Annotated in this window: 53 protein-coding genes, 6 tRNA genes and 1 rRNA gene (1 of these 60 running past the window's edge); 45 read left to right on the top strand and 15 right to left on the bottom strand. The window is 41.6% G+C overall.

Features of this window, described 5'->3' with window-relative positions; translation table 11 throughout:
• A protein-coding gene (epmA, locus tag CZ809_RS16630) for an elongation factor P--(R)-beta-lysine ligase (RefSeq protein WP_080158677.1) crosses the window boundary here: on the top strand, positions 1-747 show its 3' portion. The gene continues 225 nt to the left of window position 1, outside the view; only the last 747 of its 972 coding nucleotides appear in the window; the start codon falls outside the window, past its left edge; it ends in the stop codon at positions 745-747.
• A 287-nt stretch (positions 748-1,034) separates the two neighbouring features.
• On the opposite strand, the gene CZ809_RS16625 is transcribed toward epmA, so the two are convergent.
• From CZ809_RS16625 to rsgA, 3 genes are all read right to left on the bottom strand, one after another.
• Complete coding sequence (locus tag CZ809_RS16625) at positions 1,035-1,760, bottom strand: carbonic anhydrase (RefSeq protein WP_144396202.1); 726 nt, start codon at positions 1,758-1,760, stop codon at positions 1,035-1,037.
• 242 nt (positions 1,761-2,002) lie between these two features.
• Positions 2,003-2,869 carry an archaetidylserine decarboxylase gene (asd, locus tag CZ809_RS16620; protein ID WP_080158675.1) on the bottom strand — a complete coding sequence of 289 codons (867 nt, stop codon included), beginning with the start codon at positions 2,867-2,869 and terminating at the stop codon, positions 2,003-2,005.
• A 226-nt stretch (positions 2,870-3,095) separates the two neighbouring features.
• Positions 3,096-4,148, bottom strand: a complete 1,053-nt coding sequence (gene rsgA / locus CZ809_RS16615; protein WP_080158674.1) for a small ribosomal subunit biogenesis GTPase RsgA — start codon at positions 4,146-4,148, stop codon at positions 3,096-3,098.
• Positions 4,149-4,220: 72 nt separating this feature from the next.
• On the opposite strand from rsgA, the gene orn reads away from it, so the two are divergent.
• The 7 genes from orn to CZ809_RS16575 all read left to right on the top strand — a co-directional run bounded on the left by orn (position 4,221) and on the right by CZ809_RS16575 (position 5,658).
• A complete protein-coding gene (gene orn, locus CZ809_RS16610; protein WP_080158673.1) occupies positions 4,221-4,766 on the top strand; it encodes an oligoribonuclease in 546 nt (181 codons plus the stop codon).
• Between the two features lie 131 nt (positions 4,767-4,897).
• Positions 4,898-4,974, top strand: a tRNA-Met gene (locus tag CZ809_RS16605).
• A 23-nt stretch (positions 4,975-4,997) separates the two neighbouring features.
• Positions 4,998-5,073: transfer RNA gene (locus CZ809_RS16600), tRNA-Gly, on the top strand.
• Between the two features lie 71 nt (positions 5,074-5,144).
• Positions 5,145-5,221, top strand: a tRNA-Met gene (locus CZ809_RS16595).
• Positions 5,222-5,244: 23 nt separating this feature from the next.
• A tRNA-Gly gene (locus CZ809_RS16590) sits at positions 5,245-5,320 on the top strand.
• A 162-nt stretch (positions 5,321-5,482) separates the two neighbouring features.
• Positions 5,483-5,559, top strand: a tRNA-Met gene (locus tag CZ809_RS16580).
• A gap of 23 nt (positions 5,560-5,582) precedes the next feature.
• A tRNA-Gly gene (locus tag CZ809_RS16575) sits at positions 5,583-5,658 on the top strand.
• 827 nt (positions 5,659-6,485) lie between these two features.
• Here CZ809_RS16575 and queG read toward each other — a convergent pair.
• A complete protein-coding gene (gene queG, locus CZ809_RS16570; RefSeq protein ID WP_080158672.1) occupies positions 6,486-7,619 on the bottom strand; it encodes a tRNA epoxyqueuosine(34) reductase QueG in 1,134 nt (377 codons plus the stop codon).
• A gap of 425 nt (positions 7,620-8,044) precedes the next feature.
• Here queG and tsaE point away from each other — a divergent pair, with 425 nt between their 5' ends.
• The 11 genes from tsaE (at position 8,045) to motX (ending at position 19,705) form a co-directional block, all read left to right on the top strand.
• The gene (gene tsaE, locus CZ809_RS16565) at positions 8,045-8,509 is read left to right on the top strand and encodes a tRNA (adenosine(37)-N6)-threonylcarbamoyltransferase complex ATPase subunit type 1 TsaE (RefSeq protein ID WP_080158671.1); all 465 of its coding nucleotides are present in this window, start codon (positions 8,045-8,047) and stop codon (positions 8,507-8,509) included.
• Positions 8,510-8,514: 5 nt separating this feature from the next.
• Positions 8,515-10,245: an N-acetylmuramoyl-L-alanine amidase gene (locus tag CZ809_RS16560; RefSeq protein WP_080158670.1), complete on the top strand. Its 1,731-nt coding sequence runs from the start codon at positions 8,515-8,517 to the stop codon at positions 10,243-10,245.
• 2 nt (positions 10,246-10,247) lie between these two features.
• The gene (mutL, locus tag CZ809_RS16555) at positions 10,248-12,380 is read left to right on the top strand and encodes a DNA mismatch repair endonuclease MutL (protein ID WP_080158669.1); all 2,133 of its coding nucleotides are present in this window, start codon (positions 10,248-10,250) and stop codon (positions 12,378-12,380) included.
• A 21-nt stretch (positions 12,381-12,401) separates the two neighbouring features.
• Positions 12,402-13,337 carry a tRNA (adenosine(37)-N6)-dimethylallyltransferase MiaA gene (gene miaA / locus CZ809_RS16550; RefSeq protein ID WP_080158721.1) on the top strand — a complete coding sequence of 312 codons (936 nt, stop codon included), beginning with the start codon at positions 12,402-12,404 and terminating at the stop codon, positions 13,335-13,337.
• Between the two features lie 86 nt (positions 13,338-13,423).
• Positions 13,424-13,690 (top strand): RNA chaperone Hfq, encoded by a 267-nt coding sequence (gene hfq / locus CZ809_RS16545; protein WP_080158668.1) that lies wholly within the window; start codon positions 13,424-13,426, stop codon positions 13,688-13,690.
• Between the two features lie 28 nt (positions 13,691-13,718).
• A complete protein-coding gene (gene hflX, locus CZ809_RS16540) occupies positions 13,719-15,008 on the top strand; it encodes a ribosome rescue GTPase HflX (RefSeq protein ID WP_080158667.1) in 1,290 nt (429 codons plus the stop codon).
• 53 nt (positions 15,009-15,061) lie between these two features.
• On the top strand, positions 15,062-16,225 hold the full coding sequence (gene hflK, locus CZ809_RS16535; protein WP_080158666.1) for an FtsH protease activity modulator HflK: 1,164 nt from the start codon (positions 15,062-15,064) through the stop codon (positions 16,223-16,225).
• A 2-nt stretch (positions 16,226-16,227) separates the two neighbouring features.
• Positions 16,228-17,229: a protease modulator HflC gene (gene hflC, locus CZ809_RS16530; protein WP_080158665.1), complete on the top strand. Its 1,002-nt coding sequence runs from the start codon at positions 16,228-16,230 to the stop codon at positions 17,227-17,229.
• Positions 17,230-17,305: 76 nt separating this feature from the next.
• Entirely contained in the window at positions 17,306-17,500 is a 195-nt protein-coding gene (locus CZ809_RS16525; protein WP_080158664.1) for a DUF2065 domain-containing protein, read from the top strand.
• A 120-nt stretch (positions 17,501-17,620) separates the two neighbouring features.
• Positions 17,621-18,937, top strand: coding sequence for an adenylosuccinate synthase (locus CZ809_RS16520; protein WP_080158663.1), 1,317 nt, complete (start codon positions 17,621-17,623; stop codon positions 18,935-18,937).
• Between the two features lie 144 nt (positions 18,938-19,081).
• The gene (motX, locus tag CZ809_RS16515) at positions 19,082-19,705 is read left to right on the top strand and encodes a flagellar protein MotX (RefSeq protein WP_080158662.1); all 624 of its coding nucleotides are present in this window, start codon (positions 19,082-19,084) and stop codon (positions 19,703-19,705) included.
• A 90-nt stretch (positions 19,706-19,795) separates the two neighbouring features.
• On the opposite strand, the gene hmpA is transcribed toward motX, so the two are convergent.
• Positions 19,796-20,998, bottom strand: a complete 1,203-nt coding sequence (gene hmpA, locus CZ809_RS16510; protein ID WP_080158661.1) for an NO-inducible flavohemoprotein — start codon at positions 20,996-20,998, stop codon at positions 19,796-19,798.
• A 105-nt stretch (positions 20,999-21,103) separates the two neighbouring features.
• Between hmpA and nsrR the strand changes: the two genes are divergently transcribed.
• From nsrR to rplI, 7 genes are all read left to right on the top strand, one after another.
• Positions 21,104-21,538 carry a nitric oxide-sensing transcriptional repressor NsrR gene (gene nsrR / locus CZ809_RS16505; RefSeq protein WP_080158660.1) on the top strand — a complete coding sequence of 145 codons (435 nt, stop codon included), beginning with the start codon at positions 21,104-21,106 and terminating at the stop codon, positions 21,536-21,538.
• Between the two features lie 135 nt (positions 21,539-21,673).
• A complete protein-coding gene (gene rnr, locus CZ809_RS16500) occupies positions 21,674-24,247 on the top strand; it encodes a ribonuclease R (protein ID WP_080158659.1) in 2,574 nt (857 codons plus the stop codon).
• Positions 24,248-24,250: 3 nt separating this feature from the next.
• Positions 24,251-24,985: a 23S rRNA (guanosine(2251)-2'-O)-methyltransferase RlmB gene (rlmB, locus tag CZ809_RS16495; protein WP_080158658.1), complete on the top strand. Its 735-nt coding sequence runs from the start codon at positions 24,251-24,253 to the stop codon at positions 24,983-24,985.
• Between the two features lie 309 nt (positions 24,986-25,294).
• Positions 25,295-25,681 (top strand): 30S ribosomal protein S6, encoded by a 387-nt coding sequence (rpsF, locus tag CZ809_RS16490; RefSeq protein WP_045038396.1) that lies wholly within the window; start codon positions 25,295-25,297, stop codon positions 25,679-25,681.
• Positions 25,682-25,690: 9 nt separating this feature from the next.
• Positions 25,691-25,993, top strand: a complete 303-nt coding sequence (gene priB, locus CZ809_RS16485) for a primosomal replication protein N (RefSeq protein ID WP_036788812.1) — start codon at positions 25,691-25,693, stop codon at positions 25,991-25,993.
• Positions 25,994-26,008: 15 nt separating this feature from the next.
• Positions 26,009-26,236, top strand: a complete 228-nt coding sequence (gene rpsR / locus CZ809_RS16480) for a 30S ribosomal protein S18 (protein WP_005421136.1) — start codon at positions 26,009-26,011, stop codon at positions 26,234-26,236.
• A 38-nt stretch (positions 26,237-26,274) separates the two neighbouring features.
• Positions 26,275-26,727 carry a 50S ribosomal protein L9 gene (rplI, locus tag CZ809_RS16475; protein ID WP_080158657.1) on the top strand — a complete coding sequence of 151 codons (453 nt, stop codon included), beginning with the start codon at positions 26,275-26,277 and terminating at the stop codon, positions 26,725-26,727.
• A 75-nt stretch (positions 26,728-26,802) separates the two neighbouring features.
• On the opposite strand, the gene CZ809_RS16470 is transcribed toward rplI, so the two are convergent.
• Positions 26,803-27,561: a DUF481 domain-containing protein gene (locus CZ809_RS16470; protein ID WP_080158656.1), complete on the bottom strand. Its 759-nt coding sequence runs from the start codon at positions 27,559-27,561 to the stop codon at positions 26,803-26,805.
• A 230-nt stretch (positions 27,562-27,791) separates the two neighbouring features.
• On the opposite strand from CZ809_RS16470, the gene CZ809_RS16465 reads away from it, so the two are divergent.
• Both CZ809_RS16465 and alr read left to right on the top strand, forming a co-directional pair.
• Positions 27,792-29,189 (top strand): replicative DNA helicase, encoded by a 1,398-nt coding sequence (locus CZ809_RS16465; protein ID WP_080158655.1) that lies wholly within the window; start codon positions 27,792-27,794, stop codon positions 29,187-29,189.
• Positions 29,190-29,215: 26 nt separating this feature from the next.
• Complete coding sequence (gene alr, locus CZ809_RS16460) at positions 29,216-30,295, top strand: alanine racemase (RefSeq protein ID WP_080158654.1); 1,080 nt, start codon at positions 29,216-29,218, stop codon at positions 30,293-30,295.
• 66 nt (positions 30,296-30,361) lie between these two features.
• Here the strand turns inward: alr and CZ809_RS16455 are convergent, their stop codons facing one another.
• Entirely contained in the window at positions 30,362-30,781 is a 420-nt protein-coding gene (locus tag CZ809_RS16455) for a secondary thiamine-phosphate synthase enzyme YjbQ (RefSeq protein ID WP_080158653.1), read from the bottom strand.
• Between the two features lie 253 nt (positions 30,782-31,034).
• On the opposite strand from CZ809_RS16455, the gene pgi reads away from it, so the two are divergent.
• Complete coding sequence (gene pgi, locus CZ809_RS16450; RefSeq protein ID WP_080158652.1) at positions 31,035-32,687, top strand: glucose-6-phosphate isomerase; 1,653 nt, start codon at positions 31,035-31,037, stop codon at positions 32,685-32,687.
• 90 nt (positions 32,688-32,777) lie between these two features.
• Here the strand turns inward: pgi and CZ809_RS16445 are convergent, their stop codons facing one another.
• Both CZ809_RS16445 and zur read right to left on the bottom strand, forming a co-directional pair.
• On the bottom strand, positions 32,778-32,984 hold the full coding sequence (locus CZ809_RS16445) for a cold-shock protein (RefSeq protein WP_080158651.1): 207 nt from the start codon (positions 32,982-32,984) through the stop codon (positions 32,778-32,780).
• A gap of 221 nt (positions 32,985-33,205) precedes the next feature.
• Positions 33,206-33,658 (bottom strand): zinc uptake transcriptional repressor Zur, encoded by a 453-nt coding sequence (gene zur / locus CZ809_RS16440; RefSeq protein WP_080158650.1) that lies wholly within the window; start codon positions 33,656-33,658, stop codon positions 33,206-33,208.
• 751 nt (positions 33,659-34,409) lie between these two features.
• Between zur and CZ809_RS16435 the strand changes: the two genes are divergently transcribed.
• From CZ809_RS16435 to CZ809_RS16400, 8 genes are all read left to right on the top strand, one after another.
• Positions 34,410-35,672 (top strand): RidA family protein, encoded by a 1,263-nt coding sequence (locus CZ809_RS16435; protein ID WP_080158649.1) that lies wholly within the window; start codon positions 34,410-34,412, stop codon positions 35,670-35,672.
• 337 nt (positions 35,673-36,009) lie between these two features.
• A complete protein-coding gene (dusA, locus tag CZ809_RS16430) occupies positions 36,010-36,990 on the top strand; it encodes a tRNA dihydrouridine(20/20a) synthase DusA (RefSeq protein ID WP_080158648.1) in 981 nt (326 codons plus the stop codon).
• A 232-nt stretch (positions 36,991-37,222) separates the two neighbouring features.
• Entirely contained in the window at positions 37,223-37,465 is a 243-nt protein-coding gene (pspG, locus tag CZ809_RS16425) for an envelope stress response protein PspG (RefSeq protein WP_080158647.1), read from the top strand.
• Between the two features lie 114 nt (positions 37,466-37,579).
• Complete coding sequence (locus CZ809_RS16420; RefSeq protein WP_080158646.1) at positions 37,580-38,206, top strand: TIGR04219 family outer membrane beta-barrel protein; 627 nt, start codon at positions 37,580-37,582, stop codon at positions 38,204-38,206.
• 154 nt (positions 38,207-38,360) lie between these two features.
• Positions 38,361-38,591 (top strand): RNA-binding protein, encoded by a 231-nt coding sequence (locus CZ809_RS16415; RefSeq protein WP_080158645.1) that lies wholly within the window; start codon positions 38,361-38,363, stop codon positions 38,589-38,591.
• A 166-nt stretch (positions 38,592-38,757) separates the two neighbouring features.
• Positions 38,758-40,572 carry an assimilatory sulfite reductase (NADPH) flavoprotein subunit gene (locus CZ809_RS16410; RefSeq protein ID WP_080158644.1) on the top strand — a complete coding sequence of 605 codons (1,815 nt, stop codon included), beginning with the start codon at positions 38,758-38,760 and terminating at the stop codon, positions 40,570-40,572.
• The gene (gene cysI / locus CZ809_RS16405) at positions 40,572-42,263 is read left to right on the top strand and encodes an assimilatory sulfite reductase (NADPH) hemoprotein subunit (RefSeq protein WP_080158643.1); all 1,692 of its coding nucleotides are present in this window, start codon (positions 40,572-40,574) and stop codon (positions 42,261-42,263) included. Before CZ809_RS16410 ends, cysI begins: the two co-directional genes overlap by 1 nt.
• Positions 42,256-43,020 carry a phosphoadenylyl-sulfate reductase gene (locus CZ809_RS16400; protein ID WP_080158642.1) on the top strand — a complete coding sequence of 255 codons (765 nt, stop codon included), beginning with the start codon at positions 42,256-42,258 and terminating at the stop codon, positions 43,018-43,020. Before cysI ends, CZ809_RS16400 begins: the two co-directional genes overlap by 8 nt.
• A gap of 84 nt (positions 43,021-43,104) precedes the next feature.
• On the opposite strand, the gene CZ809_RS16395 is transcribed toward CZ809_RS16400, so the two are convergent.
• Together CZ809_RS16395 and bamJ are read right to left on the bottom strand one after the other, a co-directional pair.
• Positions 43,105-43,596: a DUF2780 domain-containing protein gene (locus tag CZ809_RS16395; RefSeq protein ID WP_080158641.1), complete on the bottom strand. Its 492-nt coding sequence runs from the start codon at positions 43,594-43,596 to the stop codon at positions 43,105-43,107.
• 176 nt (positions 43,597-43,772) lie between these two features.
• Positions 43,773-44,393 carry a BamJ family beta-barrel-assembly machinery protein gene (gene bamJ / locus CZ809_RS16390; RefSeq protein WP_080158640.1) on the bottom strand — a complete coding sequence of 207 codons (621 nt, stop codon included), beginning with the start codon at positions 44,391-44,393 and terminating at the stop codon, positions 43,773-43,775.
• Positions 44,394-44,517: 124 nt separating this feature from the next.
• Here bamJ and CZ809_RS16385 point away from each other — a divergent pair, with 124 nt between their 5' ends.
• The gene (locus tag CZ809_RS16385; RefSeq protein WP_080158639.1) at positions 44,518-45,381 is read left to right on the top strand and encodes a LysM-like peptidoglycan-binding domain-containing protein; all 864 of its coding nucleotides are present in this window, start codon (positions 44,518-44,520) and stop codon (positions 45,379-45,381) included.
• A gap of 72 nt (positions 45,382-45,453) precedes the next feature.
• Here the strand turns inward: CZ809_RS16385 and CZ809_RS16380 are convergent, their stop codons facing one another.
• From CZ809_RS16380 to CZ809_RS16365, 4 genes are all read right to left on the bottom strand, one after another.
• Entirely contained in the window at positions 45,454-46,326 is an 873-nt protein-coding gene (locus CZ809_RS16380) for a DMT family transporter (RefSeq protein ID WP_080158638.1), read from the bottom strand.
• The gene (locus tag CZ809_RS16375) at positions 46,326-46,787 is read right to left on the bottom strand and encodes a GNAT family N-acetyltransferase (protein ID WP_080158637.1); all 462 of its coding nucleotides are present in this window, start codon (positions 46,785-46,787) and stop codon (positions 46,326-46,328) included. Before CZ809_RS16375 ends, CZ809_RS16380 begins: the two co-directional genes overlap by 1 nt.
• A 70-nt stretch (positions 46,788-46,857) precedes the next feature.
• On the bottom strand, positions 46,858-47,454 hold the full coding sequence (locus tag CZ809_RS16370) for a Crp/Fnr family transcriptional regulator (RefSeq protein ID WP_080158636.1): 597 nt from the start codon (positions 47,452-47,454) through the stop codon (positions 46,858-46,860).
• Positions 47,455-47,548: 94 nt separating this feature from the next.
• Positions 47,549-49,516, bottom strand: a complete 1,968-nt coding sequence (locus CZ809_RS16365) for a bifunctional 2',3'-cyclic-nucleotide 2'-phosphodiesterase/3'-nucleotidase (RefSeq protein WP_080158635.1) — start codon at positions 49,514-49,516, stop codon at positions 47,549-47,551.
• Between the two features lie 414 nt (positions 49,517-49,930).
• On the opposite strand from CZ809_RS16365, the gene cysG reads away from it, so the two are divergent.
• The 7 genes from cysG to CZ809_RS16330 all read left to right on the top strand — a co-directional run.
• Positions 49,931-51,346, top strand: a complete 1,416-nt coding sequence (gene cysG, locus CZ809_RS16360) for a siroheme synthase CysG (RefSeq protein ID WP_080158634.1) — start codon at positions 49,931-49,933, stop codon at positions 51,344-51,346.
• A 13-nt stretch (positions 51,347-51,359) separates the two neighbouring features.
• Positions 51,360-52,268 carry a sulfate adenylyltransferase subunit CysD gene (gene cysD, locus CZ809_RS16355; RefSeq protein WP_080158633.1) on the top strand — a complete coding sequence of 303 codons (909 nt, stop codon included), beginning with the start codon at positions 51,360-51,362 and terminating at the stop codon, positions 52,266-52,268.
• 10 nt (positions 52,269-52,278) lie between these two features.
• A complete protein-coding gene (cysN, locus tag CZ809_RS16350; protein ID WP_080158632.1) occupies positions 52,279-53,700 on the top strand; it encodes a sulfate adenylyltransferase subunit CysN in 1,422 nt (473 codons plus the stop codon).
• Between the two features lie 5 nt (positions 53,701-53,705).
• Complete coding sequence (locus tag CZ809_RS16345) at positions 53,706-55,436, top strand: SLC13 family permease (RefSeq protein ID WP_080158631.1); 1,731 nt, start codon at positions 53,706-53,708, stop codon at positions 55,434-55,436.
• A gap of 19 nt (positions 55,437-55,455) precedes the next feature.
• Complete coding sequence (gene cysC, locus CZ809_RS16340) at positions 55,456-56,079, top strand: adenylyl-sulfate kinase (protein WP_080158630.1); 624 nt, start codon at positions 55,456-55,458, stop codon at positions 56,077-56,079.
• A 24-nt stretch (positions 56,080-56,103) separates the two neighbouring features.
• Complete coding sequence (gene cysQ / locus CZ809_RS16335; protein WP_080158629.1) at positions 56,104-56,841, top strand: 3'(2'),5'-bisphosphate nucleotidase CysQ; 738 nt, start codon at positions 56,104-56,106, stop codon at positions 56,839-56,841.
• 715 nt (positions 56,842-57,556) lie between these two features.
• A 16S ribosomal RNA gene (locus CZ809_RS16330) occupies positions 57,557-57,671 on the top strand; the annotation flags it as partial.

Genomic DNA, 57,671 nt, shown 5'->3' with positions numbered 1-57,671 from the left:
GAATTTCACATGAAGCGCTTACTGGCAGCGGGCAGTGGTGCTATTTACCAGATTTGTAAGTCATTTCGTAATGAAGAATCTGGGCGTTATCATAATCCTGAATTTACAATGCTAGAGTGGTATCGACCTGGGTTTGATCATCATCAGTTAATGGCTGAGATGGATTTGTTGTTACAACAAGTATTAGGCTGTGGCGCTGCAGAAAAAATGACCTATCAACAAGCCTTTATTGACGTGTTAGCGGTGTGTCCACTTGATGGTTCTATGGCTGAGTTAAAAGCCGTTGCTGCTCGACTTGGGTTGGCGGATATTGCAGAACCAGAGCAAGATCGCGATACCTTACTACAGTTATTATTTAGCGTTGGTGTTGAAGCTCAAATCGGTAAAAAAGTACCAGTTTTTGTGTATGACTTTCCCGCATCGCAAGCAGCTTTGGCGCAGATAAATCCGCAAGATTCACGTGTGGCTGAGCGATTTGAGGTTTATTTCAAAGGCATAGAATTAGCCAATGGCTTTCATGAACTTGCTAATGGTGATGAGCAGTTACAGCGCTTTGAAGATGATAACCAAAAACGAATTAGCATGGGGCTACAACCTCAGCCGATTGACATGCACCTTGTTGAAGCATTACGGGCTGGATTTCCTGATTGTGCTGGGGTTGCATTAGGTATCGATCGCGTGATTATGCTGGCATTAGAGCGTGATCATATTGATCAAGTCACCGCTTTCCCGATTGAAATAGCGTAAATATTATTCTTATCTTACAGCTTGATTCCAAAGATGTAGACGTAAAAAAGCACGGTAATGATAACCGTGCTTTTTTGTCATTAAATATCCAGTATGCACCAGTTGATATTAGTAATGATTAATCACTCGTTTCATACTGAGGGAACGTGCATTTTATATCGAAGATCTGATTTGGCGTAATAATGATTAAGCTAAACGACGAGTTGGATTTCAAGGCGTTTTAACCGTAAAACAACTATACCGCTCCCTTGTTTTTATTGCAACTGATTATCATTTACAGTTGTTTGTTAGTCGATCACAATCCGCGCATTGATGGGTTGTAATGGACGATTATTGTCTCCCATCATTTGATTAAGCTGTTCTATTTGAGCGGCAGAACTGGTGAGATGACTTTGCATAACATACCAACGAACACCTTCTGTACATGGCGGTGTCGTTAACGATCCATTATAACGAAAATACTGACGTTCACGTGGCAGTAGTGCGTTAGGGGTCAGATCACCGTTAAAGTCAATTGTTTCACCCTTGGTTGGAATGGTTTTTAATAAGGTGGTTAATTCATTATTTGCACGAGGTCCATTTTCAAACATCACTGAAATAACCGCAATATGGCCGCTGGCATCAACGTTAACAAAATGCGCTTCTAACGGATATTGTTTGCCATCAATATAGTTTTCAGAGGGGGTATGAAAATGAAACTGTTTAAGCGTGTACGTATCACCATCAATCACCAAGGTATTATCGCCACTTACATTGGCTTCTATCGTGTGACCGTTATTGGTTAAGCTAGTGATTTTGCCATCATAGCTAATTTGTAATGGCTGTGTTTGGGCTTGAATTGGTGATTGGATGTCAATCGGACTTTGGTTTTCGCCACCACAAGCAGGGTAACTGTCAACCCAATGTTCAGTACCTTGTTGATCGCCATATCCCCATGCGGCATTGGCGTGTGCAGAAAGAGAGAAGCAAGTCGCCAATGCGAGTACTAACGCTGATACTGTATTTTTTTTCATGATGATTACCTTTGAGTATGCGAATTATCTCGACCTAATCGTAGCACTTGAACGGTGAGACGATGGACTAACGTTAACATAGTAATCTTTTGATTTGATATTGAAAATACGATGGGGGAATAGAGCTAAATTGCAGGTGTAATATAAATGAGATAATGGCACTTATCGGAATAATGATGTTCAGTATTGGGTGTTAATGAGAATACGGAGTAATGTTCACTCCGTATCTCAATATCTTTATATTATTTAACTAAATATTCAGCGTAAGGTTGTCCCATGCGCGTAACTTGACGAGGCTGCATGTTTTCTACAAAACGGATGCTGTCTTTAGGAAATAAATTGATCACGGTAGAACCCAGTTTGAAACGACCCATTTCTTGACCTTTCTTTAAACTGATCGCTTGTTCACCCGTGGTTGGGTAATCCCAGCGGCGAACTTCAGGGCCCGTTGGTGGTGTTACCGTTCCCGCCCACACTGTTTCAATACTGCCCACTATCGTTGCTCCAACTAGCACTTGAGCTAATGGACCAAATTCAGTTTCAAATACACACACCACACGTTCATTACGCGCAAATAAATTTGGCACGTTAGCTGCGGTCAGTGGGTTTACAGAGAAGAGATCGCCGGGAATATAAATCATTTGGCGTAATACACCATTACATGGCATATGCACACGGTGATAGTCACTTGGTGAAAGGTAGAGTGTTGCAAATTCACCATCAATAAATTCATCCGCTAATGTACGATCACCACCAAGTAGTTCACAAGCATCAAAATAATGGCCTTTAGCTTGGAATAAACGTCCAGCTTTAATCGGGCCTAATTGGCTCACGCAAGCATCTGCAGGATGGCTAATGATATACTGGTCGTTATTAATTGGACGAGCCCCTTCCATGAGTTCACGCACAAAAAAAGCGTTAAAGGTTGGATAGGCACTCGGATCAGGATTACGCGCTTCTGCCATATTGACGTTATATTGCTTGATGAACCAACGAATAATGGTAGTGGTGAGTTTTCCACCTTCAAAAGCCGCCAGTTTACCCACAAGACGGGTTAAAGCATGTTTCGGTAGACTATATTGAAGGCCAATCTTAATCTTATCTAACACAATTATTCTTCCAGTAAATATTAATTAATCAATAAGTTAGTTATTCTTTGCTTATTTGGAAGAATAACGTCAACCCGCAATAATACCGAACTATTTTAATAATGTCAGTTATTCTGGCATTACCGAGGTCGTGGATAAGTTAGGCTTGTCGGTGCTAATTTGGATTGCAGCAGATAAAAAATAAGCCTAAATAAAAATAAATTTCGTTTAGGCTTTATCTTGGTTATCAGTTTGGCTTATTGCGTGAAAATTGGCGATTTGCCACATTTTCCGACATGCTTTCAATAATCTTATGATAACTGTTATAGCGATCGCGACTAATATCACCACGTTCAACTGCTTCGCGAATGATACAACCGGGATCATTGCCGTGTTTACAGTCACGGAATTTACAGCCACCTAAATATTGACGAAATTCAACAAAAGCCTCTGTAATCTGTTCAGGCTCTAAATGCCATAAACCAAATTCGCGCACTCCCGGTGAGTCAATTAAATCACCGCCATCAGCGAAATGATACAACCTTGCTGCGGTTGTGGTGTGTTGGCCTAAACCTGAGTTTGTTGAAACATCACCAATATCCGCTTCAACTTCCGGCATCAGAGCATTAACCATACTTGATTTACCTACACCAGATTGGCCAGCAAAAATACTGACATGATCTTGTAAATCAACTTTAAGATCATCAAGCCCTTCACCCGTATCAGTACTGACTAAACGTACGCTATAACCAATGTTTTGGTATTGCGTTAATTTACGTTCAACGTCAACCCGTTGTTCTGGTGTAAGTAAGTCAACTTTATTGACCACAATTAATGGCTTAATGCCGATAGTTTCTGCTGCAATAATGTAGCGGTCAATAATGTTAAGCGATAGCTCTGGCAATATTGATGACACAATCACAATACGGTCAACGTTAGCAGCTACAGCTTTTACACCATCGTAATAGTCTGGGCGAGTCAACATTGATTTGCGTTCATGTACCGCTTCTACAACACCAGCAATACCTTGCAATGCTTCAACACCGGGACGCCATACGACGCGATCGCCAGAAACAAGGCTCTGAATACTACGACGTAGGTTACAACGGTGAATAATACCCGTTTGTGGATCTTCAACATCAGCGTGTTGACCAAAACGAGTAATGACCAGCCCTTCACGGGCATTTTCCAACAGGGCTTCATCCCATTGGACTTCATTTTTAGCGCGATCTAGGCGCTTATTTTGGTTAGAGCGAACGCGTCGGCTCTGACCTTGAGTAAGTTTTTTCTTTTTTGCCACAAGAATATCGTTCTGTTTGGTTGGCTTTCGGTATTATCATACATGGTTTAGTCACAAAAGAGGCAATATCGAATGACAATCAGCGATCAGAACCTTATTTGGATAGATCTGGAAATGACCGGATTAGATCCAGAAACTCATAAAATCATTGAAATCGCTACAGTTGTGACAGATCCACAGCTTAATGTGTTGGCAGAAGGCCCTGTTTTAGCTATTTATCAGCCAGAAGCTGAATTAGAAAAAATGGATGATTGGTGCACAAACACACACACTAATAGTGGTTTAGTCGAGCGTATTCGTCAAAGTACGATTACAGAAGCTCAAGCCGTTGCTCAAACTATCGATTTCTTAGAACAATGGGTACCTAAAGGCGCTTCACCTATTTGTGGTAATAGTATTGGGCAAGATCGTCGCTTCCTATATAAGCATATGCCGAAGCTTGAACAGTATTTTCATTACCGTTATCTTGACGTGAGTACACTTAAAGAATTAACTCGCCGATGGAAGCCTGAGCTACTGGATGGCTTTTCTAAACAAGGTAGCCATTTAGCATTAGATGATATTCATGATTCTATTGCTGAGTTACGCTATTATCGTGAGCATATTTTCAATATTTGATGTGAAAATAAGCAGTTAGAAAATAATCTGCGTTTTTTGGTTTAAGAACTATTGCATCCCGTAGTTTTAGTCGTATAATGCGCAGCCTCGAAAGGAGATAACGAGTTTGTTTCCTTTTGTTGAAAATCGGACGCGGGGTGGAGCAGCTTGGTAGCTCGTCGGGCTCATAACCCGAAGGTCGTTGGTTCAAATCCGGCCCCCGCAACCAATTCTCTTTTTAAGAGATGTGATGCGACACTAGCTCAGCTGGTAGAGCGCAACCTTGCCAAGGTTGAGGTCACGAGTTCGAACCTCGTGTGTCGCTCCAAATTATTGTTTATGGCTTAGGCGGTAAACAAAAATAGTTGTCACCAAACTTTAATGGTGAAAAAAATCGGACGCGGGGTGGAGCAGCTTGGTAGCTCGTCGGGCTCATAACCCGAAGGTCGTTGGTTCAAATCCGGCCCCCGCAACCAATTCTCTTTTTAAGAGATGTGATGCGACACTAGCTCAGCTGGTAGAGCGCAACCTTGCCAAGGTTGAGGTCACGAGTTCGAACCTCGTGTGTCGCTCCAATTTAAATCTTTGCAATGTACACTAGCTCAGCTGGTAGAGCGCAACCTTGCCAAGGTTGAGGTCACGAGTTCGAACCTCGTGTGTCGCTCCAAATTGATATTCATGGCTACGGCGGTGAGTAAAAATAGTTGTCACCAAACTTTAATGGTGAAAAAATCGGACGCGGGGTGGAGCAGCTTGGTAGCTCGTCGGGCTCATAACCCGAAGGTCGTTGGTTCAAATCCGGCCCCCGCAACCAATTCTCTTTTTAAGAGATGTGATGCGACACTAGCTCAGCTGGTAGAGCGCAACCTTGCCAAGGTTGAGGTCACGAGTTCGAACCTCGTGTGTCGCTCCAATTTAAATCTTTGCAATGTACATTAGCTCAGCTGGTTGTACATAATATTGCCAAGGTTGAGGTCACGCCTAGTTCCTTGAAGATCGGGAACCTCGTGTGTCGCTCCAATTTAGTTATCATCGGACTTATCGATGAACTACTACTGTGAAGTATTAGTCTTAATGTGGTATTCCTGAGGTATTCGATTACCGATATCATCAGTGTACTGCTTCAAGTGTTTCTAGTTTATCTACGAAGCCCACTTAGAAGCAATCAGCTTCGATTACATCATCTGCTATTGATTATGCAACCTAACGGTTGTTTTTTTCATCTTAGCTATTTGCAAAGATGTTTGTAATATCAATATTGTCATATATGACAAACGCTCTTTTCTTAGCATTGATTAAATTGTACTTACCGCCATACACATTGTGGTTTATCTTGTGTTTTTTCAAAAACAGAAGATGTGATAAGTTATTATTTTAGTAAGTGTTTTAAATTTATTGCACCGTTAGATCACAGTTAAATTAACAGAGTTATCCACATAAGAATATCTGTGGGTAAGTTGGTTGATTAGATGTGATAGGTAGGTGTGAATAACTTTATGAATAGTGATGTTTGTAAAATTATACGCTTTATTCAGTAAGAATAATTAACAGGGTAACTCTTTGTTTTTTATGTTTAATTTTTCATTTATCTACAATTTGCACACAGTTCATTTAATCCTTCCTTTTGCGGGATAACCATCTTGATTATGTTATCCACTCCCTGTGTTTAATCTTTCTTTTTACTGCCTATTTTGACGTCATTTAAAAAGTTTTCCACATATACCCAGAGTACCTAGAATGCTATGCGTCTCGAGGTAAGCCTTTTTCTATAATTCGTACTAAACGCTTAGTGGCATTAGGTAGAACATCAATAACCATTTGTTGGCGTTTTTGATGTTGTTGTTCTAAAGCCCATTCAATATGGACATCGACGAGCGGGTGCTCACCCTGACGAGCGTTCAATGCATCGATGATGTTAGTTTGATAAGGCGCATTGCCTAACGCAATCGTAATATTTCGTAACCACTGAGTATGACCAATACGGCGAATGGCTGAGCCTTCTGTATTTTTTAAGAACGTTGCTTCATTCCATTGATAGAGTGTGACGAGATCTTGCTGAAATAATACATCACGGCAGTGATAGTCCGTTTCTGTTGTTATTTCACCGTTACGGCTAAAAGGGCAAACTAATTGGCAGTCATCACAACCATAAATTCTATTGCCCATTGCTGCTCGATATTGCTCTGGAATAATACCGTCAAATTCAATGGTGAGATAAGATATACAACGTCGTGCATCAACGACGCCAGCCTCAATAATGGCACCTGTTGGGCAACTAGTCATGCAAGCCACACATTTTCCACATTGATTGGTTGTCGGAGTATCAACCGGTAACGGCAAATCAATTAATAGTTCTCCTAAGAAGAACCATGAGCCCGAATGATCGTTAAGAATTAAAGAATGTTTTCCTGTCCAGCCTAATCCCGATTTTTCAGCAAGTGGGCGTTCCAATACTGGAGCCGAATCAACAAATGGTCGACAGCCAAATTCACCCACAACACTTTCAATACGTTGGCCTAATTGTTTGAGGCGATTTCGAATTAATTTATGATAATCACGCCCAAGCGAATAACGACTAATATAGGCTTTTGTTGGTTGTTTTAAGGTTTGAGCAAACCCAGCTTGTGGTGGTAAGTAATTCATACGAACACTGATGACACGTACCGTTCCAGGAAGTAATTCCTGAGGACGAGCTCGCATCATTCCGTGGCGCGCCATCCACTCCATATCACCATGGTAACCAGCATCAAGCCATCGCTGTAGCTGTGCTTCGTGCTGTGTTAAATCGATATCACAAATCCCGACTGCCTGAAAGCCAAGTTCTTGCCCCCAAATTTTAATTTGCAGTGCGAGTTGTTGATAATCGATACTCATAGCGTCAGTCTTATAGCCAGTAAAAATCAGGGAACGGATTCTAGCACATTATTATTTTAGAATAGCCATTAGTAGCAATAATGATAGGGATAACTCCGTAGTTGCTATGGTTAGCTCAGTCACAAGCTGACATGCTGTTGTCAATGGCTGGAATAATAGCTGAGATAATAATGACAGAGTATAAAGCTGCACCACTGCTGAATATGTGGATGACACAAATTGAATGCTGTTACTTTATTGCGGTAAAATTAAAATAGTCATTTTTCGAGGCAGATCATAATCTCGTGCACTATATCTCTCGATATATCGAGGTTTTGATTTATCGTAAAGCAGCAGATTTATGTGCGCAAAGCAGCGAGCGTGGTATGCTGGCTACTGATCTTTTTCCGTTTATTCGTCAATTAGTCAATCCAAGATAAAATATAATGCAAACATTTGAAACTTCTCTTGCTGATGAGCAGGCAACGGTAGATTTTGGCCTTAAATTGGCTAAAGCCTGCACGCAACAAACAACAATATACCTTCATGGTGATTTAGGTGCAGGTAAAACGACATTTAGCCGTGGTTTTATTCGTGCTATGGGCCATCAAGGTAATGTGAAAAGTCCGACTTATACGTTAGTTGAACCGTATGATCTTGCTCCTTGGCAGGTTTATCACTTTGACTTATATCGTCTTGCTGATCCTGAAGAATTAGAATTTATGGGGATCCGTGATTATTTTACTAAAGATGCTATTTGTTTAGTGGAATGGCCAGAAAAAGGAATTGGAATGCTGCCTGATGCTGACCTTGAGTTGGAATTACGCTATCACGGCGAACAAAGAACAGTATTAGTGACGTCGAATACGGATTATGGTTCAACGTTAATCAACCACTTAAAATTAGGCTAATTAGAATGGCGTTACGGACGTATGCAAATCTTCTAATTTTGGGAGTGGGATTAGTTAGTTCTACCGCGTTTGCAAATGAACTAAAGGGAGTGCGGGTATGGCCTGCTCCTGACGAAACACGTGTTGTATTAGATATGCAAAGCAAAGCGGATTATTCGCAGTTTATGCTATCAAACCCATCACGATTAGTGATTGACTTAAACAAGACTTCACTAAAAACAAAATTGCCAATAACAGTGGCTAAGAGTGAAATCTTAACCACGGTTCGTAGCAGCAATGCGCCTGAAAAAGGCACGACACGGTTGGTGTTTGAGCTTAAGCGTACCACTAAACCTAAAATTTTCTCATTATCACCAACCCCTGATGGTAGCTATGGCTATCGCTTGGTAATGGATTTACCTAATGGTTCTGGTGCAGGTGCTGCGGATAAAGAAGAACGAGCGGAAGAAAAAGCCACTGAAAATAACTTAGCCAAGTTGCCATCTGGTACGGCTGATATTGTGGTCGCGGTTGATGCCGGCCATGGTGGTGATGATCCTGGTTCTATTGGTCCAACACATAAATACGAAAAAAACGTGACCTTAGCCGTTGCCCGAAAATTAGCGGCAAAAATTAATGCCACAACGGGTATGCGTGCAGTCATGACTCGTCGTGGTGACTATTATGTAGGATTAAGTAAACGTTCAGAGATCGCACGTAAAAATAAAGCGTTACTACTGGTTTCTATTCACGCCGATGGCTTTAGTTCACCTAAACCTCGTGGTGCATCTGTATGGGTATTGAACACCCGTCGTGCTAATACTGAGATCGGTCGCTGGTTAGAGCAAAGTGAGAAACAATCAGAGCTACTGGGTGGTGGTGATGTGTTGTCCAGTAATCCTAAAGATAAATATTTAGGTCGTGCGGTGCTGGATCTGCAATTTAGTTATTCGCAGAAAGAAGGCTACGATGTTGCTAAGCGTGTATTGTCGAATTTACGTCATATTGCACGTTTACATAAAACTGTACCGCAATATGCAAGTTTGGCCGTATTAAAATCACCTGATATTCCATCATTATTGGTTGAGACGGGCTTTATTACTAACCCAGTAGAAGAACGTCAATTAACGTCAAATGCTCATCAAAACCAACTAGCAAATGCGGTTTATAAAGGTATTTTACAATACTTCACGGCTCATCCACCTGAAGGTACCTTATTTGCTTCGCGTTTAAATGCCGGTGGCATGAAGCATAAAGTGACATCGGGACAAACATTGAGTGGTATTGCGGCTAAATATGGTTCATCGATGGCAGCCATTAGATCGGCGAATCATCTGAAATCAAATTCAGTGAATATTGGTCAAATGTTGTTGATTCCAGGCAGTGGCATCAAGACAGCCCCTACAGGAAATACAACGGCACCAAAAGCCGTGGTTAAACATACATCATCAACACGAGTGATTTGGCACACAGTAAGTCGAGGTGAGTATTTAGGTAAGATTGCAGCTCGTTACGGTACGACAATGAGCAGCATTCGTAAGCTTAATCATTTAAAATCTGACAATGTGATGCGAGGTCAGAAGTTAAAAATAGCGGTACCAGCGACTAAAACCGTTCGTCACCGTGTTGCTCGTGGTGAGTTTCTAAGTAAGATTGCGGCTAAATATGGGGTGTCAGTAGCAACTATTCGTGATGCGAATAAGCTACGTTCTGATAAACTAGCTGTAGGACAGACGCTAATCATTCCAAGAAGTTAATTATGCCGATTCAGATTTTACCCGCTCGGCTGGCTAACCAGATTGCAGCGGGTGAAGTTGTTGAACGCCCCGCATCGGTAGTCAAAGAGCTTGTTGAAAATAGTATAGATGCCGGTGCCACTCGAATTGATATTGATATCGAAAAAGGTGGTAGCCGGTTAATTCGTATTCGTGATAATGGTAAAGGGATTGCTAAGGATGAACTTGGCTTAGCCCTAAGTCGCCATGCCACGTCAAAAATAGCCTCACTTGATGATCTTGAAGCCATTGTAAGCTTAGGGTTTCGTGGTGAAGCACTCGCGAGTATCAGTTCAGTTTCACGCCTCACCTTAACCTCCCGTACTGAAGACCAAACAGAAGCATGGTCAGCCTATGCTGAAGGTCGTGATATGGAGGTTCAATTAAAGCCAGCCGCTCACCCCGTTGGTACGACACTGGAAGTGTTAGATCTATTTTTTAATACACCAGCGCGGCGTAAGTTTTTACGGACAGAAAAAACAGAATTCACCCATATTGATGAACTGATTAAACGCATTGCTTTAAGCCGCTTTGATGTTGCAATAACATTGCGTCATAACGGTAAACTGGTGCGTCAGTATCGTATTGCGGATAATACATTACAACAAGAACGCCGTTTGGCCGTAGCTTGTGGGCCTGCCTTTTTACAACATGCATTAGTGGTTGAATTAGCACATGGCGATTTGAAATTATCGGGTTGGGTTTGTAGTCCGCAAGGCGCGCGTAGCCAAAATGATATTCAATATTGCTACGTTAATGGCCGCATGATGAAAGATAAATTAATCAATCATGCTATTCGACAAGCGTATGAATCGAGTTTACGCTCGGAGCAATATGCCGCTTATGTGTTGTATATTGAAGTTGATCCACATCAGGTCGATGTTAATGTCCATCCAGCTAAACATGAAGTGCGTTTCCATCAAGCACGCTTAGTACATGATTTTATTTATCAAACACTGCAAAGTGCATTACAACAAGCTGCAGATATTGAGGATGTCCATCAGTATCTGACACCAGTAAGAGCCAGTGCGCATGCACATACTGAAGTGATTACAGCTCCGATTGATCGCGTATCTCAAACCATTGCAGCGATGCCTGATTATCCCAACAAAGCTGACTCTGATAGTTGGTTGACGACTCAACCATCAATGACGACAGCCTCAGTATCGGCTACCAATCTTGATAGTAATGTGACACCTATTTCTACACCTAAAAAAACTTTATTAGTAAATTCAGTTAGTAAAGATACTCAACAAAGCTATAGTCAAAAGAGTAGTCCAACATTATCACCATCATCAACCACCGCTAAGCGCCAACAAGGTACGTCTGATCATTCCCCTTCTCGTCATTATGGTGAGCCAGGGCCAACGGCGGCAGAAGTTAACGCTTATCAACGGTTGATAACACCGGATAATTCAGACGTTACGCCGTTAATATCGACACGAAGTGCAGAACCGGAAGCATCGACTCGAATAGCTGAACCGCGACGTGAATGGGGGGCACCGAGTCAACCGATGGCAATAAAGCCGACTAAGCGTTCTCATGGTAACGAGGTTGGACTAGGAAAAGCGCTGGCAATTGTTGATGAGCAATTTCTATTGTTAAGCCAGCACCATCAGATAATGTTATTAAAATTATCGGTTGCAGAGCACTTACGTTATGTTGGGCAGTTGCAATTAGCAAAAACGGAAGGTTTAAAACCTCAGCCATTATTAATTCCATTGGCGGTGCCCGTTGAGGCGGAGTTAATGCAGTGCGCAGAGTTGCATGGACAACTACTTAAACAATTAGGGATCCAACTGAAAGCCAAAGGGCGCAATAGCATTATTATTCTGTCAGTTTGTATGCCACTAAGGCAACAAAACTTACAACAGTTAATCCCAAATTTGTTAACCTATCTTCATACCGTGAGTGATGATCCTGATGCTCAAGGATGGGATAACCTTTTATTCTGGCTCGCTAAGCAATGTTATATGTCAGTAACAAACTACACTTTAGCACAAGCGATTCAGTTAATTACCGAATTAGAGCAGCTATGGGGAGATCAATTAATGACATTTAATACACAACTTGTTCGCCCTGTTGATATGCAAGCAGCGATAGAAGCATTTAAGTAATTTATGACTAAGCCACAAGTTATGACTAAGCCACAACCACAAGCAATTTTTTTAATGGGCCCGACAGCGTCAGGTAAAACTGATCTAGCGATTCGGTTACGAGAACAGTTACCTGTTGAGTTGATAAGTGTCGATTCAGCCCTTATTTATAAAGGAATGGATATTGGCACTGCGAAACCAGATGCGCATGAATTGGCACTAGCACCGCACCGTTTAATCGATATTCGTGATCCAGCGCAAAGTTATTCTGCTGCAGACTTTCGTACGGATGCACTAAAAGAAATGGCTGATATAGTGGCTGCGGGGCGGATTCCTTTGTTGGTCGGTGGTACTATGTTGTACTACAAGGCATTATTGGAAGGTTTGTCACCATTACCAGCGGCAGATAATGCTGTGCGCGCTGGTATAGAAAGTGATGCTGAGACTCGAGGGTGGCAAGCTCTGCATGATGAATTAGTGCAAATTGATCCTGTTGCAGGTGCCAGGATCCATCCTAATGATCCACAGCGATTGTCTCGTGCATTGGAAGTGTTTCGCATTTCAGGTAAAACACTAACTGAGTTAACGAAAACTCAAGGTGAATCGTTACCTTACAAGGTTCACCAGTTTGCAATTACGCCCACGGATAGGGCTGTACTGCATCATCGTATTGAGCTTCGGTTCAAAAAAATGATCGAAGCAGGGTTTGAGCAGGAAGTACGGGCATTGTATGACCGTGGTGATCTTCACCTTGAACTTCCTTCTATTCGCTGCGTTGGTTATCGACAGATGTGGGAATATTTGGACGGGAAACATGACATAGATGAAGCGGTCTTCCGTGGTATCTGTGCTACTCGTCAATTGGCAAAGCGTCAAATCACTTGGCTTCGTGGCTGGAAAGATTTGACTTGGTTGGATAGTAGTGATGTTGATAGCGCGTTACAAACCGTCACAAACTCAGTTAGATGTGATGTTTAATTAACGTGTATACTCTGAACTGCTTTGCGTATTTTTAGTTTTTGTTCGTTGCTAATACAACTACAAACAAATAAGGAAAAGAAATAATGGCTAAGGGGCAATCTCTGCAAGACCCGTTTTTGAATGCGCTGCGTCGTGAAAGAATCCCGGTCTCTATTTACCTGGTAAACGGTATCAAACTACAAGGCCAAATTGAATCATTTGATCAATTTGTCATTCTACTTAAAAACACCGTCAACCAGATGGTTTATAAGCATGCTATTTCAACTGTTGTACCCGCTCGTCCGGTGAATCATCATCAGACGGGTGATCGTCCAGCAGGAAGTGATCGTCCAGAAAAAACAGAAGAGTAAAATTATTTTCAAATAAGGAGCTGATTACTTGTTTGACCGTTATGAAGCTGGTGAGCAGGCTATTCTTGTTCATATTAACTTCACTCAAGATGAGGAATGGGAAGATCTTAGCGAATTTGAAATGCTAGTATCTTCCGCTGGTGTTAATGCGCTGCACGTGGTTACGGGCAGTCGTAAAACACCACTTCCTAAATATTATGTCGGTGAAGGTAAAGCACAAGAAATAGCTGATGCCGTAAGCGCTGTTGATGCAGATATTATTATTTTCAATCATGCATTGTCACCTGCACAAGAACGAAACTTAGAGCAGCTTTGTCAATGTCGCGTGATTGATCGTACCGGGTTAATTCTCGATATCTTCGCTCAACGAGCACGTACCCATGAGGGTAAATTGCAAGTTGAATTAGCACAATTACGTCATCTATCAACCCGATTAATTCGTGGTTGGACTCACCTTGAGCGACAAAAAGGTGGTATTGGTCTTCGCGGGCCAGGTGAAACTCAGTTAGAAACCGATCGACGTTTATTACGTGAACGTATTAAAACTATTTTGCGTCGTTTAGATAAAGTCGCTAAACAACGTGATCAGGGGCGTCGAGCGCGAAACAGAGCAGAAATCCCAACGGTGTCATTAGTTGGGTATACCAATGCGGGTAAATCAACATTATTCAATCGTATTACCGATGCTGGGGTATATGCAGCCGATCAGCTGTTTGCTACCTTAGATCCAACATTACGTAAGATTGAAGTTGCAGATGTCGGTGCAGCGATACTTGCAGATACTGTTGGTTTTATTCGTCATTTACCCCACGATTTAGTGGCTGCGTTTAAAGCAACATTAAAAGAAACACAAGAAGCAGATCTATTGCTTCATGTGGTTGATGCCAGTGATGATCGCTTTCGTGAAAACATTGAGGCGGTAGATACCGTTCTTGATGAAATCGATGCCGGCGATGTTCCTGTTTTACAGGTTATGAATAAAATTGATAACTTGGATAATGCACAACCACGAATTGAGTGTGACGAAGAGGGTTTACCTCGACGAGTTTGGGTATCAGCCATGGAAGGGCAAGGCATTGACTTGTTATTCCAAGCCTTAACAGAACGCCTTGCAGGAACGATGATAAAACACAGCTTGCGTCTACCGCCTGAAATGATTGGACGGTTACGCAGCAAGTTTTATCAGATGGGATGTATTGTGCAAGAAGAGTATGAATCAGATGGCTGTTTAATGATTGATATTCGCTTACCGATGGCAGAATGGTCGCGGTTACAAAAAAGAGAAAGTACTTCGTTAGATGACTACATCGTTGCTTAATGGATTGCTGAGTAATAAAAACTGTCGTCATATCACATTGATGGAGTTCTATAATGGCGTGGAATGAGCCTGGTAACAACGGCGGCCGTGATGATAAAGACCCTTGGGGTAATAAAAATCATGGTGGACGTGAACAAGGACCACCTGATCTGGATGAAGTTTTCTCAAAACTGAGTCGTAAGGTTGGTGGTGTGTTTGGTAGTAAAAAAGGACCAACAGGCAGCGGTAGCGCTGTAGGTTTGGGTGCTGTTGCAGTTTTAGCTGTGGCTGTATGGGGATTTTCAGGCTTTTACACCGTAAGTGAAGCAGAGCAAGGTGTTGTGCTGCGCTTTGGTAAGTTTGATCAAATCGTCAAGCCTGGTTTGAACTGGAAGCCGACTTTTATTGATGAAGTCATCCCAGTTAACGTACAAGCAATTCGTTCGCTACGAGCTTCTGGCTTAATGCTAACCAAAGACGAAAACGTACTGAAAGTTGAGATGGATGTTCAATACCGTGTTGATAACGCTGAGAAGTATTTATTCAGTGTGACCAATGCTGATGATAGTTTGCGTCAAGCAACAGATTCTGCACTGCGTGCGGTTATCGGTGATTCAACCATGGATCAAGCGTTAACAACAGGCCGTCAGACTATTCGTGCGAATACTCAAGCTGCAATCAATAAAATTATTGCAAAATATGACATGGGTATCCGTGTTGTGGACGTTAACTTCCAAAGTGCGCGTCCACCAGAGGCTGTAAAAGATGCCTTTGATGATGCTATTGCGGCACGTGAAGATGAAGAACGTTATGTTCGTGAAGCAGAAGCTTATAGTAACGACATTTTGCCAAAAGCAACCGGTCGTGCTGAGCGTCTGAAGAATGAAGCAGAAGGTTATTCTGAGCGTGTTATTAATGGTGCTTTAGGTGATGTTGCACAGTTTGATAAGCTGTTGCCTCAATATGAAGCGGCTAAGAAAGTAACCCGTGAACGTATGTATCTTGATACGATGGAACGTGTTTACAGCAATACCAGCAAGGTGTTAATTGATACTAAGTCTGGTGGTAATAACGTGATGTATTTACCGCTAGAGAAATTAATGAATCAATCAAATAACCAAGCGAAAAAGCCGGCAGATTCTAGCCGATTAAGTGGTATTGAATTGGAAAAAGTGGAAACACCGACACCAGTCGCTCCAACACCACGCGCTGATACTGGCCGTCAAGGGAGATATTAATTATGCGTAAGTTAATCATCCCAGTAGTTGTGATTTTTATTGCACTATTATTGATGTCTATGTTTGTCGTGAAAGAGGGTGAGCGCGGTATCGTGGTGCGTTTCGGTCGTATTCTTAAAGATAACAATACCGAAATTGCACGTATTTACGAACCTGGTTTGCACTTTAAAGTCCCTGTATTTGACCGTGTGCACGATCTTGATGCACGAATTCAAACCATGGACGACCAAGCTGACCGTTTCTTAACTGCTGAGAAAAAAGACGTTATCATTGATACTTACGTAAAGTGGCGTATTAAAGATTTCGGTAAATATTACTTAGCAACAGGTGGTGGTAACACATCAACTGCAGAATCACTGTTGAAGCGTAAAGTTGTTGATAGCTTACGTGCCGAAATTGGTGCGAAAGAGATCAAGCAAATTGTATCTGGAGAAGACAGCATTTCAACACCAGCGACACCGTCTGATATTGCCCAAACGAAAGCGGCTAAAGCTGCTCTAGCGGTAATTGAAGGTGTGGTACCGGTGAAGAAAGTTGAAGGACAACGTGATCAAATCATGGCTGATGTACTTGAAGAAACGCGCGAAAGTGCGAAAGATTTAGGTATTGAAGTAGTTGATTTCCGTATTAAGAAAATCAACTTACCTGATGAAATCAGTGAGTCTATCTATCGTCGTATGCGTGCTGAGCGCGAGTCAGTGGCACGTAGCTACCGTTCTCAAGGCCGTCAACGTGCTGAAGAGCTTCGTGCTCGTTCAGAACTTGAAGTGGCAACAGTTTTGGCTGACGCAAAGCGTAAAGCACAAGTTGTACGCGGTGACGCAGATGCACAAGCGGCTGAGATTTATGCGAAAGCATATAATCAAGATCCTGAGTTTTACAGCTTCTGGCGTTCTTTGAAGGCATATGAAAATAGCTTTAATTCGAAAAACGACATTCTTGTTGTTGATCCGAATAATGAGTTCTTTAAATACATGAACCATTCAGAGCTATCAGCAAAGTAAGCTCGCTTTCATAACAGCGCAATCGTTATAATAAAAGACAAGGCCTTCGCCTTGTCTTTTTTTTTGGATGAAATATATGATGAATACCGTTTTGTTAGCTATTGGTTTAGTGTTAGTTGTTGAAGGGTTAGGGCCATTATTTTCCCCTCACGGATGGCGGAATATGGTCAGTCAATTAAGCCAACAAGACGATAATACATTGCGTCGCATAGGTGGATGTTTGGTGGTGGCTGGCAGTGTTATTGCGTATATGATGTATTTGAGAATGTAGAAAAATAGCCATAAAAAACAGATAAAGCTTATCAAAGATGAAATGTATTAAGCCAAAAATGACTGCAAGCGGGCGGTTAAGGTGCTAGAATCCTTTTTTAACTACGATAGATGAAGAAAGATGGCAAATAATGTAGTCGTTCTTGGCACCCAATGGGGTGACGAAGGTAAAGGTAAGATTGTTGACCTGCTGACCGAAGATGCAAAATATGTAGTTCGCTACCAAGGCGGACACAACGCCGGTCACACCCTAGTTATTGACGGTGAGAAAACTGTTCTTCACCTGATCCCATCAGGTATCCTACGTGACAATGTTAAATGCATCATCGGTAATGGTGTTGTACTTTCTCCTGATGCACTAATGAATGAGATGGGTCCACTAGAAGCTCGTGGTATTCCTGTTCGTGAGCGTCTGTTCCTATCAGAAGCTTGTCCACTAATTCTTCCTTATCATATTGCTCTTGACCAAGCTCGCGAAGCGGCTCGTGGTAAAAAAGCAATTGGTACAACAGGTCGTGGTATCGGTCCTGCTTATGAAGATAAAGTTGCTCGTCGCGGTCTTCGCGTTGGTGATTTATTCGATAAAGCGGCTTTTGCTGAAAAGCTAAAAGAAGTAATGGCATACCATAACTTCCAGCTTGAGAACTACTACCACGCTGAACCTGTAAGCTACGAAGAAGTACTAGAAAAAGTACTTTCTCAAGCTGATCTATTAACATCAATGGTTATCGATGTAACGAAAGAACTTGATGATGCGCGTCTACGTGGCGACAAGATCATGTTTGAAGGTGCACAAGGTACACTGCTTGATATCGATCACGGTACTTACCCATACGTAACCTCTTCTAACACAACCGCTGGTGGTGTTGCTGCAGGTTCTGGTTTTGGTCCTCGTCACTTAGGTTACATCCTAGGTATCGCGAAAGCATACTGTACACGTGTTGGTGCAGGTCCTTTCCCGACTGAACTATATGATGGTCTAGAAAAGCAAGATCCTATCGGTAAACACCTAGGTACTGTTGGCCATGAGTTTGGTGCAACAACAGGTCGCCTACGTCGTACTGGTTGGTTCGATGCTGTCGCTATGCGTCGTGCGGTACAAATCAACTCTATCTCTGGTTTCTGTCTAACTAAATTAGACGTACTAGATGGTCTAGAAGAGCTGAAAATCTGTACTGGTTACAAAACTAAGTCTGGCGAACTTCTAGAAGTTTCTCCAATGGCGGCTGATGCGTACGAAGATCTAGAGCTAATCTACGAAACAATGCCTGGTTGGAGCGAAACAACATTTGGTGCTAAGACACTGGATGCGCTTCCACAAGCTGCACTTGATTACATCGCACGTATTGAAGAGCTAACAGGTGTGCCAATTGATATTATTTCAACTGGCCCTGATCGTAACGAAACGATCGTTAAAGTACATCCATACGGTGAATAATCACTGGCGATAACTTTAAGCAAAAAAACCAGCTTTCGAGCTGGTTTTTTTATAGCTAAAATTTGGTGTTAGGTGACATCAGCCATGATTAAAGTTTCGTTTTACCTTGCCGATAGAGAACTATTCGACGTGCGAGGAATGTAAATGAAACACTTACTGATGACCGTTGCTCTTGGGCTAGTAACACCCGCCTATGCCCTTGCTGTTGTGGGAGAAGCGGTGCCTATTTACACTGAAGATCAACTTAGCGTGTGGTTTACGACAAACCAGCACTTGCGCCAAGTAAAAGCTGATGATTGTCAGTTAGTACAAGACATTCAAGCCCGTGCGGAAAAAACGGAATCACCGACCTATCAATTTCTTTACGGCGATATGTTAGCGTGGGGCGTGTGTGTGCCAAAAGATGTTGAACAAGGTGTGTATTATATGCGTGCTGCTGCTCAACAAGGTGTGCCTGTTGCGTTAGAACAATTAGGGCGTTATTACGCTCAAGGTGTTATTTTGCAACAAGATAAACAGCGCGCTATTCCTTATTTACGAGAGGCTGCTGCTCTTGGGAATATTCGTGCTCGCATTCAATTAGCCCAATTATTGATTGCTGATAATGGCAGCCCGTTAGATTTTGAAGATGCGTACCGATGGTTATATCAAACTGTGACCACCGATAAATACCAGCACCAACAATTACGCCGATTACGGCACCAACTAGAACAAAAGATGCCAGCTAATATTATTGCGCGCGCTAAACGACGTTCATCTTTTTGGTAGTTATGGGTATAGATTTCAATAAAAACAGCACCTTATTAGGTGCTGTTTTTAATTGAGGCGCTGTAATTATGCGGACGGTAATTAAAAATATTACAGTACTTTATGCGGCCCAAAACATTCATAGTGAATGCGATCGCTAGTTACACCCAGTTCAATTAACTGTTTAGCGATAAATTGCATAAAGCCAACTGGACCACAGCAATAAAAATGCATTTCAGGATCTGAAATTTGAGTAGCAATTTTATCAAGCTCGATCAAGCCTTGGTAATCATAATCTTCTACTTGACGATCGCCACTCGTTGGCGCGTTGTACCATGTTAATGCTGAAATATGCGAATGTTGATTTGCCAGTGTTTTTACATGATCTTTATAAGCGTGTTGCTGACCATTTTCTGTTGCGTGTAACCAATTCACTGGCGCTTGATGTTGGGTCAGTGTTTCAAGCATGGCGAGCATTGGCGTTAAACCCACACCCGCTGAAATTAACGTTACGGGGGTTTGTGGATTAACATCCAAGAAAAAATCACCAGCAGGAGCTACTAGTTTGATCTTATCGCCAACATTAATTTTATCGTGAAGGTAGTTTGATACCGTACCTTGGGTTTCGCGTTTTACAGAAATACGGTAATGATTGCTATTAGGTGCTGACGATAAGCTGTATTGACGAATTTCTTGGTTCGCTAATTCTTGTGCATTGATATAAATGCCAAGATATTGCCCTGGTTTGTAAGTCGCAACTTGACCGCCATCTGTCGGTGTAAAAGTAAAGCTGGTGATTAATTCACTGTTAGGCTGCTTACTTGTTACCACAAATTCACGCGTGCCACGCCAGCCACCGACTTTATCATCGCTTTCTTGATAGATTTCTTGTTCACGATTAATAAAGACATTAGCTAATACCCCGTAAGCCTCTCCCCATGCGTCTAATACTTCTTGGCCGGGGGCTAATAATTCATCAATAGTGGCTAATAGATGATGACCTACAATCTGATATTGATCGGCTGTAATTAAAAAACTGGTATGTTTTTGAGCTATTTTTTCGACGGCAGGTAAGAGTACTGCTAAGTTATCAATATTATTAGCATAAGCACAGATAGCGTTAAATAATGCTTGCTGTTGGCTTGATGGAGTGTTTTTATCTGGGCCTTGTTGATGGCTCATATTAAAAATATCTTTAAGTTCAGGGTTATGTTGAAACATACGCTGATAAAAATGTTGAGTAACGGCAGGGCCTGCCGCTGCAATCACAGGTGCGGTCGATTTTACGATATCAATGGTTTTTTGAGTGAGCATGACTTTCTCTTTTGTAAGTTGTATTTATAATATATGTTATAAGTTGTATCTGATCTGTATCTTTTAGTCAAGAACAAGATTAAAATAGCAACAGGAGGAGTGAATGTGCAGTTAACCAGTTTTACCGATTATGGCCTACGAGCCTTGATATACCTTGCCAACTTGCCTGAAGGTGAGTTAACAAGTATCACAAAAGTAACCGACACCTATGGCGTGTCGCGCAACCACATGGTCAAAATTATTAATAAATTGGGCCAATTAGGTTATGTAGAAACCGTACGCGGAAAAAATGGTGGTATTCGATTAGGAATGCCTGCGGGAAATATTGTATTAGGGCATGTAGTAAGGGCGATAGAACCGTTACAAATCGTCAATTGTGCGCCTGATTTTTGTAATATTACTCCGGCATGTCAGTTAAAGGGGATCCTTGCTGATGCGCGTAATGCTTTTTTAAATGAGCTAGATAAGTACACATTATTGACTTTGGTAGATAATAATCCACCATTGCGTGTCTTATTGGGATTGCCTGCAGAACACTAAGATCATCCAACGATAATGGTCTAGCATCACACTACTCTCTATTATTTAAGTGGAATAGGTATTTATTGCCTGTTCCCATCTGTTCACCTAAGAGCTGGGTATACTTAAAGTATGGCTGGCCAACAGGAACTGTTTATGTCTAAAGGTACTACCGATTTACCGGTTGATCCTTTTCGCGAACGCGAAGCATCTAATTACGAAAATCCTATTCCAAGCCGTGAATTACTACTTGATGTAATTCGTGGTTTTAGTACACCCGTTAGTCGCGACCAGTTATTTACTGCGTTAAAACTTGAAGGTGATGATCACTATGAAGGCCTACGTCGTCGCTTACGTGCTATGGAACGTGATGGCCAATTAATTTTTACGCGTCGTCAGTGCTATGCATTGCCTGAACGTTTAGATTTAATTAAAGGGTACGTTATTGGCCACCGTGATGGTTTTGGCTTCTTACGTCCAGAAGGTACTTTCAGTAAAGATACTGATTTATTATTACCCGCTCACCAAATGCGCAGTGTGATCCATGGTGACTACATTTTGGCACAAGCCGAAGGCGAAGATAAACGTGGCCGTCGTGAAGGCCGTGTAGTGCGTGTATTAGCTGAGTCAACGACTCAAATTGTAGGCCGTTTCTTCCTTGAAGATGGCATGGGCTATGTCGTACCTGATGATTCTCGTATTGCGCAAGATATCATTATTCCACAAGACGTTCGCCAAGGTGCCCGTATGGGTAATGTCGTGGTGGTTGAGATTAATCAGCGTGCCACTCGCCAACATAATGCGGTCGGCCGTATTGTTGAAGTACTGGGTGAAAACATGGCACCGGGTATGGAGATCGAAATCGCCCTGCGTACTCATGATATTCCCCATGTGTGGCCATCAGAAGTCGACAATCAAATTAAGCACCTGACTGAAGAAGTGCCAGAAGAAGCGAAGCTTGGCCGTGTCGATTTACGTCAATTACCCTTGGTAACTATTGATGGTGAAGATGCACGTGACTTTGATGATGCGGTTCATTGTCAGCGTAATCCTGATGGTGGCTGGCGTTTATGGGTCGCGATTGCCGATGTCAGTTATTACGTGCGTTCTAAATCAGCATTGGATAACGAAGCCCTAAAACGTGGTAACTCGGTTTACTTTCCAGCCCAAGTTATTCCAATGCTACCTGAAGTGCTTTCAAATGGTCTGTGTTCACTGAACCCGCAAGTCGATCGCTTGTGTATGGTGTGTGAAATGACCGTTTCTGAGAGCGGTAAGCTGACGGGTTATAAGCATTATGAAGCGGTAATGAATTCACATGCGCGTTTAACTTACACTAAAGTAAGTAACATGCTGGAAGGTGACGAAGAATTACGTCAACGTTACGCGCCTTTAGTACCGCATCTTGAAGAACTTTACAGCATGTTTAAAGCGCTGAAAGTGGCGCGTGAAGCGCGTGGTGCGATTGAATTTGAAACCGTTGAAACTAAGTTTGTCTTCAATGCTGATCGTAAGATCGAGAACATCGTACCGCTAGTGCGTAATGAAGCACATAAAATCATCGAAGAATGTATGATTTTAGCCAATATCGCTTCAGCACAATTTGTTGAAAGTGCCAAAGAGCCTGCGTTATACCGTGTTCACGACACTCCAGGTGAAGAACGTTTACAAGGTTTCCGTGATTTCTTGGGCGAGCTAAGCCTAGAGTTAGGCGGTGGTTTAGAGCCAAGCCCGAAAGATTACGCAGCATTAGCGAATTTAATTCAAGATCGTAATGATCGTGAATTAATTCAAACCATGCTATTACGCTCTATGAAACAAGCGATCTATCAAGCAGATAATATTGGTCACTTTGGTTTAGCCCTAAGCCAATATGCTCACTTTACGTCGCCAATTCGTCGTTATCCTGACTTAACCTTGCACCGCGCCATTAAATTCTTAATTGCTAAGCAAGCCGGCAATACTAAGAACGATACGCCAACCGGTGGTCATCATTATTCATTTGATGAAATTGATGTGATTGGTGAGCAGTGTTCTACCACTGAACGTCGTGCTGATGACGCTACTCGTGATGTGTCTGATTGGCTCAAGTGTGAGTACATGCAAGATCATCTTGGCGATGAGTTTGAAGGTGTGATTGCTAACGTTACTGGTTTTGGTTTCTTTGTCCGTCTTAATGAACTTAACATTGATGGCTTAGTGCATATCTCAAACCTAGCTAACGACTACTACCAGTTTGATCCTGTGGGTCAACGTTTAGTAGGCGATAGCTCAGGCGTTATTTATCGTTTAGGTGATACGGTTCAGGTCAAAGTGGCGGCTATTAACTTAAATGATCGTCAATTAGATTTTGATATTGTTGGCGCTGAGCGTAAACAACGTGGTGCGGGTAAAACTGCCAAAGGGCGTGAGAAAAAGCAACGCATGCGCAAAGCTGAAGGCCTTAAACGTCAGGGAATGCCTGCATTTAAAGTTGAAAATGGCGAAGCGGTAGCCGATGAATCACGTTCTAAAAATAAACGTGAGCGTTCTTCTGTACGCAAAAAGTTAAAAGAAGGCGCGATTCCAGCTGCTGATGCTAAAGATGCTAAAAAGAAAAAGCCAAGAAATAAAAAACCACGTAAGTTAACGGATGAAAAGCCGCTGACTGATCCAAAAAAGAAACCCAAAGTTCGCAAGAAGAAAAAGCAACGTGCGGGTAAATCTGAACGTGCAGCAAAGAAGAGTTAATCCATGAGTAATGATATGATTTTTGGCATCCATGCCGTTAAAGCCGTGCTTGCATCTGATCCGGTACGTTTTATTGAAGTATTCGTACTTAAAGGACGTGAAGATGATCGTTTACTGCCGCTAATTACTGAGTTGCAAGACTTAGGTATTACGATTCAAGAGGCGGGCCGTAAAGCATTAGACGACAAAGTTGATGGTGCTTCTCATCAAGGTATTATTGCGCGTGTACGTCCGGGTAAGCAATATAACGAAAACAACCTTGAAGACTTATTAGCAACCAAAGAAAATCCGTTACTGCTGATTTTAGATGGTGTGACAGATCCTCATAACCTTGGTGCGTGTTTGCGTAACGCTGATGCTGCTGGTGCTGTGGCTGTGATTGTGCCCAAAGATCGCTCGGCACAGTTAAATGCGACCGCAAGTAAAGTGGCTTGTGGTGCGGCTGAAATTATGCCGTTAGTGCGTGTCACTAACCTTGCTCGTACTATGCGTGCGCTACAAGATAAAGGCGTATGGATTGTGGGTACAGCAGGTGAAGCGACTCATGACATTTACCACAGTAAACTCACAGGGCCATTGGCGATTGTGATGGGCGCTGAAGGTGAAGGTATGCGTCGTTTAACGCGTGAAACCTGTGATGATTTGATTAAGATTCCAATGGCGGGATCAGTATCGAGTTTGAACGTATCTGTAGCGACTGGTATCTGTTTATTTGAAGCTGTACGTCAACGCGGATAATGCGTGATTAAGCGCGAATAACTGCATAATTATTTAAACCCATTCAGCACTTACTGGATGGGTTTTTTATTATGGATTGGTATGAAAAATGAGCATTAAACAAGGCTGTTACTAAGCAATAGACGTGATCTGCTGAGGTTAGGGTTCATTTCATTGAAAAACGGCGAGTGGTGATAAAATAAGCTTGCCTAGATTGATCATTCTCTGTACTATCCGTCATCCAAATTCTCGGTTCTTTTTTTTAGTTCCTTGCTTCCCCAGGATAACCGAGCCGACAAGGGAAGCTGAATAATCCGTAAGGAGCAACCTATGCGTCATTACGAAATCGTATTCATGGTGCACCCTGATCAAAGCGAGCAAGTTGCTGGCATGATCGAGCGTTACACTGCTGCTATCAAAGATTCTGGTGGTCAAATTCACCGTCTAGAAGATTGGGGCCGCCGTCAAATGGCTTACCCAATTAACAAATTGCACAAAGCACATTACGTTCTTATGAACGTAGAAGCTAAGCAAGATGTTGTTGACGAGCTTGAGTCAAACTTCCGCTTCAACGACGCAGTGATCCGTAACATGATCATGCGTACTAAACACGCTGTTACTGAGCCATCTCCTATGATGAAGGCTAAAGAAGAGCGTTTTACTAAGCGTGAAGATCGTGCTGAAGCACAATCTGAAGGCGAAGCAGCTGCTGAGTAATTTGTCTTAATGACTAATCGTCTGGTGTTGACTGGCACTATTGCCAAGCATCCCAAACGAAGCCAATCCCCGGCAGGCATACCTCATTGTCACTTTGTGCTTGAGCATCGCTCTGTGCAGCGGGAAGCTGATTTACCACGTCAAATATATTGTTATATTAACGTGGTAATCAGTGGTAAAGGTCAACAAGTACTCACTCAAGATTTAGTTGTCGGAAGCAATATTAAGGTGGAGGGATTTATCTCTTACCAAACCGGCCGTAATGGTATCGGGAAATTAGTTTTGCATGCCGATCACATTGACTTAATTTAGATCAGGAGATAGCCCATGGCTCGTTTCTTCCGTCGTCGTAAATTCTGCCGTTTTACAGCAGAAGGCGTACAAGAGATTGACTACAAAGACGTAGCAACTCTAAAAAACTACATCACTGAAGCTGGTAAGATTGTACCTAGCCGTATCACTGGTACTCGCGCTAAATACCAGCGTCAGCTAGCTCGCGCTATCAAGCGTTCTCGTTACCTAGCACTTCTACCGTACACAGATAAGCATCTGTAAGCGGCAGTCGTTTTTAGAACTTTATAGAGGACAAGATAATGCAAGTTATTCTACTTGATAAAATCGCTAACCTAGGTGGCCTTGGCGACCAGGTTAACGTTAAAGCGGGCTATGCTCGTAACTTCCTTATCCCACAAGCTAAGGCAGTTATGGCGACTAAAGCGAACGTTGAAATGTTCGACGCACGTCGTGCAGAGCTAGAAGCTAAAGTTGCTGAGCAACACGCTGCTGCTCAAGCACGTGCTGAAGCACTTAACGTACTTGAAGGTGTAGTTATTGCATCTAAAGCTGGTGACGAAGGTAAACTATTCGGCTCAATCGGTACTCGTGACATCGCTGATGCAGTTTCTGCAGCTGGCGTTGCACTTGTTAAGAGTGAAGTACGTCTACCTGAAGGTGCACTACGTACGACTGGCGAATTTGAAGTTAGCGTTCAGCTAAGCTCAGACGTATTCGCAACTGTTAAACTAAACGTTGTTGCTGCAGAGTAATCGCTTTTAGCTTTAATAGTAAAAAACCAGCCTTCGGGCTGGTTTTTTTATGTCTGTCGTTTAGCTTTTGATGTTTTATAGTGTGTAAATCAATGACACTGTAGTGGTGCTATCGGAATTTTGCATGCCTTCAGGTACCCAAGAATAAGACGTTTGCGTGTAGCCTAAGTTTAAGGCGATATTATCAGTGATCGCATTAGTGGCATTTAACGTGCTTTCTAAAGTGGTGTTACTACGCCCTGAAATGACGTTAAATTTCGCACTGAGTGTAAGCGTTTTTAATGGCTTCCACTGAATATCGATAGTGCTTTGCAGTACCATTTCATTAACGACTTCTTGTTTAACAATACTGTCGCTTTTAATTTCATCAAGATTTGGATCTTGGTGACGAAAGCCAGGACCTATATCCACTAAAGTTTGAAAGGTCTCATAGCTAAATAATCGATAACCGATACCGGTTGAAAAGATCGAGTCTGCGTAATAAGGCCCATAGCGGTCATCTATATAACTACCATTACCATAAAAATAGTAGCCATCACGAATCATTCGTTTTGACTTTAAGCTCACTGACATCTTACGTTTGTCTTCTTCACCGTCTTTTTTTGCCATAATGAACTTGGCATCACCGTTAGTTTGATAGCGGCCTTTGGTGTAAGTTAGCGCAACATTACCATTTAATGTTTGGGAGTCAGAGTTGCCAGAAAGAGATTGATAACCTAAGCCGATAGTACTGGTTAGCGGCGATGGTTCATTCGGTGCTTTAGGCGTTGATTCTTCACTGGCATTAGCTGCGGTAGTGGCAAGCAAAAGTAATGTGAGTATATATCTTGCCAAAAGTCCTCCGCTGGCAGGGTAGTTTGAATATCAGAATATTGATGCCGCATTCTAGCGTAAATTTGTCAGCTTTTGGTTAGGAATCGTCGTCATACTTTTCGTAAAACTAAAAAGGAGGATAATTGTTAGACTGGGAAGTGATCAATCATAATCGTTTATAGCTACGCAGACGGAGGGGATAGGTTATACTGTCGAGCTCCGTTCTTGGTTTTGGTAAATGCACAGTTGTTATGACAGATAATCGTAAATCGAAACAATTAAAAGATAATCAAATGGACGCCCTTAAAATGCCACCCCATTCGCTTGAAGCTGAGCAATCAGTGCTAGGCGGCTTGATGTTGGATAATGAGCGTTGGGATACTGTTGCTGAAAAAGTGGTTGCTAAAGACTTTTACAGCCGTCCTCATCGGATTATTTTTGAGGCAACCGCAGCCTTATTGGAAGGTGGACAGCCACTTGATTTGATCACGCTGTCTGAACATCTTGAGCGTTCGGATAAACTTGATGATGTAGGCGGTTTTGCTTACCTTGCTGAATTGGCTAAAAACACCCCTTCTGCCGCAAATATTTTAGCGTATGCTGATATTGTTCGTGAGCGAGCCTTGATCCGTGACATGATTGGCGTGGCTAACGAAATAGCCGATGCGGGTTATGATCCTCAAGGGCGTACCAGTGAAGATTTGCTGGATATGGCCGAAAGTAAAGTTTTTGCGATTGCCGAACAACGTACTAATGATAAAGAAGGCCCGCAAAACGTCGATACTATTTTAGAGCGTACGCTTGAACGTATCGAGTTGCTATACCAATCACCACAAGATGGTGTAACAGGTGTATCAACCGGCTTTACTGATTTAAATAAGAAGACCGCGGGTTTGCAGGGGTCTGATTTGATTATTGTTGCTGCGCGTCCATCGATGGGTAAAACCACCTTTGCGATGAACTTATGTGAAAACGCCGCCATGGATCAAGAAAAACCGGTGTTGATTTTCTCACTAGAGATGCCTGCCGAACAGATCATGATGCGTATGTTGGCATCATTATCTCGCGTTGACCAAACTAAAATCCGTACCGGACAATTGGACGATGAAGATTGGGCGCGTATATCATCAACAATGGGTATTCTGATGCAAAAGAAGAATATGTTCATTGATGATAGTTCCGGCTTAACACCGACAGAAGTACGTTCACGTGCGCGTCGTATTGCGCGTGATAATGGTGGTCTTAGTATGATCATGATCGACTACCTTCAGTTGATGCGTGTGCCAGGACTACAAGAAAACCGTACGTTAGAAATTGCCGAAATTTCACGCTCGCTTAAAGCATTAGCGAAAGAATTAAATGTGCCTGTTGTTGCCCTCTCTCAGCTTAACCGTTCGTTAGAGCAACGGGCAGATAAGCGTCCTGTAAACTCTGATTTGCGTGAATCTGGCGCCATCGAGCAGGATGCTGACTTAATCATGTTTATATACCGTGATGAGGTTTATCACGAAGACAGTGCCCTCAAAGGGATCGCTGAAATCATCTTAGGTAAACAACGTAATGGTCCAATTGGTACTGTGCGTTTAACGTTCCAAGGCCAGTTCTCTCGCTTTGATAACTATGCTGGTCCTGCCTTTGATGAAGAGTAAGCCTTAAAAATTATTTAGGATATTGGATGAAAGCTGCAACTGCACATATTGATACCCAAGCTTTGGCACATAATCTGAGTCAAATCCGCCTGCAGGCACCAAACAGTAAAATTCTGGCGGTTGTTAAAGCCAATGCATACGGACATGGGTTGCTAGATGTGGCGACAAGCCTTATCGATGTTGATGCTTATGGTGTGGCGCGTATAGAAGAAGCCTTAATACTACGTGCTGGTGGTGTAGTAAAACCGATTCTATTATTAGAAGGTTTTTATGCGTCAACGGATCTTCCAGTATTGGTAACCAATAATATCCATACCGTGGTGCACTCGATTGAACAGCTGGAAGCGCTTGAGCAAGCCGAGTTAGATGCACCTGTACGAGTATGGGTGAAAATAGACACAGGTATGCACCGCTTGGGATTACGCCCTGAGCAAGTGCCTGAGTTTATGCAGCGTTTAAATGACTGCGATAATGTTGCTAAACCATTACGTTTTATTAGTCATTTTGGTAATGCTGATAATCTAGAGAGTGATATTACCGTAAATCAAATTGCGTGTTTTTCAACGCTGACTCAACCTTATCAAGGTGAACGTTCATTAGCCGCGTCGGCGGGTATTTTAGCGTGGCCTGATAGTCACTTTGAATGGATTCGTCCTGGCATTATTATGTATGGCGTATCGCCATTTGATGAATTAGAGCGTGCAGCATCAAACTATAACTTACAACCTGTTATGACGTTAACATCGAGCTTAATTGCCGTACGTGATGTTAAAAAAGGCGAACAAGTTGGTTATGGTGGTATTTGGACTTGCGAACGTGATACCAAGATGGGCGTTATTGCCATCGGTTATGGCGACGGTTATCCCCGCTGTGCCCCCAATGGAACCCCTGTTGTTGTCAATGGGCGTATCGTTCCAACTGCAGGCCGCGTTTCAATGGATATGCTAACTGTAGATTTAGGACCGAATGCGACCGATAAAGTTGGCGATGAAGCGATTTTGTGGGGTAAAGGTTTACCGGTTGAAGTTGTCGCTCAATATACGGGTGTGATCGCGTATGAGTTAATGACTAAGTTAACGCCTCGAGTCGCAATGACTTATTCATAATAAAAAATGAAATGTAAGCAGACATGGCCGCGATTTTAGTTCGCGGCTTTTTTTTTCCATTTGTTATTATTCACCTTGTACTGTAATAACGATTCGCCGTGAGCCTCCATGATCTCGGTGTTCACCTAAGTAGATCCCCTGCCATATACCTAAAGCCAGTTGACCATCAGTGATGGGAATGGTGACACTATTGCCTAGTAATGCGGTTTTAATGTGCGCAGGCATATCATCATCACCTTCATAGGTGTGTTGATAAAAAGGGGCGCGTTCGGGGACACTATGATTAAAATGAGCCTCCATATCATCGCGAACCGTTGGATCGGCATTTTCATTAATGGTTAAGCTGGCTGATGTATGTTGAATAAAACAATGCACGATCCCAACCTTTAATGATTGAATTATTGCCAAATTTTGCTCTATCTCGGTGGTTATTAGATGAAAACCACGCGCTCTCGGGGTAAGATGAATCGTTTTTTGATACCACATAGCTATTTACCTATTGGTGAAACCTTTTAATTTAATTAACGATTACCATTATCATCTTGCTTATAAATACAGGTATGATGCATCATACTTTCGTGACCTGACGCAATGACGATCGTACGATGTTAACGTCATAATTGGTTGTAGCTGAAGCATTATTAGAGACCTAGTCATTTAGGGTCAATAGCATAGATCGAGGATCTTTCGAAGGCGGTATGATTCGAGGGATGAACATAACAAAATCAGGAACATTACTATGTTAAAGAACATCAATCCAACGCAAACTAAAGCGTGGCAAGCACTGACTGCCCATTTTGAACAAGCTCAAGATTTTGAATTAAGCGATTTATTTGCTAATGATAGCGAGCGTTTTGCCAAATTTTCTGCTCAGTTTGGTTCTGATATTTTATTAGATTACTCTAAGAACCTGATCACTGAAGAAACTTTGACTAAGTTGTTTGCATTAGCAAAAGAAACTGAGCTTGATGCTGCCATTGCGGATATGTTCAACGGTGTGAAAATCAACCGTACTGAAGATCGTGCTGTACTCCATGTTGCGTTACGTAATCGCAGCAATACGCCAATCATTGTTGATGGCGAAGATGTTATGCCTGCCGTTAATGCCGTATTAGCAAAGATGGAAAGCTTCACTAACCGTATTGTAAGTGGTGAGTGGAAAGGTTACACCGGCAAAGAAATTACCGATGTTGTTAATATCGGTATCGGTGGTTCAGATCTTGGCCCTTACATGGTGTCAGAAGCATTAGCTGCGTACAAAACACGCCTAAACATGCACTTTGTTTCTAACGTTGATGCGACACACATTGTTGAAACATTAAAAGACTTAAACCCTGAAACAACGTTGTTCCTTATTGCATCTAAAACCTTTACTACCCAAGAAACTATGACTAACGCATTGTCTGCGCGTGATTGGTTCTTAGCAATGGCGGAAGATAAAGCACACGTTGCAAAACACTTTGCAGCGCTTTCTACTAATGCAGAATCTGTGGCTGAATTTGGTATTGATACTGATAACATGTTTGAGTTCTGGGATTGGGTTGGTGGTCGTTATTCACTATGGTCAGCGATTGGTCTTTCTATTAGCTTGGCAGTAGGTTTTGATAACTTTGTTAAGTTATTAGAAGGTGGTCATGCAATGGATAACCATTTTGCAACCGCGCCACTAGAGCAAAAATTACCTGTAATTCTAGCCTTAATTGGTATTTGGTATAACAACTTCCATGGCGCAGAAACTGAAGCAATTCTACCTTACGATCAATACATGCACCGTTTCCCTGCTTACTTCCAACAAGGTAACATGGAATCAAACGGTAAATATGTTGACCGTGGTGGCAAGCCTGTGGATTACCAAACTGGTCCTATCATTTGGGGTGAGCCAGGAACGAATGGTCAACATGCGTTCTATCAACTTATTCACCAAGGTACGAAGTTAATTCCATGTGACTTTATTGCACCTGCTATTAGCCACAATCCACTGGGTGATCATCATCCCAAATTAATGGCTAACTTCTTCGCGCAAACTGAAGCATTAGCATTTGGTAAGAGCCGTGAGACAGTAGAAGCTGAATTTGTGGCTGCCGGTAAATCACAAGCAGAAATCGATGAGCTTGCTGAATTTAAAGTGTTTGAAGGTAATCGTCCAACAAACTCAATTCTGCTTAAAGAAATTACGCCATACACATTAGGTGCATTAATTGCATTGTATGAGCATAAAATCTTTACCCAAGGTGTTATTTGGAACATCTTCAGCTTTGACCAGTGGGGTGTAGAACTTGGTAAGCAATTGGCTAACCAAATTTTACCAGAGCTAAACAGCAATGAAGGTGTTGTAAGCCACGATAGCTCAACGAATGGTTTAATTAATGCTTTTAAACAATGGCGTGCATAATGCCTCTTATTGGTTAATGTAATTAACCGATAAAATAAAACGCCGCAGTCGTTATGATTGCGGCGTTTTTTATTTTTGGCGTTAGCTCAATTATAGCGTGATAACGTCGCTAGCTTGTGGGCCTTTCTGACCATCAGTTACGATAAATTCAACACTTTGGCCTTCACGTAATGTTTTACGTCCTTGCGCTTGAATAGCACTGAAGTGCACAAACACATCTTTACCATCGGCAGCAGAAATAAAACCAAAACCTTTATCATCGTTGAACCACTTTACGGTTCCAGTCAGTTTACTCATGTACGTCTTTCCCTTATAGACTAATCGTAGTAGTTACAGTTTATAGGTAACTAGGTGCTTATGACGGATTCAGTCTAGATCGAATTTATGACAATGAGTAGTGTTTTATTGTGCTTTTATGTCTTAGCTAACGTTAATTCACTTTAAAGAGAAAGGCGCTGTCAGGAGGGGGAGAAATATCAGAAGGTGCCATCACGAATTGTGACAGCACAAAAGATGTATTAATCGTTTTTAGTTTGCTGACATTTGTGACAAACACCATGACTTTCAACAACGTGGTGCTTGATCATAAAGCCATACTGTTCTGATTTTTGACGTAAAAGCTTCGCTAGTTCATCATCATGGATTTCTTCAACAAACCCACATTTATCGCAAATTAATAATTGTGAACAATGATCAGCATGGCCGAGCACACAACACGCAATATAGCTGTTGGTTGATTCTACTTTATGTACGAAACCTTGCGCTAACAGAAAATCTAGGGCGCGATATACTGTCGGTGGTTTTGCTTGGGGTTCTGATGCTTTGAGTAAATCGAGTAACTCATAAGCACTAATAGAACTATGATGATTAATGATCAGTGCCAGTACTTTTAATCGCTGCGGGGTCATTCTTACCCCTCGTTGCTCACAGAGCTGTTGTGCTTTAGCTAGCAGTTGAGTTTGAACCGTCATAGAGCCTCAAAAAAACGTCATTAAGTTTATATTTTATCACAGCTGTCTAAAAACATACTCACACTTAGCAAGTAACTGTAATAAGAGCAAAGATTCCGTGTAAATGATCACGTTATACTAAGAAGAATAAAAAAGAATGTCACAAAATGGATGCATTACAAAGGTGAGGACATCTATGTTGATTATGTATTATAAAAACTAATGCCAAGGTTGCGTTTTTTTTCATTTCTCAAGTGATTTAAAATACCTATAATGACGCCCATCGAAACGTGACCGACGCCTTAAATATTCGTGATTAGGCAATGGTTATACATAAAATGCTTAATTTTTAAGGTAAAAAAAATGTCTGTTATCATTACTAAAATTGTTGCTCTTTACACGCCTGTATTCTCTACAATGTACAAAAGCGGTAATATGACTAAGTAACATTTTGTCGTAGGGTCAATCATCGACCGACAGCGAAAAGAATTTAGAAAAAGGCCTTGAACATTGTTCAAGGCCTTTTTTGTTATTTAAAAAAGAGGTTTTATATCTTAATTGTTGAATATTGAGCCTGTTGATTACGACGTAATATCTTGAATCAGTAAATAAATATAAATTTTAGTTCTACTGATCAAATATCAATTATTTATATAATTTTTATAAAATACAATTATTTGGAAGATTTAGGAAGTTGTGATGCAAGCTGTTTTTTACTTGCCTTCAATCTGCAATATTATCTCGTCATTAATGTTAAATGGAGAGAGAAAAGATGAGCGGTATTATCAAATTATCACGTAACACAGCAACAGCTCCCTACGATTTAGCAGCAACACAAACTGTTGCGTTTTCGCATTACAATAATATTTCTGCACAATTACCGATTGATGTTAAAAGTGGAAAAATTATTGATGGCGGTGTCACTGAACAGGCGGCACAATGCCTAAAAAATATTAAGGCTATTGTCGAAAGTATTGATCATTCAATGCATGATGTTATTAAAATTAATGTGTATCTTAAAAATATCAAAGATCTTGAGTGTGTTGATGATGTTTATGCGACGTTTTTCCCGCGTTATTTACCGACACGTACTGTGATGAGCGTAGCAGCATTACCCATGTCTGACGCATTAATCCAAATGGATGCCGTGATATCTAATGGTGAAGGCTCTGGTACACAAGCTCCCTGTGATCTTGTGAAAATTGCACGCAATACAGCCAATGCCCCTAACTGTGATGTATCGACTCATACTGTTGCCTTCTCGCATTACAACCATATTTCAGCTCAATTACCACTTGATCCTAAAACAGGGAATATGATCGCTGGTGGCGTAAAAGAGCAGACCGGGCAGTGTTTAAAAAATATTAAGAGTATTCTAGAAGCGATTGATGTGCCTGCTGACGATATCGTGAAAATTAATATTTATCTTAAAAATTTGGCCGATATTGATGTTGTCAATGAAGTTTATCGTTGTTACTTCCCTGATGCGGGAATTGCGCGAACATGTGGCTATATGCCAGCCAGATCAGTGATTGTCGTAGAAGGGTTACCAATGGGCGCATTAATACAGATAGATGCGACAGTTTCTCATGGCGATGGAACACCACCACAAGCAGTTGAAGATCGTCATGGCTTGGTGATCGAAGCGAATAATACACATGCTGCTCCTCAAACCGCATTATCTTCTCAAACGGTGGCATTTTCACATTACAATAATATTTCTGGGCAGTTACCGTTAAACTCGATGACAGGTAAGCTTATTGATGGTGGTGTTAATGAACAAGCAAGACAATGCTTAGTGAATATTAAAGCGATAGTTGAAAGTGTTAACCATGTAATGGACGATATTGTGAAGGTTAATATTCAACTAAAAAATATGGCTGATCTTGATGCGGTTAATGATGTTTATATGACGTTCTTTAATGAGCAGCTTCCTGCTAGAACTGTTATTGGTGTTTCTACCATCGCGATGGGTGCTTTAGTACAAATGGATGCAATTGTATCTAACGGCGAAGGTACTCCGCCTGCCGTGTAATAAAAAGAGTCACGATAAATGATGTTGTTATTATAAAAAGCCATATTAATGAATATGGCTTTTCTTGTTTATATACCTTACTTCATACCCCATTACGAATATTAAGCATTATTAAACCGATTATGGGCTGAAGGGGATCCAAGTCTAATCATGGTGACAATAGTTATTTTAGGGTAGAATCCGCGCCTCAAAAGATATTTTAGGGACCGTTTATGCCTCCTAAACTGTCCCTTATCCATCCCTTATCACTAACAATAGTCGACATTGGATGAAGTATATTGCAATACCCGTAAGTGGTATTTGCCATAACCACTTAATATGTAAGGAATATTGTAATATGTACCCATCTGCTCGTTTTTCTGTCGCTCCCATGCTCGATTGGACTGATCGTCATTGCCGTTATTTTCATCGTTTAATGAGTAAAGAAGCTCTGTTGTATACCGAAATGGTAACGACAGGTGCAATTATTCACGGCAAAGGTGATTTTCTGGCGTATAACGAAGAAGAGCATCCATTAGCATTACAACTGGGTGGTTCAAATCCGGTTGATCTTGCACGTTGTGCCAAATTAGCAGCAGATCGTGGTTATGATGAGATCAACTTAAACGTTGGTTGTCCGTCTGATCGCGTTCAAAACGGCATGTTTGGTGCTTGTTTAATGGGGGAAGCTGAGTTGGTGGCACAATGTGTTGCTGCAATGCGTGAAGTCGCTGATATTCCTGTTACTGTTAAAACCCGTATTGGTATTGATGATCAAGATTCGTATGAGTTCTTAACTCATTTTATTCAAACCGTATCAGAAAAAGGCGGTTGTGATAATTTTACTATTCACGCCCGTAAAGCATGGCTAAAAGGCTTAAGCCCAAAAGAAAATCGTGAAATTCCAGAACTTGATTACCCACGAGTTTACCAATTAAAGCAAGACTTTCCACAGTTAACCATGGCAATCAATGGTGGTATTAAAACTTTTGAAGAAATGGAACAGCATCTTAAATATATGGATGGTGTAATGGTCGGTCGTGAAGCTTACCAAAGCCCTTACCTGATGGCTGAAGTGGATCAGCGTTTATTTGGTAGTAACCGCCCAGTGATGAAGCGTCGTGAAGTGGTTGAAGCTATGTATCCATATATAGAGCAACAATTGGCGAACGGTTCATACTTAGGCCATATTACTCGTCATATGCTAGGTTTATTCCAAAATATGGCGGGAGCTCGTCAATGGCGTCGTTATATTAGTGAAAATGCCCACAAGCCAGGAGCGGGTATTGAAGTGGTACAACAGGCATTAGCGAAAATTCCTGCCGAGTTAGATGTGTAGTTATACACACTATTAACGTGATTATAGTGGTGAGTTTTACTTAGTATTAGGTGAGATTGACCAATAAATAGTAAACGCCAATTCATTATTGAATTGGCGTTTTTTTATCTACATGAAAAATAAGCTAAAATATTTATATTAGAGTTGGCGTGAATTGTGCAATATTGTAAGTAATAATAAAGATAGCACTGGGGTTTCATGTGGATACCGCAGTTATAAAAAAGGATAATCTATGTTTGAGTTCCTATTTTTGGTTGCTTTTACATTGGTACTGATATTTACCGGTGTTAGTTTAATTGGCGTTCTGATTGCGGTTGCAGCAGGTTTTGCGGTAATGGCTGTTGTTGGTATGTTAGGGCTCGTCTTTAAATTATTACCGTGGATCGTATTGATAGCATTAGGTATTTGGTTCTTCCGTGAGCGTAATGCTGACAAGCAGCATCAAGATCGGATGTCACGTTACCGTCGTCACTAATGCAATTGGTTGCAAATAACAGCTATTGATTGCGATTGATTGCAGAGTTTTCATACTGCTTCTGATATAATTTTGTGCGATTAATTACATAAAATGATAAGAGCGGAGACTCGCATGAAAAAAGTGGTGCTTTCACTTGCAGCAGCAATGACGCTAGCAGCAGCCCTTCCAGCACAAGCAGATACTTTACTAGGTGTTAAAGTAGGTGCGGATGCATGGTTTACAAACGCAAAAGTAGCTGGTCAAAAAAGTGACGATACATCAACATCTTACTATGCATCTTTTGAGCACTTTATTCCTTTAGTGCCAAACGTAATGGTACGTTACAACAATATTGACACTGGGAATGTGAATTTTGAGCAAAGTGATTTCACGGCTTATTATGAAATTCTTGATAACGATTTAGTCGCATTGGATTTAGGTGTAACAATGACTAAGTTTGCTGGTGTTCAAATTCAACACCAGAACAGCTTTAGTGATTGGCAGCCAACAGTTTATGCTGCTGCTGAGTTAGGTATTCCAGCAACACCATTATCAGTATTTGCTCAAGCGAATGCGGGTAAATACGATGGTACAAGTTTGTTTGATGGCCAAGCGGGTGTGAAATTCACATTAGATTTAATTGCAGCAGATCTTAACCTTCGAGCAGGTTACCGCATGATGGATTATGACTTTAAAAAATCAACATCTGGTGATGTTGACCTAGATGGTTGGTTTGCTGGCGTAGAAGTTGATTTCTAATTAACTTCAGCTTTCATTGTGTGATCTAATTATAAAACCACGATTATTTCGTGGTTTTTTTATTGGCGCTAATCCCATTTATGTACCACTTTTAAAGGTAAGCAAACTGATTATATGTGTGATGCACAATATCAGTATTAGGGAGGAGTAAGTGATGACATTAACTGAATTGAAACACCTATACGCTGACCAAGATCTTGTTGAGGCACTCATCGAACCATCAATTAATAGTGGTTATATCGTTGAATTTCGTCATCGTCGCGGCGGTTTGGTGCCATTAACTGATATTAGTGGTAGTGAACAATGCTATGGTGATGTTGATAGTGCGACTCAACAAGCATTTGAAGTTGGTTTTCAACAAGTTAGAATTGCTGACGAATATTAAATCCTGCCTTTATTTCTCCATTCTAAAACCAAATAGTGTTATCGCTATTTGGTTTTTTTGTACGATTAACCTTACAAATGGTTATAAAACATTCTTATCTATTCTTTCTTGTTATTAGTTTAAATGGCTACTCTAACATAACGCAATGAATAGGGATCGTCGTGCTATGTCAATCAACCAACTATCAGCTTTAGCTAGCCCACTCAATGATCAACAAATAGATCAGCTTAAGCTAGCCGCAGCAGAATCATCACCACAACAACTGGCTTGGATCAGTGGTTATTTTTGGGGGTTGAGTCAATCTCAATCATCAACAACGGCAGCTGTTCCTGCATCAAATGTACTGGCCGCTGCAAAACCTGCGGGTAAACTAACCATTATTTATGCCTCGCAAACAGGTAATGCTAAAGGTGTCGCTCAAGCGTTACAACAGCAAGCTCTCGCACAAGATATTGCGGTGAATCTTGTGTCGGCGGGGGACTATAAGGGGAAAAATCTTAGTAAAGAAACTCACGTTATTATTATTGCTTCAACACATGGAGAAGGTGAAGCCCCCGACGATGCGATAGAACTGCATCAGTTTTTACAGTCAAAAAAAGCCCCCCAATTATCGAATTTACACTACAGCGTGATTGGGCTCGGCGACTCTAGTTATGAATTTTTCTGCCAAACAGCTAAAGATTTTGATCGCTACTTAGCAAAACTGGGTGCGAAGCCGATGCTTGATCGCCTTGATTGTGATGTTGACTATGAAGCGGCCGCCGCAGAGTGGCGTACACAAGTATTAGCCAAAACCAAACAAACCTTATCAACCGGTGAAGCAGAAGTTGTTCAGTTACCCGTGGGACAAAAGGCCACATCAGTCGCGACTTATAATAAGCAAAATCCTTATACCGCCAGTTTATTAGTAAGCCAGAAAATCACTGGTCGCCATTCAGATAAAGATGTACGCCATATTGAAATTGATTTAGAAGGTTCAGGCTTAAGCTATCAAGCGGGGGATGCTCTGGGGGTGTGGTTTGACAATGATCCACAATTGGTTGATGCCATATTAGCGAAACTTGACTTAGATGCTGCAACTTCGGTGGATGTTGATGGCAGTAACTTATCTATTCGTGATGCGTTGATTAGCCATTATGAAATTACCGCATCAAATCCACAGTTTGTAACTAAATATGCAGAAATATCTGGCAGTAAAAAATTACAAAAGCTGGTGAATGATCGTGAAAAATTGCGTGAGTATGCGGCTAATACTCAAATCATTGATGTGCTCGCTGAGAAGAAAGCTGCTTTAACTGCAGAGCAATTAATCGGTTTATTACGCCGTTTAACGCCCCGTTTATATTCTATTGCTTCCAGCCAACAAGAAGTGGGCGAAGAAGTGCATTTAACGGTTGGTGTGGTTGAATTTTCCCAAGGCGATGAGCAACGCCAAGGTGGCGCATCAAGTTTCTTAGCGCAACGTCTAGCAGAAGGCGCTGCGGTGAAAGTGTTTGTTGAAACTAATAATAATTTTAAGTTACCAGCTGATGATAATACGCCCGTGATTATGATTGGTCCGGGAACGGGTATTGCACCGTTCCGTGCTTTTGTGCAAGAGCGTGATAACCGTGAAGCACAAGGTAAAAACTGGTTATTTTTTGGTGATCGAACTTTTACTGAAGATTTTCTTTATCAAGTTGAATGGCAGAAATATCTAAAAGACGGAGTGGTGGATCAAATAGATGTCGCATTTAGTCGAGATCAAGCCGAGAAAATCTATGTTCAACAGCGCATTTTAGAACAAGCACCACAAGTGTGGCAGTGGTTACAAGCAGGATCGCATGTTTATGTGTGTGGTGATGCAACCCACATGGCCAAAGATGTTCATCAAGCCTTGTTAACCGTTATTGAACAACAAGGAAAGAAAACGCGCGAGCAAGCCGAGCAGTATCTCAATGAGCTGCGTAAAGATAAACGCTATCAAAGGGATGTGTACTAATGACAGAGCAAAAATTATCAGACAATGAACGTCTAAAACGTCAAAGCAATTTTCTTCGCGGTACTATAGAGCAAGATCTTGATGATCGTATTACTGGGGGATTTAGCGCTGATAACTTTCAATTAATTCGCTTTCATGGCATGTATCAGCAAGATGATCGTGATATTCGTGCTGAGCGCGCTAAACAAAAATTAGAACCGCTTCAGAATGTGATGTTACGGGCGCGAATGCCGGGGGGCGTGATCACTCCTGAACAATGGTTAGCGATTGATAAATTTGCTGATGAGCATACCTCGTATGGCAGTATTCGTTTAACGACCCGTCAAACATTTCAGTTCCATGGAGTGCTGAAACCTAACATTAAACTAATGCACCAAACACTAAATAGTATTGGTATTGATTCCATCGCAACGGCGGGGGATGTAAATCGTAACGTGTTGTGTACCACCAACCCTGTTGAATCTGAGCTTCATCAACAAGCGTATGAGTGGGCAAAAAAAATCAGTGAACATTTACTGCCGAAAACACGTGCTTATGCCGAAATTTGGTTAGACGGTGAAAAGCGTGAAACAACCGATGAAGAACCCATTTTAGGCAGTAATTATTTACCGCGTAAGTTTAAAACCACAGTGGTTATTCCGCCGCAAAATGATGTTGATGTCCATGCTAATGACCTCAATTTTATCGCAATTTCCGACAATGGGAAGTTGGTAGGTTTTAATGTGTTAGTTGGCGGTGGCTTAGCAATGACCCATGGTGACCATGCCACGTATCCGCGCCGTGCTGATGATTTCGGGTTTGTACCTTTAGATAAAACCCTTGATGTCGCGACTGCTGTGGTTACTACTCAACGTGATTGGGGAAACCGTTCTAACCGTAAAAATGCCAAAACTAAATACACTATTGATCGGGTTGGCGTGGAGGTATTTAAAGCAGAAGTTGAGTCACGAGCCGGGGTTACCTTTGAAGTCAGTCGACCGTATGAGTTTACCGATCGTGGTGATCGTATTGGTTGGGTTGCGGGCATTGATGGTAAGCACCATTTAGCGTTATTTATTGAAAATGGCCGTTTATTGGATACACCGAATAAACCTCTTAAAACCGGTATGGCAGCAATAGCCAAGGTCCATGGTGGTGATTTTAGAATGACCGCCAACCAAAATCTGATTGTTGCTGGTGTGTTAGAAAAAGACAAAGCTAAGATCGAGAAGATCGCACGTGATCATGGTTTGATGGATGACAGTGTCAGTGAGCAGCGAAAAAACTCAATGGCATGTGTGTCTCTGCCAACTTGTCCGTTAGCCATGGCGGAAGCCGAACGCTTCCTACCTGAATTTGTGACTGATGTTGAAGCGGTATTAGCGAAGCATGATTTAGCCAAAGATGAGAATATTATTTTACGGGTAACCGGGTGTCCTAATGGCTGTGGGCGCGCGATGTTGGCTGAAATAGGCTTAGTGGGTAAAGCGCCTGGACGATATAACCTTCATTTAGGTGGTAACCGTAATGGTACTCGAGTACCTAAAATGTACCGCGAAAATATTACCGTAGCTCAAATAATGGATGAGATAGATAGTTTAGTCGGTCGTTGGTCGACGGAGCGTCAACAGAATGAAGGCTTTGGTGATTTCACTATTCGTGCTGGCATTATTGATGAAGTAAAAATATCAATGAGGGATTTTTATGCCTAGATTTCAACTGGCTGAGTTACTTGAACTGCCAAAAGTGAGTCAAATTATTCAGCTGGCTGAAATTAATGCCACGCTGGAAACAATGACAGCTCAACAGCGAGTGCAATGGGCGCTTGATAATCTTGAGGGCGAGTTTGCATTAGCATCTAGCTTTGGGATTCAATCGGCAGTTATGCTGCACTTAGTGACGGAAGTTCGATCAAATATTGCGGTGATATTAACGGATACTGGGTATTTATTTACCGAAACGTATCAGTTTATTGATAGTTTAACTAAACAACTTAATTTGAATTTATATATTTATCGCGCTCAACACAGTGCTGCATGGCAAGAAGCACGTTATGGTCAATTATGGCTGCAAGGTGTTGAAGGTATTAAGCAATATAACCAATTAAACAAAGTAGAGCCGATGCGGCGGGCATTGAGTGAGCTGAATGTTGGAACATGGTTTTCAGGATTACGTCGTGAGCAAGCCGATTCTCGTGCGACGTTACCTGTATTAGCGATTCAAAATGGTCGTTTTAAATTTTTGCCTGTGATTGATTGGACCAATGACGATATTGATGCTTACTTGCTGCAACATCAGTTACCTTATCATCCGTTAAAACACCACGATTATTTATCTGTCGGTGATATTCATACTACGGTGAAATGGCAGCCAGGAATGACAGAACAAGAGACGCGCTTTTTTGGTTTGAAACGTGAATGTGGTTTGCATGAAGACAATGACACTGAATCACAAGGTTCAGGGATTTAGTTTCATTTTGTGTTGGGTTTATCAATAAAAAAACAAGGCAGCGTATCGACGCTGCCTTGTGGGTTATTCAGATAGAGAATAAGATTATTTTGCTGCCGCAGCAGGAGCCCATACTTTATCTAATGCGCCTAAAAGAGCATTACTTGCACCTTGTTGGCCTAAGAATTGGGTAATAACGGGAATAAACTTATTGATCATCGCAGGATCCATTCCTAGAACTGAGAACACTTTATCAATGTTAGCTTGGTTGCTAAGTAGCTGGCCAAGTCCCATTGGTAATGAGTCCGTTAATTTTTCAGCGCCAGGGATCAATTTAGCCAGTTCGCTTCCTTGTGGACCTGAAAGTTGACTTGCAGCCATGCCTAGTAATGCGCCTGCACCACCGGCTGCTTGTTCAGGTTTAACACCGAGTTCAGAAATCAGGGTTTTTGTTAGCGGGTTTTCTGCAACTTGGCTAACCACTTGATCGGCACTTTCGCCACCGAAAATATCAGATAAGCTAAAAGCGTAACTCATGGCGCTTGATGATAGCAATGCAACTGCTGCAACAGTCGTTACGATACGACGTTTTTTCATGGGGAGACTCCTTAGTAAAGATTAATACCGAAGTCTTTTAAATCAGAAATTGACTTGGGTATGTCAATCCTAGTGAAGATTTGTCTTGTTGCAATGATTTTTTGTTATTTGAATGACGTATAGGTATAAAAACGGCGCTCATAGCGCCGTTTATTTATTTGTTCAAGCTTGATATCTTATAGGATATCTAATAGCTCTACTTCAAATACTAGTGCTGCATACGGAGGGATTGCAGCACCTGCGCCGCGCTCACCGTAAGCTAGGTTTTGTGGAATAGACAGTTTCCACTTAGAACCTACAGGCATCATTTGAAGAGCTTCAACCCAACCAGCAATAACGCCAGTTACAGGGAATTCTGCAGGTTGACCACGAGATACAGAGCTGTCAAAAACAGTGCCATCTGTTAGCATACCGTGGTAGTGCACACGAACTTGCTTGTCTGAAGTTGGAATTTCGCCAGTACCTTCAACAAGAACTTCGTACTGAAGACCAGAATCAGTTACTGTAACTTCTGCACGTTGTGCATTTTCAGCTAGGAATGCTTCGCCATCAGCTGCTGCTAGTTTAGCTTGTTCTTGACGAGCTGCATCTGCTGTTGTGTGAAGTTCACGTAGTGCATTGTTGATGTCATCAACTTCGATTTCTGGCATTTCGCCAGCTAGAGAAGTTGCGATACCTTTAGCAATAGCTGCTACGTTTAGGCCTTCAAGACCGCTTTGTGCTAGTTGTTGGCCCATTTGTAGACCAATACCGTAGCTTGCTTTAGTCTCAATTGTATCTAGTTTAACGTCAGACATTATTGTCATCTCTTAATGTAGAATGAATTAAAGCAGGCAGGATAACAGTTTAGCCCCCATCGGGTAAATGTTTGTAACTAATATTCGCTAATTGCGTGACATATGAAGCTTTGGAGTGCTGTATATGGGAAAGGTAAATCGCCGTTCAAATAAAAAAAACGCTAACCTGCAACCACCAATGAAACTCAATTTTGGTGCAATAAAGGCAAAGTGCAGTGAGCGTGTATCTGGTGTATGTCAGGTATGGCAGCGTTTCCCTCGGTTTCATCGTTGGGCGTTAGTCGTTATTGTGCCCGTATTTATTGGTGCGCTAATGCTGCCATCAACCAAAGAATTAGAAGGTCAATCTGACGGTGTACCGATGCGGCGTGATATTGCCTTAAATTTAGGCAATAGTGATGTGGCAAGTCAGGTGACGTCGGAGCCTAATACTCAAACTGAAAATAATCCAGATGGCAATGGTAAGCACAGTGCGGTTAAACGTACCGATGTTGTATTAGACAGCGCTGATATTAAAGAAGATTCAGGTATGAAAGCGAGGGGAGGCATGGAAGATCGCGGCCCAGCACCTGAGCGTAAACCGATGACTTCAAAAATCTATCCGATTAATGGTGGTAAGGTCTACACCATTGATACCGCTACTCATAAACCCGTGGTCGCTGCAAAAGCTGCGGTAAAGACAGCGCCAGTATCAACGCCAAAGGCGACTCAGCAGCCAGCGGGTGCTGCAAATCAATGGTATAGCTATAAAGTGCCAGCGGGAGATACATTAGCCAATATTTTCCGTAATAAAGGACTACCACTTGGGGATCTTTATGCTATCGCGAAAGTTGAAGGGGCGGGTAAACCTATTAGCCGTATTCAAGCTGGACAGACGTTACGTTATCGTCAAAACAGCCGTGGTGAAATTAGTGGCTTACAAATTTTAGGTAATGGTGTTTCTGCTTCGTATGCAGTTAATGCTAGTGGCCGTTTTTATCGTCAATAAATTTGCAATGGTTATACGTTAAAATAATAAGCCGCCAGTTAAGGCGGCTTATTATTTTTAAGTGATAAATGTTTAATCTGCGTTATGGCTCAGGCTTTGTGATGAGCGACGGATTTTCGGCCATGGGGCCATTGGAATGATGATCAAAAGAATACCTAACCCCGTGAGCAGATCGGGAATCTCGTCAAACCATAAATAACCAAATATCGCGACAAAAATAAGCCCTGAATACTCCGCAAGTCCAATCTTATAAGTCTCGCTTTGACGGTAAGCCGCAACACAGCAGCCCTGATAACCTAAAGTGAATAACGCACTTGCCGTAATTAATAACCATTGTTTTGGCTGTAGTGGCTGCCAATATTGGTAGGCTAATAGGCTTGATATGGGTAACGATAAAATACCTGTCCAAAATAGAGTACTGATAATCGGTTGTTGTGGCGGTAGTTTACGTACTAAAACATTGTATAACGCCAATGTTGAGGCGGTGCCTAATGCGGCAAATGCGGCCCAATGAAATTGATCGGGGCGTAACACAATGACGATGCCAATAAACCCGACAGCAGTTGCTAATACTTTTTCTTTATTTGGCCGCTCACCTAATACCAGCATTGATAATGGCAGCATGAGTAACGGTGCGGCGTAAAATAAGGCATTGGCGGTGGCTAATGGAAGGTAAGTTAAGGCAATCAGCAACATGCCACTACCCGCTAATACAAGATGGGCACGGATTGCATTCACCTTCCAATGCCCAATATCACGCTGAGCGGGGGTTAATCGTAGCCATAATGGCGCAATTAGGATCACGCTCAATAGTTGGCGAATAAACATGTACTGAAATGCCGATACGCTACCGTCTAATAATTTTACCGCCACATCAGACAGTGATGACGATAAATTACCGCAAATTAAAATAGCAATACCGATTGAAACCGCAGACCAGCGCATTAGGTGGGATCTTGTAATAACTGCATATCAACATGGGGAATGCCATCTTCAAGGTACATATCTGACGTTTGGGTAAATCCATGAGACTGATAGAACGCCACTAAATATTGTTGAGCGCCAATTTCAATTAGCTGTTGTGGCCAAATTTTCTCGGCATGGGTTAATCCCTGACGTAATAATTGATGTCCTAAACCATGCTTACGCTGACTTGGTGTTACTACAACTCGTCCAATACTGACATTATCATAAGTAACACCAGGGGCTAATAAACGTAAGTATGCGACGAGTTCATTGTTTACGTAACCTAACAAATGGAACACATTTGGAGCGCGGTCGTGATCATCAAGATCGGGATACACACAATTTTGTTCAACGCAAAAAATCTCTGAGCGTAGTTTTAATAGATCATAGAGCTGGTGGGTTGTTAATTCGTCAAAGGATAAACACTGCCATGTCGTCATGGTTAACGTCCTGAATTCGGTATGATGTGAGTAGTGTACCGATTTACGCCAAAAATGAAGTTAACAATGGTTAATTTTTAAGATTAATTTCACCACTCGCGAGCCGTTTTTTGATTCGACTTAAACTAATGGAAGTAATACCTAAATAAGAAGCCAATTGGTAATCGGTTATGCGCCCAACTAACTCGGGGAAATGATCACTAAACAGTTGTAACCGTTGCTTCGGAGTATGCATGAGCATAAAGCGTTCTTTGTGCTCTTTATGCAGTAATTGACGTTCTAATAAGGTCTGATACAACGGGTGCTGCTGCTGACGCCATTGCTGAAATAGGGTAATGGGTAACATGATTAATTGGCTGACAGATAATGTTTCTAATAAATAGGCTGAGGGCGCGTCATTAATTAAGCTTTCAAAGCCTATAATAACATCTTGATCCCAATAGAACTCTTTACTGAATTGTTTACCTTGTTCGGTTAAATAACACGCATGGCACAAACCGTTTAATAAAAAGTAGCAATGGGTTGGGGTTTGCCCTTGGTGTAATAAAATATGACGAGTCGGAAGATCTAGTGGTTCAGCAACGGCAATGACATCGTTGATAGTGGCGGTATCTGCACCTAGCTGAGTTAAGAAAGCCGCTAATTCAGAATGGTTATTTAAAGGCATAAGCGAGTTAATGAATAAAAAGAATGATAGTGGCAGTGTATCAAAAAAATACCGCAACCAAGGCTGCGGTATATAGATATTTTATTGAGGGGAATTATTTACGCGTTTGAAGATCTAATTGATAAATAGCAAACCCACCCGGCGTGGTGTTGACTTGTTGCATTGGGTATTGGCCTTTATCTTTAATAAATTTCGCTGCTTTATCACTGTTCGCTGTTTCAAATTGAATCTTTAACTTCTTATCACTTTTCAGTGGTGTGAAGTGCCAGTTATTATCTGCACTTGGAACAACTTGACCTTTCTGTTTGCTCACGCGACTGATGTAATCTGATAATACAGTGCGATTTTCATCCGGTGAGGCAAAGGCAACGAACGCTTCACCTGTACCTGCAAACTTACCACTGTACGCGCGGTAATTATTGGTCGCGATTAAGAACGTTTGCTTTAAATCAATCGGTTTGCCATTAAAGCTTAAATCTTTAATACGATTAGCGGTTGGATTAATCAGTTTACATTCACCGTCGTATTTTGCTGGTTGTGAAATATCAATGTTGTATTTTACGCCATCAATGACATCAAAATTGTAAGTACGGAAACCATCCCAGTTAATAAGTCCTTGCGGCTTCTCACTGTTAATATCAATTTGATTAAATTGTGCCGCGGAACATTCTAGCCATTCTTGAACATCTTTACCTTTTACCTTCATCGCAACAAGGGTATTGGGGTATAAGTATAAGTCAGCCGCGTTACGGAATGTTAGTTGGCCTGCTTCTACTTCGGTGTAGTTGCCTGCGTCATTACCACGACCGCCAGCTTTAAATGGGGCAGCTGCTGATAATACGGGTAAACCATCAAGGTCGGGGTCACCTTGAATAAAGCGTTCAACGTAATCTTTTTGGGCCAAGTTAACAATTTGTACCGTTGGGTCGTCTTGAACCAAGGCTAAATAGCTGTACATTACATCACTGGCTTTACCAATTGGCTGGTTAACAAAGTCACGGGTAGCGTTATGATCAATTTTTACTGCCGCGACTAATTTTGGATCGGCTTTGATTAATGATTTTTGGTTGGCTTTATCAAAGATAGGACGCGCTTCAGTTTGGGCTGAGGTCACCTTCCAGCTATTACCGTCTTTGTCTAACACCAAATCCATAATACCCACATGATCACCCCAACGACCAGGCATTACTGCTGGAATACCATTGATGGTGCCTTTGTTGATGTCAGCACCTGGTAGATTTGCAAAATCTTTACTTGGGAATACCGCATGCGAGTGACCAAATGCAATCGCATCAATCCCTTTTACTTGGGTTAGGAAGTAGACTGAGTTTTCTGCGCCGACTTTATAAGGGTCTGCTGAAACGCCAGAGTGTGGAATGGCGATAATAATATCAGCGCCTTCGGCTTTCATTTGAGGAATGAATTTCTCTGCAGTTTGCTTAATGTCTTTTGCTTCTACTTTGCCTTCAAGATTGTTTTTATCCCACACCATAATTTGTGGCGGAACAAAGCCAATGTAACCAATTTTTAGTTTTTGGTTGTTGCCATCGTTATCTTTAAAGGTGTAATCCTGAATAAGGTAAGGGGTAAATAAATTTTTACCGGTTTTTAAATCATAAACATTGGCATTGATATAAGGGAAATTTGCCCCTTCAATACTGGTATCAAGGAACTCAAGCCCATAGTTAAATTCATGGTTACCAATATTACCTACCGCATAACCGAGTTGGTTCATCACTTTATAGACAGGGTGCACTTCGCCTTTTTTAATACCTTTTGCTGCCATGTAGTCACCCATAGGGCTACCTTGCAACAAATCACCGTTATCGACTAACACACTATTAATGACTTCAGCGCGTGCTTTTTCAACCAAGGTCGCTGTACGGACTAACCCCGTTTTATCAGTCGGCTTATCTTTGTAGTAATCGTAATCCATTACATTTGTATGAATATCTGTTGTTTCAAGAATACGTAATTTAATCGTTTCTGCATTTGCGGGGCCTGCTAGTAATAGCAAACCGCCTAAAACAGCGATTGATAAAGGCTTAACAGATAGTGTCATGTGTTTCTCCAAAGGGTAGGTAAGGAAAGCGTGCCTAAAATAACAAATCTTATGCAGTTACTATCTGAACCCGTCACATAATTGTGCTTTAACTCTCATTTTTTATATGCATAACCATTATTAAGCGGTGAAAGAATCGCAATATTTGATTCAAAACGAAATGGTGTTGATTAAATTAAGAAAGAAAAGGCATAACTTAGGTTCGAAGTGATATTTGAATATTCTTCATTTTGCTTACTGCTAGCTATTTATATCTGCTTTATATTTATTTGCGGTTGATCATTCTATTCGATCATGGAATTAGGATTGTTGAATTAATAACCAAACTTTTTGATATAAAAAATGAAACTTTAGAATTTCAAGTAATATCACGAGCTCTCTATAGTGGTTACAGAACACCAAGGAGAGTTAACAATGGATTATTTACCAATATTTGCGGATTTAAAGCGTCGACCCTGTTTGGTTGTCGGTGGTGGTAATAGCGCATGGCGCAAAACTCAAATGTTATTAAAAGCGGGTGCCGATGTGGGGGTTATCGCGTCTAAGCTTAATGCTGATTTTACCACGGCGATTGCTGCTAACCAGATCCGCTTTGTTGGTGACACATTTTCTCCCGCGAATCTTGATGGGATTTTTCTAGCCATTGCCGCAACGCCACATAAAGCGCTGAATGCTCTGGTTTACCAATCAGCCAATCAACGTCAAGTGTTAGTGAATGTTGTTGATGATACTCAACGTTGTAGTTTTATTGTGCCTTCTATTGTTGACCGCTCACCGATCATTGTTGCTATTTCATCATCGGGTAAAGCACCCGTTTTAGCGCGTTTATTGCGTCAAAAACTAGAAGCAACATTGCCACAGCATTTAGGCAAAATGGCGACTATTGCAGGCGGTTTTCGTGACTATCTTGCCACCAAGATTTCTACCTTTTCTAGCCGTCGCGCCTTTTGGGAGCAAGCATTTAATGGTCGCTTTGCAGATTTGGTTGCTGTCGGTCGTCATAGTGAAGCCCAACAAGCATTACATCAACAGTTACAACAGCACACGTCACCTGTTGGGCAAGTTGCGTTAATTGGTGCCGGCCCTGGTGATGCGGGGTTACTAACTTTACGTGGTTTGCAATTAATGCAGCAAGCGGATGTGGTGTTGTATGACTACCTTGTTTCCAATGAAGTGATGGCGTTGGTACGTCGTGATGCAGAACTTGTTTGTGTTGGTAAAAAAGCGGGCTTTCACAGTGTGCCGCAAGAGCAAACCAACCAATTGATTGTTGAATATGCCCAACAAGGCAAACGTGTGGTGCGACTTAAAGGTGGTGATCCGTTTGTATTTGGTCGTGGTGCAGAAGAATTAGAAGTGCTGGTGGAGGCGGGGATTGATTTTCAAGTTGTTCCCGGCATTACAGCCGCCGCTGGTGCCACTGCTTATGCAGGTATTCCATTAACCCACCGTGATTATGCTCAAACAGCAATGTTTATTACTGGGCACTTAAAGCCTGATGGTAAACAACTTGATTGGTTAACATTAGCGCGTGGTAATCAAACATTAGTTATCTACATGGGGCTAATGAAATCCAGTCATATTCAACAGCAGTTATTACAACACGGCCGCGCCCCTAATACCCCAATCGCGATTATTGAACGTGGTACACAAGCCACTCAAAAAGTATTAACCGGACAATTACATGAACTTGCTGATCTAGCACAACATGCTGCATCACCATCATTAATTGTTGTCGGTGAAGTCGTAAAGTTATCACATAAATTAGCTTGGTTCACAACAAAGGAACAGTTACAGCCGCAACCTGAAGCGGCAGTGAAACTGGCATAACATGGAGAGAGTGATGGACCCGAAACGTTTAACCCACCTCAAACAGCTTGAAGCTGAAAGTATTCATATTTTGCGTGAAGTCGCGGCTGAATTTGATAATCCAGTAATGATGTATTCCATCGGTAAAGATTCGTCGGTGATGTTGCATTTAGCTCGTAAGGCTTTTTATCCTGGCAAAATCCCATTTCCATTATTGCACGTTGATACTACTTGGAAATTTCGCGAAATGATTGAATTTCGAGACCGTGCCGCTGAAAAATACGGTTTTGATTTATTAGTCCATCAGAACCCAGAAGGGGTGGCGATGGGTGTTGGACCTTTTACTCATGGTTCATCAAAGCATACCGACATTATGAAAACCCAAGGCTTAAAACAAGCTCTCGATAAATATGGATTTGATGCTGCGTTTGGTGGCGCTCGGCGTGATGAAGAGAAATCACGTGCGAAAGAGCGAGTGTATTCATTCCGCGATAAAAACCATAGTTGGGATCCAAAAAACCAACGTCCTGAATTATGGAAAACCTATAACGGTCAAATTAATAAAGGTGAAAGCATTCGCGTGTTTCCACTCTCCAATTGGACTGAACTTGATATTTGGCAATATATATTCTTAGAGCAAATTGAAATTGTGCCACTGTATTTATCCCAAGTACGCCCCGTTGTTGAGCGAGATGGAATGTTAATCATGGTTGATGATGAGCGACTCGAATTATTGCCGGGTGAAACGATTCAACAAAAAAGTGTCCGTTTTAGAACCTTAGGGTGTTATCCATTAACGGGAGCGGTGGAATCAACGGCTGATACGTTACCGGGGATCATTGAAGAAATGCTGGTGGCGACATCCAGTGAACGTCAAGGGCGGGCTATCGACCACGATCAATCTGGCTCAATGGAATTGAAAAAACGCCAAGGTTACTTCTAAGGAGAGATAAATGAATAGTGTGATAGAACAACAGGTCGCAGAGCTTGGAATCGAAGCTTATCTCGATCAGCATCATAATAAATCTCTGTTGCGATTTTTAACTTGTGGCTCCGTAGATGACGGTAAAAGTACCTTAATTGGTCGTCTGCTGCATGATTCTCACCAAATTTATGAAGATCAACTAGCCGCAATTCATACTGACAGTCAAAAAGTCGGTACCACGGGTGATAAGCCAGACTTAGCGTTATTAGTCGATGGTTTGCAAGCTGAGCGTGAACAAGGGATCACCATTGATGTTGCTTACCGTTATTTCTCGACCAAAGCGCGTAAATTTATTATTGCTGATACCCCAGGACATGAGCAGTACACCCGTAATATGGCAACCGGTGCTTCAACCTGTGATGTGGCGGTTATTTTAATCGATGCCCGTAAAGGGGTATTAGATCAAACCCGTCGTCATTCTTATATCGCTAGTTTACTCGGTATTCGCCAATTTATTGTGGCTGTCAATAAAATGGATTTGGTCGATTTTGATCAAGCTCGTTTTGACGATATTAGTCAGCAATACCTCCAGTTTTCAAAAAAACTCAACCCTAAGATCAATATTCAATTATTGCCCTTATCTGCTTTAGAAGGCGATAACGTTGTTAGTCAAAGTGCCAAGATGGCGTGGTATCAAGGCGAGCCATTGTTAACATTATTAGAGCAAGTTGATTTATTCACTGATGATGACTCACCAGTGTTACGTTTTCCGGTTCAATATGTAAACCGTCCTAATCTCGACTTTCGTGGCTTTGCTGGCACATTAGCCTCAGGCGAACTAAAGGTAGGGCAACGAGTAACAGCATTACCATCAGGAAAAACATCAACCGTAGAGCGAATCGTAACTTTTGATGGTGATTTAGCATTTGCAACTAAAGGTCAAGCCATTACGGTTACCTTAGCGGATGAAATTGATATTAGTCGTGGTGATACGTTAATTGCAGCCGAAGACGAAGTGCCATTAAGTAATAATGTACTGGCTGATATCGTGTGGATGGGGGAAACCGCATTAACGCCAGGACGTCAGTATGATATTAAAGTGGCAGGTAAAAAAACGCTAGGTAGTGTAAGTGCGATACGTCATCAAGTTGATATTAATAGTCTTGATACGTTTGCAACCGAGACATTACCCCTTAATGGCATTGGTTTATGTGAGTTCAACTTACATGATGCAATTGCCGTTGATAGCTATCAAACTTGTAAAGATACTGGCGGGTTTATCATTATTGATCGATTAACCAATGTCACTGTTGGTGCTGGTTTAATTCGTGAACCATTAGCCATCGATAACAGTCGTCGTTATTCAACGTTTGAAGTTGAATTTAATGCACTAGTCCGTAAGCATTTTCCGCATTGGGATGCAAAAGATATCGGTCAATTACTGGAGTAATGTGAATGAGCTGGGAACAAGCTACTGTGCTGGCAATGCTAGTAGTGATTATTCTCTGCTTGCTCACTACGAAGATTAAACCTGCGTATTTATTTGCTGGCTGTGCATTTATTGGTTTTCAAGCGAACTTAATTGAATTACCTGCTATTGCCGCAAATTTTACCAATTCATCATTATTAACCTTAGTGTTATTAATCTTGGTCTCCATTGCTCTTGAAAAAACCCGCTTAATTAGTTGGGTTGGGCGGCAAATTTCACAAGGTGGTCATAGCTCTGTTGTGGCTAAGCTGGGCTTATCGACCGCATTATTGTCCTCCTTTACCAATAACACTGCGGTGGTGGTGTCATTAATAGGGGCGATAAAGCGTAATCAACGCCATGCCCCCTCTAAATTATTACTGCCGTTATCTTATACCGCTATTTTAGGTGGCACATTAACGCTAATTGGTACATCAACGAACCTTATTATTAATAGTTTTGTAGAAGATATTGGTTTACCTAGCCTGGGCTTTTTTGCACCCACCATGATTGGCTTAGCGGTGTTAGTTATTGGATTAATGATTTTAATTCCACTGAGTTATTTTTTACCGAATAACGACGATGACAGTGAAGAACAGCTGCCTTATTTCTTAGAGGCGCGAGTAAAAAGTCATTCACCGTTAATAGGAAAGAGCGTCACTGAAAATGGACTGCGTGCATTACGACGTTTATTTTTAGCTGAGCTTATCCGTGAGGGTAAGACTATAGCCCCTGTTTGCCCTGAAACTAAATTACAAGCCGGAGATCGATTATTGTTTTGTGGTGATATTGAAAGTGTTACCACCTTACAAGAAATAGAAGGACTGCATTTATTTGGTCAGCACCATCTTAATGGTCAATCGATGATGGAGGTTGTGGTCAGTCATTCTGCTGCTATTTGTGGTCGTACCTTAAAGAGCACTCAATTTCGTGAAAACTTTGATGCGGTCGTGGTCGCCATCCGTCGCGGTCATGAACGGTTAGCTGGTGGCTTGGGTAATATTGAATTACGCGCGGGTGATACGTTAGTTATTGTTCCGGGGAAATTGTTTAACCAAAAACAAGCCATGCTGGAACGCGAGTTTGTGCTAGTTAATGGTCTTGATTCAAGTGCACGTTTAGACCGTTACCGCAGCACAACAGTATTGGTCGGTTTTTTAAGTGTGATTGTATTGGCTTTAGCGGATTGGCTGCCATTGATTAAAGGGTTAGCCGTTTATTTGGTACTGCTGGTGGGATTAGGGATTATTTCCTTTGGTGAGCTTCGACGTCGATTTCCGATTGATATTGTAGTTATTGTTGGATCAGCATTAACGCTGGCACAATTAATGATAACCAGTGGTTTATCACAGCAAATGGGCCAAGCACTTATTACCGCATTTAATGGCTGGGGAGTGTATGGCGGATTAATTGCAGTTTACTTACTTACATTAATACTAACTGAGTTGATCACTAATAACGCTGCCGCTGCATTAGCGTTCCCAATAAGTTATAGCTTGGCGCTGGGCTATGGTATCGATCCGATGCCTTTTATTATGGCGGTACTGTTTGGCGCTAGTGCGAGTTTTATTTCGCCGTATGGTTATCAAACCAATCTACTCGTGTATAGCGTCGGTAATTATAAAATTCGAGATTATTTAAAACTGGGGTTACCGCTTTCAATTGTGTATTCCACTGTAGTGTTGATCTTGATCCCAGTCGTCTTCCCTTTTAACTAAATTAACAATGGAATATGTTATGAATACGACCACGAAGCCCCATGACGATAACAATAATATTGTCTGGCATAGTTATAGTGTGACTAAAGACCAGCGAGGACAGCAAAAGCAGCAGCAGCCTTGCGTGTTATGGTTTACTGGATTAAGTGGTGCAGGTAAGTCGACTGTTGCTGGTGCTCTTGAACATAGACTCTTGGCATTGGGTTATCATACCTATTTATTAGATGGTGATAATGTTCGCCATGGTTTGTGTAAAGATCTTGGTTTCTCAGCGCAAGATCGACGAGAAAATATCCGTCGAATTGGTGAAGTCGCTGTGTTAATGGCAGATTCTGGATTAATAGTATTAAGTGCATTTATTTCTCCTCATCGCGAAGAAAGACAATCTGTTCGAGATTTACTGCCACAAGGTGAGTTTATTGAAGTGTTTGTTGATACCCCTTTAGCTGAATGCGAAAAGCGCGATCCTAAAGGGTTATATAAAAAAGCACGAGCGGGTGAAATAAAGCAATTTACAGGTATTGATGCAGAGTACCAATCGCCTTTACAACCTGAAATTCATTTAGCCGCTGATAGTCATAATATTCATGAATTGGTTGATCAATGTATTAACGCTTTACGTAGTCGAAGTATTATTGCGTGATCATCGGTAATAGGAGTACCGTAAGTGACAACATTACTTGATGCTATATACACTACCGCATTGGATGCGGGTAAATCGATAATGGCGCATTATCACAGTAATATAGCGATTGAAAATAAAGCAGATAATAGTCCGGTCACTATTGCTGATCTTGCTGCAAATGAAATTATCATTAATCAGCTACAACAACTGACACCCGATATTCCTATCTTATCTGAAGAGTCGCCACAGACCGATTGGCAACAGCGTCAACATTGGCAATCTTTTTGGCTGGTGGACCCATTGGATGGAACTAAAGAATTTATTAATAAGAACGGTGAGTTTACCGTTAATATTGCGCTGATTGAAAATGGGAAACCTATTTTAGCTGTTGTTTATGCTCCCGCATTAAATAAAGCATGGCTGGGTGATGGAAAAACAGCTTGGCTAATGACTAAAGCAGGTAAAGAGGTTATTCGTCTTTTACCTTCAACTATACCAACTGTGGTTGGTAGTCGTTCACATCCTTCGGTTGAGTTAGAGGCTTATCTTCAACAACTAGGAGATCATAAATTAGTGGCAGTGGGATCATCATTAAAGTTTTGCTTAGTGGCTGAAGGGCGAGCTCAATATTACCCGCGTTTAGGACCAACAATGATGTGGGATACTGCAGCTGGTCAATGTATCGCTGAAAGCGCAGGCGCTACAGTGAATGATCTGGATGGTTTTCCCCTTCGTTATGATCGAGAGTCACTATTAAATCCTTATTTTGTTGTCTCTTAACTATATACAATCAACTAAATGTCATGGATTGATTAAATACTCAACACTATTTTTAAATAGCGACTATTGTTTAATAGCGTTATTGTATGAATATTGACTCTTTTGTGGCTTTTGGTTGGTATTACTAGCATTCGCATTAAAAAAGCAAATAAACAATTGTCATCCTTCCTGTTATCTCTATAATGCACCCCAACGACACGGAATACGTGCGGTTAGTAAGTTATTTACAACCTGTGTGTATCTTGTCGATAAGCGGTTTATAAAAATCATTGCGGTAATTGACGGTTCTTGTCTTACATTAAGCTATGAAAACTGCAGTCTTGACTCGAATATTATTCGAGTGGTTGAAAATATAATTTATTTTTAACGCAGGGCAGGTCAATAAAGGGTTTGTTAAATCTAATTTTAAAAAACTTGTTGACTTTAAACTGGCGCGGAGTAATATACGCAGCCTCAGCCAATACGATGTATTGCGCTAACGTTCTTTAACAATTTGACCATGCAATCTGTGTGGGCACTCGTTGAATAGTTAAGTCGAAAGATTTATCAATGAACTGAGTGACCAATACAAAATGACGTAAGTTATTTTGGCACAGTCAATTCATTACCATTCTGTTCCTCTTTGTAGAAACAGAAGCGGTAATAGCTTTAAAATTACTAAGGTAGTTTTGAAGTCAGTATTCATTGAGCCGTCTCGAAAGAGACAACAAAACTTTAATTGAAGAGTTTGATCATGGCTCAGATTGAACGCTGGCGGCAGGCCTAACACATGCAAGTCGAGCGGTAACAGAAAGAAAGCTTGCTTTCTTTGCTGACGAGCGGCGGACGGG

This window comes from Photobacterium piscicola (genome assembly GCF_900166965.1).
Taxonomy (GTDB): domain Bacteria; phylum Pseudomonadota; class Gammaproteobacteria; order Enterobacterales; family Vibrionaceae; genus Photobacterium; species Photobacterium piscicola.
This window is presented reverse-complemented; position numbering and strand designations above follow the sequence as displayed.

Excerpts from the sequence above, each read along its gene's own strand:
- cysN (WP_080158632.1), top strand. The coding sequence starts at position 52,279 with ATGAATAGTGTGATAGAACAACAGGTCGCAGAGCTTGGAATCGAAGCT.
- CZ809_RS16380 (WP_080158638.1), bottom strand. The coding sequence starts at position 46,326 with ATGCGCTGGTCTGCGGTTTCAATCGGTATTGCTATTTTAATTTGCGGT.
- CZ809_RS16455 (WP_080158653.1), bottom strand. The coding sequence starts at position 30,781 with ATGTGGTATCAAAAAACGATTCATCTTACCCCGAGAGCGCGTGGTTTT.
- cysG (WP_080158634.1), top strand. The coding sequence starts at position 49,931 with ATGGATTATTTACCAATATTTGCGGATTTAAAGCGTCGACCCTGTTTG.
- CZ809_RS16345 (WP_080158631.1), top strand. The coding sequence starts at position 53,706 with ATGAGCTGGGAACAAGCTACTGTGCTGGCAATGCTAGTAGTGATTATT.
- cysD (WP_080158633.1), top strand. The coding sequence starts at position 51,360 with ATGGACCCGAAACGTTTAACCCACCTCAAACAGCTTGAAGCTGAAAGT.
- CZ809_RS16400 (WP_080158642.1), top strand. The coding sequence starts at position 42,256 with ATGCCTAGATTTCAACTGGCTGAGTTACTTGAACTGCCAAAAGTGAGT.
- pgi (WP_080158652.1), top strand. The coding sequence starts at position 31,035 with ATGTTAAAGAACATCAATCCAACGCAAACTAAAGCGTGGCAAGCACTG.
- queG (WP_080158672.1), bottom strand. The coding sequence starts at position 7,619 with ATGAGTATCGATTATCAACAACTCGCACTGCAAATTAAAATTTGGGGG.
- alr (WP_080158654.1), top strand. The coding sequence starts at position 29,216 with ATGAAAGCTGCAACTGCACATATTGATACCCAAGCTTTGGCACATAAT.
- hfq (WP_080158668.1), top strand. The coding sequence starts at position 13,424 with ATGGCTAAGGGGCAATCTCTGCAAGACCCGTTTTTGAATGCGCTGCGT.
- cysI (WP_080158643.1), top strand. The coding sequence starts at position 40,572 with ATGACAGAGCAAAAATTATCAGACAATGAACGTCTAAAACGTCAAAGC.
- CZ809_RS16520 (WP_080158663.1), top strand. The coding sequence starts at position 17,621 with ATGGCAAATAATGTAGTCGTTCTTGGCACCCAATGGGGTGACGAAGGT.
- priB (WP_036788812.1), top strand. The coding sequence starts at position 25,691 with ATGACTAATCGTCTGGTGTTGACTGGCACTATTGCCAAGCATCCCAAA.
- hflK (WP_080158666.1), top strand. The coding sequence starts at position 15,062 with ATGGCGTGGAATGAGCCTGGTAACAACGGCGGCCGTGATGATAAAGAC.
- CZ809_RS16525 (WP_080158664.1), top strand. The coding sequence starts at position 17,306 with ATGATGAATACCGTTTTGTTAGCTATTGGTTTAGTGTTAGTTGTTGAA.
- rnr (WP_080158659.1), top strand. The coding sequence starts at position 21,674 with ATGTCTAAAGGTACTACCGATTTACCGGTTGATCCTTTTCGCGAACGC.
- CZ809_RS16435 (WP_080158649.1), top strand. The coding sequence starts at position 34,410 with ATGAGCGGTATTATCAAATTATCACGTAACACAGCAACAGCTCCCTAC.
- CZ809_RS16410 (WP_080158644.1), top strand. The coding sequence starts at position 38,758 with ATGTCAATCAACCAACTATCAGCTTTAGCTAGCCCACTCAATGATCAA.
- rlmB (WP_080158658.1), top strand. The coding sequence starts at position 24,251 with ATGAGTAATGATATGATTTTTGGCATCCATGCCGTTAAAGCCGTGCTT.
- hmpA (WP_080158661.1), bottom strand. The coding sequence starts at position 20,998 with ATGCTCACTCAAAAAACCATTGATATCGTAAAATCGACCGCACCTGTG.
- bamJ (WP_080158640.1), bottom strand. The coding sequence starts at position 44,393 with ATGTCTGACGTTAAACTAGATACAATTGAGACTAAAGCAAGCTACGGT.
- CZ809_RS16445 (WP_080158651.1), bottom strand. The coding sequence starts at position 32,984 with ATGAGTAAACTGACTGGAACCGTAAAGTGGTTCAACGATGATAAAGGT.
- tsaE (WP_080158671.1), top strand. The coding sequence starts at position 8,045 with ATGCAAACATTTGAAACTTCTCTTGCTGATGAGCAGGCAACGGTAGAT.
- dusA (WP_080158648.1), top strand. The coding sequence starts at position 36,010 with ATGTACCCATCTGCTCGTTTTTCTGTCGCTCCCATGCTCGATTGGACT.
- mutL (WP_080158669.1), top strand. The coding sequence starts at position 10,248 with ATGCCGATTCAGATTTTACCCGCTCGGCTGGCTAACCAGATTGCAGCG.
- CZ809_RS16625 (WP_144396202.1), bottom strand. The coding sequence starts at position 1,760 with ATGAAAAAAAATACAGTATCAGCGTTAGTACTCGCATTGGCGACTTGC.
- rpsF (WP_045038396.1), top strand. The coding sequence starts at position 25,295 with ATGCGTCATTACGAAATCGTATTCATGGTGCACCCTGATCAAAGCGAG.
- CZ809_RS16560 (WP_080158670.1), top strand. The coding sequence starts at position 8,515 with ATGGCGTTACGGACGTATGCAAATCTTCTAATTTTGGGAGTGGGATTA.
- CZ809_RS16395 (WP_080158641.1), bottom strand. The coding sequence starts at position 43,596 with ATGAAAAAACGTCGTATCGTAACGACTGTTGCAGCAGTTGCATTGCTA.
- CZ809_RS16420 (WP_080158646.1), top strand. The coding sequence starts at position 37,580 with ATGAAAAAAGTGGTGCTTTCACTTGCAGCAGCAATGACGCTAGCAGCA.
- CZ809_RS16415 (WP_080158645.1), top strand. The coding sequence starts at position 38,361 with ATGACATTAACTGAATTGAAACACCTATACGCTGACCAAGATCTTGTT.
- rpsR (WP_005421136.1), top strand. The coding sequence starts at position 26,009 with ATGGCTCGTTTCTTCCGTCGTCGTAAATTCTGCCGTTTTACAGCAGAA.
- CZ809_RS16365 (WP_080158635.1), bottom strand. The coding sequence starts at position 49,516 with ATGACACTATCTGTTAAGCCTTTATCAATCGCTGTTTTAGGCGGTTTG.
- CZ809_RS16465 (WP_080158655.1), top strand. The coding sequence starts at position 27,792 with ATGACAGATAATCGTAAATCGAAACAATTAAAAGATAATCAAATGGAC.
- rplI (WP_080158657.1), top strand. The coding sequence starts at position 26,275 with ATGCAAGTTATTCTACTTGATAAAATCGCTAACCTAGGTGGCCTTGGC.
- orn (WP_080158673.1), top strand. The coding sequence starts at position 4,221 with ATGACAATCAGCGATCAGAACCTTATTTGGATAGATCTGGAAATGACC.
- zur (WP_080158650.1), bottom strand. The coding sequence starts at position 33,658 with ATGACGGTTCAAACTCAACTGCTAGCTAAAGCACAACAGCTCTGTGAG.
- CZ809_RS16375 (WP_080158637.1), bottom strand. The coding sequence starts at position 46,787 with ATGACGACATGGCAGTGTTTATCCTTTGACGAATTAACAACCCACCAG.
- cysC (WP_080158630.1), top strand. The coding sequence starts at position 55,456 with ATGAATACGACCACGAAGCCCCATGACGATAACAATAATATTGTCTGG.
- CZ809_RS16370 (WP_080158636.1), bottom strand. The coding sequence starts at position 47,454 with ATGCCTTTAAATAACCATTCTGAATTAGCGGCTTTCTTAACTCAGCTA.
- motX (WP_080158662.1), top strand. The coding sequence starts at position 19,082 with ATGAAACACTTACTGATGACCGTTGCTCTTGGGCTAGTAACACCCGCC.
- pspG (WP_080158647.1), top strand. The coding sequence starts at position 37,223 with ATGTTTGAGTTCCTATTTTTGGTTGCTTTTACATTGGTACTGATATTT.
- CZ809_RS16385 (WP_080158639.1), top strand. The coding sequence starts at position 44,518 with ATGGGAAAGGTAAATCGCCGTTCAAATAAAAAAAACGCTAACCTGCAA.
- miaA (WP_080158721.1), top strand. The coding sequence starts at position 12,402 with ATGACTAAGCCACAACCACAAGCAATTTTTTTAATGGGCCCGACAGCG.
- hflC (WP_080158665.1), top strand. The coding sequence starts at position 16,228 with ATGCGTAAGTTAATCATCCCAGTAGTTGTGATTTTTATTGCACTATTA.